This window comes from Bacillus songklensis (assembly GCF_042649685.1).
Taxonomy (GTDB): domain Bacteria; phylum Bacillota; class Bacilli; order Bacillales; family Bacillaceae_H; genus Bacillus_BA; species Bacillus_BA songklensis.
In genome coordinates this window covers 1-54,145 of sequence record NZ_JBHRZT010000005.1, presented here as the reverse complement: position 1 = coordinate 54,145, position 54,145 = coordinate 1, and the positions used below count along the sequence as shown (strand labels likewise).

The window sequence follows — 54,145 nt, the reverse complement described above, 5'->3', positions numbered from 1 at the left end:
GACGTTGTCACAGGACGTGACGTTCTTAGTCGATGTTCCTTACTCTAATAAAAAGAATTAACGTTGACGTTTGTTCGTTTGTTCAGTTTTCAAAGTTCATCATCGTCTCAAAGCGACTTTAACAATTTAACACATTCTATAATTCCCTGTCAACACTTTTTTTAACTCTCATCTTTAAAATATAAGTTACTTTGCTGACAACAAATATTAATATAACAGAATAAATCATGTTAATCAATCACATTATAATAAGTTTAAATTTTAAGATTTTACTCTTTTATCCCGGATAAATCGAAGAAGAAAGAAAGGCCGCCGTTTATCCAAATAAACAGCGGCCTTTAATTTATTTTAGCGATGACGCATTTGCGGGAATAGTAGCACGTCACGAATAGATGGAGAGTTTGTTAATAACATCACTAAGCGGTCAATACCGATTCCCAGTCCACCTGTTGGAGGCATACCATATTCTAGTGCTTCAATGAAATCATTATCCATTTCATGTGCTTCATCGTTTCCTTGTTCTTTTTCTTTCAATTGAGCCTCAAAGCGCTCACGTTGGTCAATCGGATCATTTAGTTCTGTAAAGGCATTTGCATGCTCACGACCAACAATGAAGAGTTCGAAGCGATCTGTAAAGCGCGGATCTTCATCATTTTTCTTTGCGAGCGGAGAAATTTCTACAGGGTGACCATAAATAAAGGTTGGCTGAATAAGCTTATCTTCTACTTTTTGCTCAAAGAACTCATTTACAATATGACCAAATTGCATGTGTTCCGCTACTTCCACACCATGTGCTTTTGCTAGAGCACGTGCTTCTTCATCCGTCATTTCCTTCCAGAAGTCCACCCCTGTATACTCCTTGACGGCATCTACCATATGAAGTCTTGTCCATTCTGGTGTTAAATCCACTTCATGCTCGCCATATTGCAATTTCGTAGTACCTAACACTTCTTTAGCAATATGTGCAATTAGATTTTCTGTTAAGCTCATAATATCTTTATAATCTGCATATGCTTCATAAAGCTCAATCATTGTAAATTCTGGGTTGTGTCTCGTTGAAACACCTTCATTGCGGAATACACGTCCAATTTCATACACTTTTTCAAGTCCACCAACAATTAAACGCTTTAAGTGCAGCTCAATAGCAATACGCATGTATAAAGTCATATCCAATGCATTATGATGCGTGATAAATGGTCTTGCTGAAGCACCTCCGGCAATTGAATGCATCATTGGTGTTTCCACTTCTAAATAACCATGGCTATCTAGATAGCGGCGCATTGATTGAATGATAAGGCTTCGTGTAATAAATGTATGCTTACTTTCCGGATTTGTAATTAAATCTAAATAACGTTGGCGATAGCGTTGTTCAACATCTTTTAAACCGTGGAATTTATCAGGTAATGGACGGAGTGCTTTGGTTAATAACGTGAATTCACTTACTTTAATAGAAAGCTCGCCCACTTTTGTTTTGAAAACAGCACCTCTCACACCAATAATATCACCAATATCAGCAGTATTGAAAATTTCATAAGCTTCTTCTCCTACTGCATCTTTTCTTACATAAACTTGAATTTGTCCAGTTAAATCTTGAATATGCGCAAATCCAGCTTTCCCTTTACCGCGCTTTGTCATAATACGACCAGCTAAGACTACTTCAAAAGCTTTTTCTTCTAACTCTTCTTTTGATAATCCGTCATATAATTCAAAAAGCTGTTGAGATGTATGTGTACGTTCAAAACGCTTACCAAACGGATCAATTCCTTGTTCTCTAAGCTTTTGCATTTTTTCTCTACGGACAAGCAGTTGGTCGTTTAATTCTTCATGACTCATGTGATCATCTCCATGCCTTATTTTTATTCCGTTCTAACAAGCAGTAAAACTCTCGCTTCTTCAACTGGAGAATAACTGCCCATAAGAACCTGCTTGCTTTAACCAACCATCAACGCGGGATGAAAAGCGAAGAGCACAACAACCTGTTGCAACACCTTCGCTAGCACGCCTGTGTACTGGAAGCTCCCTCATTTTTGGAAGTTTCATTTTAGACAAACAGAAAAAAAGCCAGTTTTCCACTGGCATTTAGTAGTATTCTTTATGGGTAATTATAGGTTAGCAAATTCTAGATGTCAAATGACTTGAGCATCGCTTTGCTGCTTTAATTCTACTTCTTCAACATAGTTTTTTAACAATGTCGTTAATTCGTCTCTTGTTGAACATTCGTTAATGCCATTTCGAACTTTGGCATTCCCGCGAACTCCTTTTAAATACCATGCAGCATGTTTTCTCATTTCACGCACAGCTATGTTTTCACCTTTTAAATCAATTAAGCGGTTAAGATGAAGTAAACAAACATCAATTTTTTCTCTTACCGATGGTTCACCCATTAATTCACCTGTTTCAAGATATTTAACGGTTCTGTAAATCATCCAAGGATTCCCAAGCGCTGCACGGCCAATCATAACACCGTCAACCCCTGTTTCATCTAACATACGTTTTGCGTCTTGCGGAGTTTGAACATCGCCGTTTCCGATAACCGGAATCGAAACCGCTTCTTTCACCTGCTTAATGATATTCCAATCTGCATGTCCTTCATACATTTGTACGCGTGTTCTGCCATGAACTGCTACAGCTTTTCCGCCTGCACGCTCTACGGCTTGTGCATTTTGAACCGCATAAATATGGTCTTCGTCCCAGCCAATACGCATTTTTACCGTCACTGGTTTTTCTACTGCATCGACTACAGCCGCTACCATTTCATAGATTTTATTTGGATCTAATAACCACTTTGCACCTGCATCACACTTTGTGATTTTCGGTACTGGACATCCCATATTAATATCAATAATGTCAGCTGTTGTGTTTTTATCAACAAACTTCGCCGCTTCCACTAATGTTTCTTTTTCGCCGCCAAAAATTTGCAAGCTTAACGGCTTTTCACGTTCATCAATATATAACATACCCATTGTTTTTGCGTTGTTGTATAAAATCGCTTTGTCGCTAACCATTTCAGCACACACTAAACCGGCGCCAAACTCTTTTACTGTCAAGCGGAAAGCCGCGTTACAAACGCCGGCCATCGGTGCAAGTACAACGGGGTTTTTCATTGTAATGTCTCCAATTTTAAGCAAAACTGTTAACCTCCTTTAATATTATTCAAAGTCTTGTGGTGCTAATTCCTGAACACTAACGTTTAAGGCGTTAGCGATATCTTCAACAAATTGGTCGGAAGGTAATCGGTTCCCGCGCTCAATCTCCCCTAATACAGAAACAGAAACTCCTAAATCTTTCGCAAAGCTTTCTTGAGTGTATCCTTTTAATTTGCGAAAAGCGCGTATACGTCTTCCCCATTTTTCCGCTTCCATATCCTTACCCCTTCTTTATCTTGTAATGAATCTATAATAGTCAAAACAGAATGAGCCTGATTGGGAATAGAAACGTGACGGTCCACTTCAACTAACGGAATCATCACAAAAGCTCTTTCAGTCATTCTAGGATGCGGAATCTTAAGGTGCTCTGCTTCAATATTTTGTTGGTTATACAGTAAAATGTCAAGGTCTAAAGTCCGCGGTCCCCACCGGATCTCCCTTTTTCTTCCGTTTTTCTTCTCAATTTCTTGTAGAAGATGCAAGAGGGATATGGCTGATAGAGAGGTGCGAATTTTCACTACCATATTTAAAAAAGCGCTTTGATCTTCATATCCAACAGGATCTGTCTCGTAAACAGAGGAAACATCTACCACTTCTATAGATGGATTTTTTCCTAATTCAAGAATGGCACCTTTTAAATACTGGAAACGATCTCCTAAATTTGAACCTAAAGCAATAAAGGCAATGTTCTTCATTTAACGGCTCCTTGTAATTTCCACTGCAACGGATTCATAATAACCAGGGATAGGTGGGTCCGGCTTATATAATTTCACCGTACAAGATTGAATAATAGAGAATTCACCAAGAATTTTCGATGCAACTTTTTCCGCTACTGCTTCCACCAGTTTAAACGACTTTCCCTCCACGATTTCCCGGCAAATAGTATAGAGTTCTGCATAGTTCACTGTGTATTGTAAATCATCGGTCATTCCAGCGCGGCGCAGATCAACTTCAACCATAAGATCTACATTAAAACGTTGTCCAAGTTTATTCTCTTCCGGATAGACACCATGATAACCATAAAACTTCATACCATTCACATAAATCTTATCAATGATGATCCTCCCCTTTTCCTACCAACACATCCATCATTTTAGCCGTTCTGGCAATGAGCTTCACATCATGTACCCTTGTTAAATGGATCCCCTTTGTAATCCCTAAACAAACAGTGGCAGCCGTTCCTTCTCCACGCTCTTGGGGAGGAAGATCTAAGACATGCCCAATCATCTTCTTACGGGAAGTCCCCAATAGCACAGGGTAGCCTAACGTGGTAAAACGATCTAAGTTTTGCATGACTTCTAAGTTTTCCTCAAAACCTTTTGCAAATCCAACCCCTGGATCTAAGATGATTTGCTCATCTTTTACACCAGCTGCTTTAACGATTTTAATGCTTTCATATAAATCCGTCAGCATATCGGAAATTAAGTTTTCATAATTGTGGTTTTCCCGGTTATGCATTAGGATAATCGGGACATCGTAAAAAGCCGCTACCTCGGCCATTTTAGGATCGGCCTTTGCTCCCCATACATCATTAATGATATGGGCCCCTGCTTCAATTGCTTGTCTGGCTACCTCTGCTTTATAGGTATCAACAGAAATAGGCGCTTTCACATATTGAGACACCTGTGAAACAACTGGAATGACTCGTTGCAGCTCTTCCTCAAGCGATACCTTTTTAGCACCAGGTCGCGTTGATTCTCCCCCGATGTCAATGATGTCAGCTCCATCTTCGACCATTTTCCGAGCATGTTCAATAGCTTCTTCAACACGATTGTATTTCCCACCATCGGAGAAAGAGTCCGGGGTCGCATTCAAAATACCCATAATCAACGTCTTTGAGGAGTAATCCAATTCATAGCCTTTACAGCGGATGACTGAGGGTTGTACTAATGTATTAGCTGTCATATCCAATGTTCCTTTCTTTTAGATCGTGTTTGCTCCATAAAGAATAGCAAACCTGTTCGTATATAGTCTGCAGCTGATATGTTAAAGTATGATTTCCTTTGGGATATAGATGGCTTCCAATCTTCGTAATGGGGGTAATTTCCTGAACTGAATTCGTTACGAAAACCTCATCACTTTCCAGCAAATCCTCCGTTGTAAACAGCCCTTCTTCGGCTCTTACACCCAGTTTTTCTAAAAGCGACAAAACAAGCTGTCGAGTCACCCCATCTAAAATACCTGTTTCTAAGGAAGGAGTGTAGACGATATTTTCCTTCACGAAAAATACATTAGAAACAATGCCTTCGGCTATATAGCCTTGCTTGGTTAAGAAAATTCCCTCTTTAGACGGATTACTTCCAATTTCTTGTTTTGCCAAAATATTATTTAAATAGTGATGGGATTTCAGCCTCCTGCTTCCCTCTGGTGAATTCCTTCTCGTTTCTAGCAAAATCCCTTCCTTTTCTTTTTGCTTTAATGAAGGGAGCGGTTTTACATACACGATGACAGTTGGATGATTATAAGGATCCACCTGTAACCCTACATCTCCAACACCTGCAGAGACATTTACCCTTACATACGCCTCTTGCAGTCCATTTACCTTTAACAACTGCTTTAGAATCGAAATCATCCCTTCTCTTTCACAGCGATATTGTATATTTAGGTCCTCTAATCCTTTATTTAAACGAACCAAATGGTCATCCAACAAAAATGGATGACCATTATATGTACGGAACGTTTCAAACAAACCTATTCCGTACATGTAGCCGTGATCAAAGGGAGAAATCACCGCTTCTTCACGTTTTATAATATTCCCGTTTAAATATATATACATAACTCATCACTTCTTTTTATAAGTAGAGATAAAATTTTCCAGCATTTCTTTCCCAAAAGACGTCATAATTGATTCAGGATGAAACTGAACACCCTCAACCGGGAATGTTTTATGACGAATCGCCATAATTTCGCCCTCTTTTGTCCAAGCTGATATTTCAAAGCAATCAGGCAACGTTTCTTTCTCTACGATAAGAGAATGATAACGCGTAGCCGTAAAGGGATTATTTAATTGTTGAAAAATCGTTTTGCCGTCATGATAAATCTCAGATGTTTTTCCGTGCATTAATCGTTCCGCACGTACCACTTTTCCTCCAAACGCCTGCCCAATAGATTGCTGCCCCAGGCACACCCCAAAAATCGGAATTTTTCCGGCAAAGCGGGTAATAGCTTCTAAGCTAATTCCTGCTTCATTAGGACTGCAAGGACCCGGGGAAATCATTAAAAACTCCGGATTTAATTTTTCTATTTCGTCTAAGGTAATTTGATCGTTCCGTTTAACAATTAACTCTTCTCCTAGTTCACCTAAATACTGCACTAAATTAAACGTAAATGAATCATAATTATCAATCATTAAAATCATCTCGTCTCACCCTCACTCAACTCGTTTTCACTCTTCTCTTTTGCTTTCCATAAAGCTGTGGCTTTTTTCAATGACTCTTTGTATTCATACTTAGGATTAGAATCAATGACAATACCAGCTCCCGCTTGTACATAGGCATGATTGTCTTTGGCAACTAATGTTCGAATCACAATGTTAAGCTCCATATCATCATTAAAACCAATCCATCCGATGGAACCAGTATACAACTCTCTTCTGACAGGCTCAAGTTCTTCAATAATTTCCATCGTTCGCACCTTTGGAGCCCCCGTAATGGTTCCGCCCGGAAATACTGCATCAATCACGTCTACATAATCTTTAGATGGCTGGAGTTCCCCCCTTACATTAGAAACAATATGCATAACATGGGAATACTTTTCAATGACCATAAATTCATCTACATGTACTGTACCGTACTTACATACTCTGCCTAAATCATTTCTTTCAAGATCCACAAGCATGACATGTTCCGCACGTTCTTTTTCGTTATGAATCAATTCATTAGCCAGCTGCTGATCTTCTTCATCCGTTTTACCACGTGAGCGAGTTCCAGCAATCGGCCTTGTACTTACTTGGCTGCTTCTCTTTTTAATCAGCAGCTCTGGTGAACTACTGACAATTTGAAAATCAGAACTATGCATGTATCCCATATACGGAGAAGGATTAATTTCACGTAGCTTTTCATAAATATGAAAAGGGGTAGTTCCTAAAGGCTGAGCCTGCCGGACGGATAAGTTAACTTGAAAAACATCCCCTTGTCCAATATACTGCTGAATTTTCTTTACCGCTTCCATAAACGCCTTCTCTGACATGGAAACATCCAAAGCAGGTGAATAGGATCGCTTGGGAACGTTCCCTTTCCTCCGTTTAAATTCAGCTGTCCATTGCTTTTTATAAAATACCAATCTTTCAAAAGCTTCTGATTCGTTAGAATCTGCATCATTTACAATAATCCAAAGTTCTTCTGTGTGATGATCATAAACAAACACATCATCAAATACAAGAAAATAAAGATCCGGCATGTGTAAATCATCTTTTGCGATAGATGGGAGGCGTTCAATGTAGCGAACATAATCATAGCTGATGAACCCGATCGCACCCCCTTGAAAATCTGGCAAGGCAGGGTTAGAGCGTGCGCGGTATTGATGCATCCACTTTCTCATTACATGAAGAGGATTTCCTTCTAACTCATATGTTTCGAATTCATTCGTCACCTTTAAACGATGATTACGACCTTCTAAAATAGCGAAAGGCTTTAACCCAATAATGCTAAACCGGCCGCCTCTCCCACTTTCAAGCAATACATGATGGGGCTGTTCTTTCGACAATTGTTTATAGATGAAAAACCATTCGTTTTTAGGAATGGCTATCTTTTCTCCCCAAGATCTACGTTGTTGCATTCCTTCACTCCCCTAAAAGTCAATCATCTATTCTCCATTTTACATGATTCACCCCGGGAGTTCATATATGGTTTATTGAAAATATGCAAAAACAGTCTCCATATGGAGACTGTTTCAATTCTACTCTTCGAATTGATAAAGAGGTGTACTTAAATAGCGCTCACCGTTACTTGGAAGGATAGCAAGGACCTTTTTTCCTTTTCCTAGTTCTTTGGCTACCTTGAGCGCAGCTGCAATAGCTGCCCCTGAAGAAATGCCGCCTAACACGCCTTCTTCTCTTGCTGCTTTACGAGCATACTCAAAAGCTTCTTCATTTTTGATTTTAAGGACACCATCATAAATATCTGTATTTAAAATAGCCGGAACAAACCCTGCACCAATTCCCTGAATTTTATGGGGGCCTGGTTTACCTCCACTTAAGACCGGTGAATCTGTCGGCTCTACAGCATAAATTTTAATAGATGGATAATTTTCACGTAATACTTCACCGACACCTGTAATGGTTCCGCCTGTCCCTACACCTGCAATAAAAGCATCTAACTGCTCGCCCATTTGCTCAACAATTTCTTTACCTGTTGTTCGGCGGTGAACCTCCGGGTTAGCCCCATTGTTAAATTGCTGCGGCATGAAGTAGCCATGTTCTTTCGACAATTCTTCTGCCTTGCGGATGGCCCCGCCCATTCCTTCACTTCCCGGAGTTAACACAAGCTCTGCTCCATAGGCACGGAGTAAGTTGCGACGCTCCATACTCATCGTATCCGGCATGACTAGAATAGCTTTATAGCCTTTTGCTGCCGCTACCATCGCCAAACCGATTCCAGTGTTGCCGCTTGTCGGTTCTATCAGCGTGTCACCAGGTTTTAAAGAACCGCTTTCTTCTGCCGCTTCAATCATCGCAAGTGCAATACGATCTTTGACGCTGCTGCCAGGGTTCATAAACTCCAGCTTTAAATACACATCTGCCATGTCTTGTTCCACAAGTTTATTCAACTTTACAATAGGGGTTTGACCGATTAACTCAGCCACTGAATTTGCTACACGTGTCATATGACCACTCCTAATCCCGAGTAAATTTATTGGATATAAAAAATTTAACAGTTATGTTCTAAATTGTCAATCTTTTTACCTATAAAAAATAATAAGAGTGCCCTCTTGCACTCTTATTATCGTTAGTACCTAAATAGCACTTTCTTTTAATTGTTCTAATTCCCCTTTTGTAAAGAGATATTTTTCATTGCAGAAATGACATTGCGCTTCAGCCTGCCCTTCTTCTTCAATCATGGCCTCGATTTCTTCTGTTCCTAAGCTTATAATGGCATTCCCGATCCGATCTTTAGAACATTGGCATTGAAACTCTACAGGCATTGTTTCTAATATTTTGACATTCCCTTTCCCTAATACTTCATTCAAGATTTCTTCTGGTGAAAGACCTTGTTGAATTAAACGAGAAATAGGAGAAATCTTCCCTAAACGATCTTCGATGAGGGACACCGTCTCTTCGTCTGTTCCTGGCATAAGTTGAATGATAAAACCACCTGCTGCTAAAATGGTATTATCAGGATTTACAAGGACACCCACACCTACGGATGAAGGAGTCTGCTCAGAAGAAGCAAAATAATATGTGAAATCTTCGCCTAGCTCACCCGAAACGATCGGCACTTGACCTGTAAAGTTTTCTCTTAATCCTAAATCTTTTACCACTGTAAGACTTCCTGTCGTGCCTACAGCTCTTCTGACATCCAGCTTGCCATGTTCATTTAAATCAAAATGGGTCTGAGGATTCGTTACATACCCCCTTACTTGACCTTTTGCATTACTATCTACAAGGATATGACCGATTGGTCCCCCTCCTTCTACTTTGATGGTCAGCTTGCTTTCACCTTTTAGCATAGCTCCCATCATGACTCCTGCCGTCATGGCTCTTCCTAGTGCAGCAGACGCTGTCGGCCACGTATAATGGCGTCGTTGTGCTTCACTAACTGTTTCGGTTGATGTTACCGCATAAGCTCGCACTTGCCCTTCAAAAGCTAAGGCTTTTACAAGATAATCACTCATTTAATGCACACCTTTCCCAGGTTAATTGATATTCACGAAATGTTATATCAGCACCCGTTCATGCCACCCTAAACTGACTCTACGTTCTTTATATAAATTAACTGTAGGCCTTTTAACGTTAGAAACGGATCTACCACATCAATAATGTCAGATTCCTTAGCAACCAGCGTAGCTAAACCGCCTGTGGCAATAACTTTCGGTTCAATCTTAGATTGAGCCTTCATGCGAGAAACAATTCCTTCAACTTGTCCTACATAACCATAAACGATTCCCGCCTGCATGGCTGCAACTGTATTTTTTCCAACAATGTCGTTCGGACGTGCAATTTCAATTCGCGGAAGCTTGGCTGCACGCGAATAAAGAGCCTCTGTCGATATAGTGATTCCCGGTGCAATGGCTCCGCCCATATATTGTTTATCCTCGTCAATATAACAATAAGTTGTCGCTGTACCGAAATCGACAATGATTAAAGGACTGCCATATAAGTGGATACCCGCAACCGTGTTTACGATTCGGTCAGCCCCTACTTCACGAGGATTATCATATTTAATATTAAGACCTGTTTTAATTCCAGGACCTACAATTAAAGGCTTTAAATGAAAATATTTTTGGCACATCCGTTCTAATGAAAACATAATTGGCGGCACAACAGAGGAAATAATAATACCACTTATATCTTTAAAAGATAAACCAACATGCTCAAATAATACTTTTACTACCATGCCGTATTCATCTTCTGTTTTATTTCGGCTTGTTTCGATTCGCCAATGATATTTTAATTCTTCTCCATCATATACTCCCAACACCGTATTCGTATTCCCCACGTCTAATACAAAAATCAATTTGATCACCACTTTTATCTATATTCAATATTTATACTGCCATAATCATATCATACCTACTATGGGCACGCTCATAAAGTGAAACTTCACTACTTTGTATTTTTTTCCATTTCTATAAAGTATGAGCTGAGAAAACTGGACTCTTATAGACAGTTGTCTCCTGCCTGTTTTTACTTGACGTGAGGTCTTACTGCTCGTTAAAGGAGGGATAAAGATACAAGTATTTCTGATTTTTCATGGGTGTTATCACAAAAAAAACTCGCCCTTTACCTCACTGATAAAGAGAGATAAAGGGCGAGTTTGAGGTTTTCATCAAAAGTTGCCGCTCACAGGATGAAAACATTAGTTTTTTACATTATTAATCATTTTTTATTGGCGGCTCATCTTTTTTAGGTTGAATGTTCACTTTTACATCTTCTGATGGTTCTAAGTCCGAAGGTCTTTCAGGAAGCTTTCCTTGTTCTACTAAATGCTTAATTTGCGCTGCATCTAACGTTTCTACTTTTAAAAGCGTCTGTGCAATTAATTCAAGCTTGTCGCGATTTTCAGTTAGAATTTGTCTTGCACGCTCATAACAATCTTTAATGAAACGCTGCATTTCCATATCAATTTCGTGAGCAATGGCATCACTGTAATTTTGTTCGTTATGAAGATCGCGTCCTAAGAACACTTGACCTTGAGATTGACCAAATTGCATCGGACCAAGCTTATCACTCATTCCATATTCCGTTATCATGCGACGAGCAATACTTGTCGCACGCTGGAAGTCGTTATGAGCGCCTGTACTTACTTCGCCGAACACAATCTCTTCAGCAACGCGTCCGCCAAGCAACCCAGTGATTTTATCTAACAACTCCGGCTTTGTCATGAAGTAACGATCTTCTTTTGGTAACATAACCGCATATCCGCCAGCCTGACCACGCGGCACAATAGTTACTTTATGAACCATATCAGCTTCGTCTAGTACAACACCGATAATGGTATGTCCTGCCTCATGGTAGGCAACGATGTTACGCTCTTTTTGAGAAATAACACGGCTTTTCTTCGCAGGACCCGCAATGACACGGTCAGTTGCTTCATCAATATCTGTCATATCGATTTTCTTTTTATCTTGTCTTGCAGCTACCAGTGCTGCTTCATTTAATAAGTTTTCTAAATCAGCACCAGAGAAACCTGGTGTACGCATAGCAATTGCTTTTAAATCAACAGATTGATCTAGAGGCTTATTGCGGGCATGTACTCTTAATACCGCTTCGCGTCCATTCACATCTGGACGGTCAACCGTAATTTGGCGATCGAATCGGCCAGGACGTAATAAGGCAGGATCCAAAATATCTGGACGGTTAGTCGCCGCAACGATAATAATTCCTTCGTTCGCTCCGAATCCATCCATTTCAACAAGCAATTGGTTTAGTGTTTGTTCACGTTCATCGTGACCGCCGCCTAAACCTGCACCACGTTGACGACCAACTGCATCGATTTCATCGATGAAGATGATACACGGTGCATTCTTCTTCGCATTCTCAAATAAATCACGAACACGAGAAGCACCGACTCCGACGAACATTTCAACGAAGTCAGAACCACTGATAGAGAAGAATGGAACACCAGCTTCACCCGCTACAGCTCTCGCTAATAATGTTTTACCTGTCCCTGGAGGGCCTACGAGTAAAACCCCTTTCGGAATGCGAGCACCCAACTCAGCAAATTTGCGGGGGTCCTTCAAAAACTCTACCACTTCGACTAATTCTTGTTTTTCTTCATCGGCACCAGCTACGTCTTTGAATTTTACTTTCTTTTTCTCTTCAGTATAAAGCTTTGCTTTACTTTTCCCGAAGTTCATGACTCGGCTACCGCCGCCTTGCGCCTGATTTAGCAAGAAGAAAAATAAGATAAAGATAATGACAAACGGAATAATGGATGTGAAGAACGTTACCCAACCGCTTGTTTCTTCAGCAGGCAAGATCTCAACCTTAGAGCTCTGGGCTGCTGCATCAATACGTTGTAAAGCTTGATCACCGTTTGTGATATACGTTAAAAATTGCTTATCTTCATCATACGATTTAAGCTTGCCTCGTACTTCAAAGACTCCCCGCTCCGGTTTCATGGAGAGGGATTCAACATCACCTTTTTCAAGATGATTAATGAATGTATCGTAACTCATTGGCTCAGTTTGTTGGTTTGAACCACTAAAAAAACTGACAACACCAATGATTACTAAAAAAATGAGCAAGTAAAATATGGTATTACGGAAGATGCGATTCATCCCTTACCTCCTCCCATAGTAAACAAACTATATTAAATAGTATCATAGAAAATTTATCCTATACAACAATTTAGCTGCAACCAATCATACTTTATAGTCGACTTTTAATTGCTGTACACTTCCGGTTTTAAAACGCCAATAAAAGGTAAATTGCGATATTTCTCTTGATAATCCAATCCGTAGCCTACTACGAATGCATCCGGGACGTTAAAGCCGACATAATCAGCTTCGATTTTAGCTTTTCGCCCTGTTGGCTTATCTAAAAGGGTCACAATTTTGATAGAATTTGCCTTGCGGTGTTTGAATAATTCCACCAAATAGCTAAGCGTTAATCCGCTGTCAATGATATCTTCCATAATCAGAAGATCTCTTCCCTCTACGGAGGTATTTAAGTCTTTAATAATCTTGACTTCTCCAGATGATACTGTTGAATGACCGTAGCTTGATACATCCATAAAATCCATTTCTAAATATGTATCAATTCGTTTTACTAAGTCTGACATAAAAGGCATAGCGCCTTTTAATACACCGATAACTAAAGGGAACTTATCTTTGTATTCCTCTGTTAACAGTTTACCCAAATCCTTCACTTTTTCTTGAATTTCTTCCTCTGTAATCAAAATTTCTTTAATATCTTGATTCATCTGCTTACTTGCCTCCTAGAAGTTCTTCACTACTTATAGTATAAAATACCATACTTTCTACCATGTATGGAGTCAAATTCATAAGCTGACTTTTTTAATCCAGGCAGCCATAAAATACGACCTGAACCATCCTCTACAATAGGCCAAGTACCTCGTTGTTCCAAGGGTATTTTTTCATCAATAAAAATATCCTTTACCTTTTTGGTGCCCTTCATCCCTTTAACGGCTATTTTATCGCCTTTTTTTCTTGTGCGAACGATCAGAGGCAATGTCAACTCATGAATATCCAATACAAAAAAATCATTTCCTCCTACCCTTATAGGAAGTTGGTTATGTATTTCACATACGATTTGACGACCGTTTGGCAAATCCACATACCCAGGCATCGTTAACTCATACATATAGGGAAGAACTTCTTCCTGGTGAAACGTGAACAAACAATCGTTATATGAACGAACAACTTTTAAACCGTCGGGAAAATGAAGCACACCGGAGGGCTGCTCACTTTCAAGAAAGATCAAAAGGTTGTCAACATGAACCGAGGAAAGAGATGGAGGAACTTTCTTATAAAGATAGTTTAATATTAGTTGAATCCCTCTCCTTTGTAAAGGTTTACGCACTTCAAGAAACGCATCTCTTGTGAGGAGTACTTCCTCCTTTTTTCTTTTCATTACTTTATTCATTGCTTGGACTGTTAATTCCTCCAAGTATTGAGCATCTTCTAACAATTTTTCGCTAAATGATTGAAATTGTTTGTGAACATGAGCATTTTCTTCTTTTAAAAAAGATAAGACATGGTGGCGAAATCGATTTCTTGTATAAGTCTCCTTTTCGTTACTCTTATCAATTCTGGGCTGTAAGGCATTTTGTTCACAGTAAGCTAGGATTTGGGTTTTCTCAACTGTCAAAAACGGTCGAACAAGATTCCCTCCAGCAAACGGGCGCTTCATCTGCATTCCTGCATAACCCGTCATCGTGCTTCCCCGCGCCAATCTCATCAAGATTGTTTCGACTTGATCGTCTCCATGGTGAGCCAGGGCAAGATAGGAAGCTTTATATTTTTTCATCACTGTTTCAAAAAATTGATACCGGCATTCACGGGCAGCTACTTGGGCACCTAGTCCTTTTTCTCGTTGATACAACGATACATCAATTTGAGCCGTCTCGCATAAAATGTTTCGTTCCCGGCAAAACATCTTTACATATTCCATGTCTTCCTCTGATTCTTTTCCTCTAAACATATGATCAAGATGCGCCGCCACAATCGTGATCTTTTTTCTTTCTCTCATACTCCACAACAAATGCAGCAATGCTAGCGAATCAGGGCCTCCGGAAACACCTACTACAACCGTTTTATCGGGCTCTATTAATGAATGTCTTTCCATAAATTGTTCTACTTGCTGTTTCATCTGACAAAATCAACCCTTAACAAAGATAAATTCACTACTCTATGTTAAATGTATCATTATTTCTGTATATACGAAAAACATAATAAAAAGTTTCACATTTTCTTCAAAAGTTTTTTACCATGTTTGAATTAACACATACATAGCATAAGCAACCATTAAAGATAAAAACAATAAAATCGTTTCGAGGACATGATATCTTTTCTTTCTTCTCTTTGCTATTCTGCTCTGTATCTTTTTTGGATTGGTTTTCTGAGTATGGGTGGCTTTTTTTGACCCTACCGGTTCTTTTGAAGGCTGGCCGCTTATTTGCCTCAGCAAATCCGCCCGCATTTGCAAGGCATGGTTATATTTCCCCGTTAAGGCTTTGAATAAACAATGGTGATACGATTTTAATATTTGATTTGATTCAATAATTTGTTTCAATTGAAAAAGACCGTTTTCTTGTTTCGCGAAACGCTTCGGATAAGCCGTATTTATCATAATCATTGCTACAGCAAACAGGTCGTAAGAGGGCTCAGCTTTTCTTGTCCCAAGCCCCCAGTATCCCCGGTCATAAAAATCCGTAAATTCCTTGATTGATCTTCCCTGTAGAGTTGTTCCGCCTACATCTAACCACCTTATCTTAATAGGTGATTCCGTTACAATTAAATTTTCTGGTTTTAAATCTCCAAACACCCAGCCCGATTCATGAAGATGATGAAGGTCATTCAATAATTGCAATGTTAAAATCCCTGTCCACTCCGCACCTCTTTTTTTTACAAAGGTTAAAAAAGGTTCCCCTTTTAAGTATTCCATGACATAAAAAGAAAGCGGAGAGGTACTTAATGGACTCTCCCAATCATCAACGTCTAGCAAAGAAGGCCCAAGGACTTTCCCATGGGCCTTAGCAAAATGTCTAAGTACATTCACTTCTGATGTTACAGACATATTATTAAAGCTAATCTTCAATGCTACTAACACTTTGGCTGATTCAGCCAAATACACAACACCCGTTGCCCCTGAGCCCAGTTTTCTAACAATGCGGTACGCATGATGATGCCATTTTCCTTTGACAACTGTCCCTGTCGATAAGTTACATACCTGATTCTTCAGCAGATCGTTCATCACGAGTCAATAAACTCCTTAACGAGCGTTTTTGTTTAAAATAATGCAAAGCTTCGCGAATAGCCGGACCAGTTGGCGTAATGCCTCCTGCTGTTAGCTTCGGAAAAATCGTAGACATGGATTCTAACTTTGGACTCCAATCCAGTAATTTTTCGACATCGTTCTTTTTCCCAGGAAATAAGAAAATAGCAAACATATTATCTCCTATCCTCGCGTTTAAACTCAACGACAAATCCAACAGTGCCTCTTTTACAGTTGGCAGTTTACTTTTCATACTTGCACTCATGTCAACTAAAATAAGCACTTCTAAGTCCACAGTCTCGCTTAATTCATCTACAACCTCCATGACTTCGCCTCTTTTTTCAGGAGGCAAATCCTCCATCTGGACACGTGAACCTAAGATTTGTTGAAGCTCTTTGTTTACGACCCCTTGAAGTGTTTGAGTCATCGCTTGCCTTGTCACCATTTGGACCGTTTGGGAAAGTTCTTTTGCATAGACAATCTGACTTACTCCTCCGCCCGACATGGAAATTCCTTCAATCTCTTTCATACTTTGTTCATCAATAATATTTTCTTCTATCACACCAATGACATTTACCGTTATTCCTTGTTCTCTTGCCAATGCCGCCATAGCAATAGGGTCTTCTCCTGTATTAGAGCCTCCATCTGTAATAACAAGCATTTGCCTGATGGTTCCTTTCTTCACTCTAATCCCCTCCTACTTGTATGAATATTATCATCTTTGACGGCCATCTTGAAAAATATACCTTTAAGGAGAGGACATTTCAAAAGAGGGACTTGGCAGCATAAAGAACATGCTGCCAAGTCCCTCTTCTATACTTTATAAAGCTTTCTTTTTATAGCTGAGGGCAGGTATAGAAGACCATTTCGGAATATTATGCTGTATCTTCGCCACCACTACTGTCATATCGTCTTCAATCATTCCTGAACGAGTTCGAATGACTTCTTCCATAATCAAATCGGCTACTTCTTGAGGGTCAGAGGTTTGAAGTTCGGAAATTTTCCGTTTCATCCACATATCATGATTCTCAACATGCTTAGGACCCTCGAATATACCGTCTGTCATCATAATAAGCAAGTCACCAGCTTTAAGCTGCTCGCTTACAACATCCACTTCAAAATCTTCGATAATTCCCATAGGAAGGTTGTTTGCTTGGATCCTAATTACTTTATCTCCTCTTTTAACAAAGCTTGGAGTTGATCCAATTTTCAGGAATTTTGAGTTGGCATCTTGCAAATCGATAATGGCCAAATCTAAAGTAGAAAATACTTCGTCATTCGTTCTAAGTGACAGAATAGAATTTACTGATTTAATTGCGATTGTTTCTTCTATACCTGTTTGTAAAATTTGTCTGAGCAGCTGAAGCGTTTCATGACTCTCATAGTGAGCCCTTTCACCATTTCCCATTCCATCACTAATGGCAACGGCATATTTTCCTGAGTTAAGTTCAAGTGTGGCATAGCTGTCTCCCGATACAAATCCCCCTCCTTTAGCTGCATGTGCCACTCCGGTTTCTATAACATAGGCTTTGGTCGAACCAAAGGAAACATGGCAATATCCTTGAGGATAGGACGCACATTCTTCACGCTTGACGACAATTGTCTCCCCTAAAATATCTGAAAGCATAGGGGCAATCAACTTTTCACACTCTCCTCTTCCGTTGCAAAACGGAGTCCACATATCAATATCTACATTTCCTTGCTCCAAGCTATATATTTCAATTTGATTGACTTCAATTCCAAAGTTCTTTAATACTTCTAAGATTTGCTCTTCTTGAATGTGCAAATTTTCTCTTTCTCGCTTAATTTCCTGAGCAAAATTCTGCATCACCTGAGAAACGCCGGACAATTGCTCGGCTACAATCCGGCGGCTTTCTCTTATTTGTTGTTTTAACTTTTGATTGGCCTGAAAGAATGTGTATTCCTGCTCAATTACATCAACGACCTTGTTGGCTTTCACGCAATGCTTGTCCATTTCCCGTAATAGCCTTGTATTTTGTTGAAGAGTACCTTGTTCGATTCCTTGCATAATCCCCTTCATATAATCATATGTTTTATCAAACTGGTAAGCCCAGCATTGTTCTTTTTTAAAGCAAAGCTGACAAGTTCGTTCTGTTACATTGCTTAGAAAAAAATCGATGTCCCGCGTCTCGCTTTGCGTTTCTTCATACAAGCCATTTTGAGAAAAGCTTTTTGACAGGGCATCAAACACATTTGAAAACTGTTCTACCCTGGTCGCGGTCACATCGCGAATTTTACGTAAATACTGCTGTTGTTCTACGGTATTTTCATTTGTACCAGGTATCAACCTTCCCACTTTTCGAATCCAAACGTTAGGAGTGAGAAGAAAAAGCAGGACAGCCGCGATTGATTCATATAAATTCACTGATAAAATTTGATTGTTTTGACCGTATAAACCAATTAATGATGTTCCAATGAGAAGACCGATGGAAGTGCCGAATTTCTTTCCATCCTTTAACAATCCCCCTAATAGACCGGAAAATGCCAGCAAACTCATTTCATACAAACTCGCTACATTGGCTAGACTTAAAATTAACCCTGTTACAACCCCGACAGTCGAGCCGACAGTAGCTCCTGCTACAAAAGCAAACACCAGCACCAAATAGCGGGATAAAATATGTTCAAAGGAAAGTCCATAAACCTCCCATCCAATTGTACCCGTTAAGACGGAAGCCAAAAGAATGATAAGACAGATAACTTCCTCTGTTTTCAATGATTGACGATTCTTTTTATTAGATAAAAGGGGAACACTTTGAAGAAAGATCATGGTCAGAATAAAGCTCAATCCTGCCTCTACTGAAGCAAACAACGCATCATAACTACCCAATTGTTTCGTTAATAAATAAAACATACTCAGCTTGGTAAAGAGCATCGTAAAAAAAATGGTGAAAGGAAGCTTTTTAAATTCGTCAACATCAATGATATGACTCAATCGATTAAAAATTAAAAACATCACGATCGAGGCCAGGATAAATCCCCCATTTTGAACAGAGATCGAAAAAGCTCCCGCTAAAACAGCTAACACGACTATGCCCGTTTTTTCTCTTTTCATCATATACACGGTCGCGATGAACGGAAGGGCAAATGGCATAATCTTTGTTAAAATAAGGGCTCGTCCCAATAAAAATCCCACCGCAAGTAATAGCAGCCCCCACTCAAACATGACTTTTTCTGCCTTAATATTCACCTGGCTCCAAAATTTTGAGAACTCCAATTTCGTTCTATTAAACACTACTTCCGTTACCGGTCCTGCATAGTTTCTCTCTGTCTTTTGCATGTCTTCACCACCCGAATAAATATACTTATATGTAATTATATAGAATGTGACTTTCATTTTTTGTCAAAAGAACTATTAGAATAAAAGAATCGTTCGACTATTTTCTGTTCTTCCTACAAAAACCATACAAAATGTGAGGATATCAGTGTATAATGATCATGAAGTTATGAAATGTGTCGTAAAAAGAAAAGATTATTCCTTTTTTCTTCTCATCTACTTTTTTAAAAAATATGTTGACTTTCTAATTTAAAATAGATATTATATTAATTGTCCTTTAAAGAACAAAACATGGCGGTGTAGCTCAGCTGGCTAGAGCGTACGGTTCATACCCGTGAGGTCGGGGGTTCGATCCCCTCCGCCGCTACTTTATAAAATGGCCCGTTGGTCAAGCGGTTAAGACACCGCCCTTTCACGGCGGTAACACGGGTTCGAATCCCGTACGGGTCATAAGAAAAGGCGCTGCTTCTGAGCAGTGCCTTTTCTATTAGGTTAATGGTAAAAGTTTCTAAGGACATTATCTTTTCAAGCCTTATTTCACTTTTTACATCAAAATTTACAATTTTTCACTTATTTTTATTTCTAATGAACCTTCTAATTCACTGTCCCCTTCTACACGAGGATTTCCATCTCGATCAATATGAACTTCTTCTTTCTTAATCATATCTGCAACTTTTTGAGTTTCCTCAACCGTACGCTTTCCGATTACGATTTCATCCGTAACGACTGGTTTTTTCGTAACTTCTACTTGCTGTAATCACTTTATGGCACTATCAATACCCGCCGCATTCCTCCTTATCAAACTGTTCAATAAAACAAAAACACCCTTAACTAAGTTAAGAGTGTAACCATACGATTCATCTTTATTTATTAATAAACAACAAGTTAGCCTCGTCTTGCTCCGCGTCCACCTCGTTTAGACTCAGTGTGACGCTTCAGGGAAGATAAGCGATCTTCGCTGTCTTTTAAGAAGCGTGCCATTTTTTGTTCAAAATTTTCTTTTCCACCACGATCGCGTTCATGACTTCGATTGCGATCATGATTTCGATTGCGGTTTGGACGATATCCTTCACGGCCTTCACGGCTTTGAGGTTGTTCTTTCGCTTTTTTTATAGATAAACCGATCTTACCGTCTTTTTCTACATTAATGACCTTAACCTCTACTTGGTCACCGACCTTTAAATGATCATTAATGTCTTTAACATAATTATCCGCAACCTCACTGATGTGAACCAAGCCTGTTGAGCCTTCTGGCAGCTCCACAAACGCTCCAAAATTAGTAATGCCTGTTACCTTTCCCTGTAACTTGCTGCCTACTTCAATTGACATAAAAAAAATGCTCCTCCTTAAAAAATATACAAAAACGATTTATTATAATTATACCTAAAGCGATTTTATGCTGTCAATCAGATGAAGACCCGTCTTTCACATTGAAGATGATTTCACCTTTTTCTGATAAGAAGTAGTCCCGTCTCGCAATCTTTTTAATGTATTCTTCATCATTTAATTTCACAACTTCATCTTTTAAATGTTTTTCTTTTTGTTTCATTTGCGCTAACTGCTCGGTTAATTGTACTTTTTCCTTTTTCTTATCCGAGATGGTTGAGGCCTGCGAGATAAGAGTAGAAATCATAAATACAGATATGATAACAGCCAGAACTCCAAAAGCGGTCAAACGTCTAATGAGCCCTATACGCTTCCGGTTAGAGCTCTCTTGCATGATTTGCTGTTGGGAAACATATTCTGTATTTAATTGCGTCACATTCTTTTTTCGTATGGCACTCATTACTACTTGTCCTCCTTCTTTTTAAAATAATCGATCCACGCTTTTATCCTTTGTTTCGTATTCTTGATTTTTTTGTAAAATCCTTCTACATACTTAAAAGAAGAATGTAAAAAGCTCTTTACATTTTTAGGCATCATTCGCCATATAATCATTCCAATCCAGCGAATAGGTGCCCATACAATCTTCCAGGTAATTTTCAACAATGCCAAAAGGCTTTTGTATACAAACAAAAGGATCATTACTAAAAGGCGAGAAACCAGCAAAACAGGTTTCACAATCAGCAGCTGAATTAGTCGAACTACAAAACCGTATGTTAGAACAATCATGTTAATGATCATTTTTAAAAGGCGCATATAAACAGTTTTAAATAAACTTTGATACGCAGCAAAACCGCACAAAATAGCTAAAAAAGCATATAAGCGCAGTTCCCCTTCATTCACATAAAATAATACATAAAAAAACAACAATGCTTGTAGCGCCCAAAATAATACATCGTTAATAAAGACAATCCAGCCCGCTCTTTTGGGGCGATTTAAAAAAAATTGATACGTATCGAGGGCAGCACCTAAATAGCTGCCCATCGCAATCATTGAAAGAATGGTATAAAATTGAGTGGTTAACGTCATCGGAATAACTTGCTAAAAAATCCTTTAGCTTTCTCCGATTGATTTTCATCTAAATAAATGATATCAAAAACTTTCCCTTTTATCGAGACAATCCCTTTGTCTACATCCAAATTCTTCATTTGAAGATTTTGACCCCTAATAGATAAAAAACCCATTACAGTTTCTAATAAAAACTCTTCGTTATCGAAGCTTTCTACTTGTTTAACACCTGTAATATCTAAGAGCCTTCGACCTTTCATGATAACATCATGATTTGGAGTATGATCTTTATTAGCATTGCCTGTTTCATAATATTGGTTCATTTTCATCCCCCACCTCAATAAATGAGAGCTCTTATGTCTCTGGTATTTATAAACATATTTCGCTCTCACCTTCTCTTGTTTAAACATATGAGGATGAAAAAAAATTTAGAACAAGCCCTCCTAAGACAAAAACCCTTATTCGTTTACAATTTTCTCTTCTTTTATAACTGTGTATAAATTGCCCGCTTCTTCTTTTTTGGCTGTTTGCTGCAAGGACTCTACTTTAACTGTTACTCGTTTTGTCCCGAATTGAATCGTTAATTCATCGCCCTCTTTTACATTCGTACTTGCTTTAGCTGTTATTCCGTTGATGCTGATACGTCCTTGATCAGCCACCTCTTTGGCCAAGGTTCGTCTTTTAATCAAGCGAGAAACCTTTAAAAATTTGTCTAGTCTCATCATCCCAAAACACTCTCCCTTTCTTACAGTCCGTTTTCCTTTGCTTCGTTCCAAAATTGATCGAGTTCCTCAAGAGTAAACGCCGAAAAGGGGCGATTTAAATCTTTTACCCGCTTTTCAATGTATTGAAAACGTCGAGCAAATTTCTGATTTGTTCCCGCCAAAGCCACTTCAGGATCAATCTTATAGAACCGCGCTACATTCACTAACGCAAATAAAATATCCCCGTATTCCTTGCTCATTGCCTCTGTTTTATCTTCGGCATGTTTTACTTCTTCCTGAAACTCGTCGATTTCTTCTTTTACTTTTTCCCACATAGGCTGAACATCTTTCCAATCAAACCCTGCTTTAGCAGCGGCTTTTTGATACTGATATGCTTTCATTAAGCTTGTAGCTTGTTTAGGTACGGCCTGTATGAGGGATTCTTCTTTCATTCCTTTTTCCTTCTTTTTAATGTCGTTCCAATTTGACACGACCTCTTCTGCATCTTCCACTTTTACACTTCCAAACACATGTGGATGACGTCGCACCATCTTTTCCGATAGCATTCGAATCACATCCGAAATACTAAACATTCCATCATCTTCACCAATTTGAGCATGTAACATCACTTGGAGCAAAACATCACCAAGTTCTTCGATGATATGATCATCGTCTTGTTCATCAATCGCTTCAATTAACTCGTAGGCTTCCTCAATTAAATAAGGCTTTAAAGATTCATGTGTTTGCTTTCGATCCCAAGGACAACCATTTGGTCCCCTCAGTGTTGCAATGATTTCACGGAGTGCTTCAAACTGATGATACAAAGTCTCTGACTGCTTCACTGGCGGCACATATAAAGTCGTTAGATTGTTTAATGTCACTTCACGGTCCAACTCATATAATTTCACCTTTTTAATCTCTTCTAAATGACTGCCTGCCGCCGTTACAATAAACACTTCATAATCATCCGGCAATTCCTCCATTAATGTTAACTTTACTTCAGAAGCAATAAATTGGTCATAAACCTGGGCAATTAACACATGATTGGTTAACTGGATCTCCTCTCTTTTAAGTGCCGTTCCGTCCAAAAGCTGAAATCCTTCAATGGGATCGATATGTAAAGCAGCAAAAATAGGATCTAAAAAGCTTTGTCCCCCTTTTACCGTCACCTCCACTCCTCTTTCCATTCCTTGCCCAAGCAAAAGTTGAACGGCACGCTCTGCAACAAGGGGATGCCCAGGTACCGCATACACAATTGCACCTTTTTCATGAGCAGCCTTAAATAACTCTTCCACAATCTCTTCATACACTTTTTCGAATGTATCCCATTGCTCATAAATTTCATCAAAAGAGGTAAAGGAAATTCCTTCTGTAATCAAATCGCCCACGACTGGATGCTCTTTTGTCCTTAAAAATAAATGCTCCGCGTCTTTCAGCTCTTTCCACATTCCAATGGTTAATTGGTTAAGATCTCCAGCCCCTAATCCAATAATTGTAATTTTTTTCTCCATATTTCAATCCTCCATTTAGGATTTCATCCATTTAGACAGTTTGTCCCCATAAGGGATTTTTAACACTTCTTCTTTCGTAAACAGGTGATTTCGTAAAATCATCCAACCATAAAAGAGGCCTCCTACTGCAACGCCACTTAACGCTTCCCAAACTACTCTCCAGTTCCGTTCAAGAAGGGAGGGACTAATCCATTGCCATACCTCTTTATAGATAAGCAGCACCAGCAACATTCCTGCACCAGCTTTGAATGTCAGCCATAATGTTCTCCCTTTAATAACAGGAAATCCAAGCTTTTTATAAAGGTATAAATTGTTCATAACAGCAATAAGAGCAAAACTTACAACAGAAGAAACAGCAGCTCCTGTTGTTGAATATGCAGGAATCAGTACCATGTTCAATACCCACTTTACGACCATTCCTGCCACCATTGTCAGAGCAGATATTCCGGCATGGTCCATTCCTTGTAAAATAGCGGCTGATGCGGCGACAAGCGTTGTAAATAAAATCATAACACAAAATACTCTCAGCATCCCTGTCCCTAATACATCGCCGTATAACATAATATTGGTTGGTTCCATGATTCCAATCAGTCCTAAAACGGCTCCCACTCCCACTACAAAAGACAACCGAATGGACAATTCCGTTTTTTCCTTTAGAAGACTATAGTCCTTCTTCACAATGGCTGCAGAAATCACCGGAACCAATGAAAGGGAAAATGCTGTACCTACAACTGTACCTAACTGAATGAGAGGTAAACCGCGGTCATAGATCCCTTTTATGGATTTTGCCGCGTGTTCGTCCAATCCATTTTCAACAAGCTGTGCATACAAAGTAAATGAATCAATGAATTGTATCAATAAGATTCCCATGCTGCTAATGGAGATTAATGTCCCTTGAATGAATAGAGCTTGTAAAATTTTTTTTGTTTGTACAGTCACTCCTTTTGACTTTGTAAAAAAAAGGCCCCCTTGATGCTTTGAAAGAAAAAAGAGTAAAACAGCAAGAGATGCAAATCCTCCGGCAACTGAACCAGCTATTGCTCCTGCCCCTGCTTTATATACTCCATATCCCTTGCTTAATAAGGAATATGAAAAAACAAGGATAGCGGACACTCGAACCGTTTGTTCCACTACTTGTGACACAGCGGTGGGAATCATGTTATTTTGTCCTTGATAATATCCTCTTGCTACGGCAATAAAAGGAGTCAGCAAAAAGGAAAATGAAACGATTTTTATAAGGTTCGTCAGTTGGGCATCCCCCATTAAATCCGCAATTTGTTCAGCTGCTCCATACTGAATGGAAAATAATAAAACATTTAGGAGAAGCAGGGCAGTAAAAGAGACTTTTACAATATGAAAAACCGATTCCCTACGCCCTTTCCCCATCTCTTGCGCAATCAACTTAGAGATGATGACTGGAAATCCGTATGTACTAAATAATACGGCTAAGCCGTAAAAAGGATAAATCTGCTGATAGATATAAAATCCTACATCACCAGCTATATAGTGATATGGAATCCGATATCCGGCGCTTAGTATTTTGGAGACCAATGCCGCCATAGTTAAAATGACAGCACCATTCAACAACCTTCGCAGCGGTCTTTCTGTTATATGTTCATCTATTCTTTTCACCTATCATACTCGTCCTTCCTATCCTTTTCAAAAAAGAACACCAGTAATTATATCATGAGTTCCGAATAGAATATGGCTGGACAGCCAAAAATAATAGGGTGCCCAAAAGCCAAATGCTTTTTGAACACCCTATTATTTGTGAATGATTGCTTACACAATAACGATAATCAATGTGTACCCATACTCTTATCACTAACATAACGGGAGAAAGAATTAGTATAAAATAAATTCCTAAAGCTTGTCTCACCAAAGATTGTTTTTATTGCTCCATTTGACGGGATAAGAATCCAGCTGCTGTTTCGACTGCTTTATGTTCAATTTCGCTTAATGATTTATCCTTGGAGAAGATGACAACGGCCCCTATCGGATCACCGTTTGCCACGATTGGTCCAACTGTATAAGAAACAACATCTTCTTCATTACCATCTACAAGCTCAATCTGTTTTTGTTCAGTCACTAATACTGAATTGCGGCTTTCCATTACTTCTTCTACAAGTTCACTAATATTCTTATTTAAATATTCTTTCTTAGATCCACCTGCTACAGCAATAAAAACGTCCCGGTCACAAATTAACACCGGATGGCCTAGACTGTCATACAGGGCTTCTCCATATTCCTTTGCAAAATCACTAAGTTCGCTGATTGGAGAATATTTCTTTAAAATGACTTCTCCATCACGATCCACAAATATTTCTAATGGATCTCCCTCACGAATACGCAATGTTCTTCTAATTTCTTTCGGTATGACTACCCTACCTAAATCATCAATACGACGAACAATACCTGTTGCTTTCATCCATGGAAGCCTCACTTTCATATGATGATTGAAAAATATTTGGTGACAATGTTCATCATGTCCTTTGATTGAAGATATCACCATTGTTGAAATTAGTATCCTTCACAATTGAACTTCTATACACCAACAGTATCTTTTTTTGTTAAAAAGTCCCCAACATAATCGTTAACAACCTTTTTCAAAACTAAACCTTAAATTTTTATAAAGTGTAACTACACTCGGCAGGGGTTTTGTTCACCCCACCCCCGAGTGTTAGTTAAACTCCTCCGGCTCTTACAGGCAGTTTGAACAGAGCTTGCAGCAGGGGGGAATCTTACTGCCCATTAGAGCGGGATAAAAGAGGATGTATCACTTCGTTGTATAATTTGTACCCTCGTCCTTTTTTATCCAAACTCCTTTTCTGAAAAAAATGGAAATTTTTTATTTTAAAAAAGTATGGAGGGACACCCTCCATACCTTTTAGCTTTTAACCCCTTCTCGCTGTGCCTTAGGCAGTTCCTTGACCATTTGGTAAGCGATATCCAACCATTTATCTTGTGAAAGACCTTTAGTGTTAATAACCATTTTCACTTTCTTACCTTCCATTCCTAAGCTAATCATACGGCCGAATTCGTTACTCATCTTAAATAATTTTGCCCCATCAATGGTTTCACTAGCTTTTTCTGATAAGAGGATTGTGACATTTTGTTTAGCTTGAATAATAGATTCGACAAAGTTCAATTTGGCATATACTTTTAATTCGGCAATCTTAAATAAATAAGCGACTTCTTCCGGGTAATCACCAAATCGGTCAATCATTTCATCTTGTAGTTCTTCCACATCCTCTAATGTTTCAATGGATCGGAAGCGTTTGTACATTTCAATTTTTAGGCGTCCATCTGAAATATAGTGGTCCGGAATATAAGCATCGATATCGACATTGATTTCTACTTCAAATGCTTCTTCCTTCTCTTGCCCGGTTTCTATTCTCTCTTCAATTGCTTCTTTCAACATTTGAGAATACAAATCAAAACCAACTGAATCAATAAAACCATGCTGCTGAGCACCAAGCAGATTTCCCGCTCCCCGAATTGACAAATCTCTCATTGCAATCTTGAACCCGGATCCTAATTCCGTAAATTCTTTAATCGTCTGTAATCTTTTCTCTGCCACTTCTGTTAACACTTTGTCTTTCCGATAAGTGAAGTAGGCGTAAGCCACACGACTGGAACGCCCTACACGTCCACGCAATTGATACAATTGGGATAAACCCATCTTATCCGCATCATGGACAATTAATGTATTAACATTTGGAATGTCAACACCCGTTTCAATGATGGTCGTACTAACGAGCACATCATACTCACCTTCTAAAAAGCTCAAAATGACAGCTTCCAGTTCATTTTCATTCATCTTCCCATGTGCAAATGTCACACGCGCATCAGGTACTAACATGGCTATTTCTTCCGCTTTCCTTTCGATGTCTTCTACCCGATTATAAAGGAAGTATACTTGTCCATCGCGGGCTAATTCCCGTTCGATGGCTTCTCTTACTAGACCAGGGTTGTACTCCACAACGTATGTTTGGACAGGGAAACGGTTTTCCGGCGGTGTTTCAATGACCGATAAATCCCGAACCCCCAGCATGGACATGTGCAGAGTCCTTGGTATCGGCGTCGCCGTTAAAGTTAACACGTCTACATTCGTTTTCATTTGTTTGATTTTCTCTTTATGCGTGACCCCAAAACGTTGCTCTTCATCGACAATTAGTAACCCTAGATCTTTGTAAGTAACATCTTTAGAAAGAAGACGATGGGTACCGACGACAATATCAACCGTTCCATTTTTCAGGCCTTTTATTGTCTCTTGAAGCTGCTTTCGCGTACGGAAGCGGCTGAGTAACCCAATATTGATCGGATATTCTTGAAAGCGTTCCCTAATGGTTTCATAATGCTGCTGCGCCAGAATAGTGGTTGGAACTAAGAAGGCCACTTGCTTTCCATCACTAATTGCTTTAAAAGCAGCACGGATGGCTACTTCTGTTTTCCCATACCCTACATCTCCGCATAACAGACGGTCCATTGGGCGTTCACGTTCCATATCACGTTTAATCTCATGGATAGAACGTAATTGATCCTCTGTTTCCTGGTAAGGGAAAGATGACTCAAATGCTCGCTGCATATCTCCATCCGGTGAAAAAGCATACCCTTTGCTTGCTTCACGTTCCGCGTAAAGTTTGATTAAATCGTCAGCAATATCCTGTACAGAGGATTCGACTTTCTTCTTAACCTTTTTCCATTCGCTTCCGCCTAACTTATAAAGCTTTGGCTCTTTTCCTTCAGATCCGACATACTTTTGAACCTGATCAATCTGTTCGACAGGGACATATAATTTATCGCTGCCTTCATATTTAATGTGAATATAGTCTTTATGGATGCCGTTAATTTCTAACGTTTCAATCCCTAAATATCTTCCGATTCCGTGATTCACGTGAACAACATGATCGCCTACATTCAACTCCGAATAGCTCTTAATTCGCTCTGCATTGGAAAGTTTTTGACGTCTCTGAGTTTTCTTGATACGTTTTTTGAACAATTCTTCTTCTGTCAACACCGCAAGCTTATGCATCGGAAGCTCAAATCCAGCCTGTAAGTCCCCTTCTAAGATTTGAACATTGCCTTGGACGATGTCACTGTCGCTCGAAAGAATCGATGCCTGGATATCATAATCGGCTAATACACGTTCAAGCTTTTCGACACGTTCTTGGTCAGCCCCAAGCATCACAACAGCTGTGTTACTTTTCATCCAGCGATCAATTTCGTTTTTCAGCAAGTTCATTTGCCCGTAAAACTGCTGCATGGATTTACAGGATATATTTACAATATTTTGAGGGTTTGTAAACGGAATGTGCTTTAAAAATAAAGATAAATAAATACGTCTTTTGTTCGTTTTCCCGATTAGATTGCCTAATTTCTGTGAAAACGTGACATTATGAATGATTTTACCTGTTGATAATAAATCCGTGATCCAGTCGGCTTCCTCTTTATCCAGTTGATCTGACGTCTCATGAATCCGAGTCGTCTCATCAAGAATGACCACTGTCTCATCTGGAACATAATCTAGTAAACTTGTAGGCTTTTCATAGAATAAAGATAGGTACTTAAATATATGCTCAGGAATAGAGCCTTGTTTCAATTGCTCAAGCTCTTGTCCTACATGTTCAAGAATTTTTTCTTTTACAGCCGGATCCTTCACTTTTTTGACCGTTTCTGAAAGTCCCTTTTCTAATGAGCCAATTCCTCTTTGTAGATCCTCTTCTGTAAAAATGGTTTCAATGGCAGGCCCTATCGTTACCTGCTCCATCTTTTTCTGAGAGCGTTGATTCTCTATCGTAAACGTTCGAATCGAGTCAATCTCTGTATCGAATAACTCAATACGCACAGGAAGCTCTTCTGTCAGAGGATAAATATCAATAATTCCGCCCCTAATACTAAACTCACCAGGAGATGCAACCATGCCTACACGTTCATATCCTAACGATACTAACTTCATCAATTGCTCATCTAATTCAACGTCTTCTCCTACTTTAAAAGTCAACTGACTTTTTTGCCATAGCGTTTTAGGAGGCAACATTTTTCTTAATCCAGAGATTGGGGTGACAATCACTCCCTTTGATTGGCAACTCCAATAATTCAGCACATCAATACGCTGTGCCCGAAGTTCTGGACTTGCTGTTCCCAACTCTGAGGCGATCAAATCATTGGCAGGATACAGAAATATTTGTTCACTCGGCAATAAATTCACTAAATCATCGTAAACTTTTTGTGCCTGATATAAATTATGAGTCACTATTAAAAGAGGGTATTGTTTCTGCTCATGCAAAGCAGCGGCCAGAACCGAACGGGCAGAGCCCGATAAGCCCGCAATCAATTGTTCCCTCAATCCTTCTTCCAAACTCTGAATAATTATTTGTATATCTTCCATTGTATAAAAATGCTTTTTAATCCCTATCAAAGGATTCCCTCCTCTCGTGAAACGATTTATATAAACAGAAAAATGCTTTGGGTTTTACACCAAAGCTATATTTACTGTATAAATGTTTCAAACTGATGATAATCTGGATTTCTATCTAATGCTTCATGACAATCCTCACAAATCGTTTTGATGGACATGTCACCGTTTGCATGATAGTGAATGAATTCTTTTCTTTCTTGTGAGGTTAAATGATCAAAACCAAGTTGTTTACTGTCAAGCGTTGTTTGATCGATCGCTCCCACCTTACAGCCGCAATGCCTGCAAAAGTAATGGATAGACATAGATATCCTCCCAATTGTTTTACTGCTATTATGGACATTTAGGAGGCGGTTTATTCATCACTTAACCATTATACAGATTCATCACTTCCAAAAATGAACGATTTATCCATTCTTCGCTTGCTAGAACAGATTTATGGATGGCCTCTTTTAATAATACCATTTCTTCGTTTGTAAATCTTCCAAGTACATAATCCGTTACTTTCATCCCATTTTGAGGCCGGTCGATGCCAACCCGAATTCGCTTAAATTCTTGCGTCTTCAAATGATGCTGAATGGATTTAATTCCATTGTGTCCCCCGGGACTTCCTTTTGTTCGAAGCCGGATTTTGCCTTGAGGCAAGTCAAGGTCATCATAAATAACCAAAAAATCCTCTATTTCGATATTATAATAATCCATTAACGGGCGAATTGATTCTCCTGATAAATTCATATATGTTAACGGCTTTAATAATATGACTTTTTCACCTTTTACTATTCCTTGCCCATATAAGCCATTAAATTTCATTTTATCCAATCGAATATTAAAACGATCGGCCAATTCATCAATAATCATAAACCCGATGTTATGTCTTGTATATTCATAATCTCTCCCTGGGTTGCCTAATCCTACAATCAGTTTCAAATAAGTGTACTCCTTTCCAAAATACTCGCATTATCTTTATTATAATCAATTCATACGAAAAGACGTAACCTTTTATGGTCACGTCTTTTCATTTACTCTTCACTTTTTTCTTCTGTATTCTCCGTTTTTTCCGCCTCATCTAGCTCATCTTGCTGCTCCCCGCTGTCAATGTCCTCCTCTTGTTTAGGAGGGAGAATAGAAGCAATCGTTTCACTCGGCTCATGGTTAAGTTCGTACTTGCCGTTTGTATCGATGTTTTCCACCGTAACCGTGTCACCGATTTGCAAGTTGGATACGTCGATTTCAATAGAAGAGGGGATGTCTTGCGGAAGGGCACGAACCGATACTTGGTGGATGGCCTGCTGCATGACTCCACCCTCCTTCACGCCAGGTGCATCACCCGTTAAGACGATATTTACGTCCACTTCGACTTCTTTAGACATATCTACCACCTGGAAGTCCGCGTGAAGTACTTCTCTCTTTAATGGATCGGTTTGAATATCGTGAAGCATTACGGAGAATTTATCGTTATCGACCGTTAATGTCAAAACACCATTTCGTCCTGATTCTCTGATCGCCTTAATAAAATCTGCACTATTAATAGAGATAGGTTTTGATTCCACTTTATTTCCGTATACCACTGCCGGGAAGTTTCCTTGTTTCCTCAGCCTCGTAGTCGTTGAATGTTTTAAATCCTTGCGTTCAGTTGCTTTTAATAATGTACTCAATCTATTTCACCTTCCATGCCTAATAATTGTCTAATATAAACGTTCCCCAATTCTCTTCTTGTTAAACATGGAACTTAAGACACAAAAGAGACACTGCCTATGGGCGGTGCCTCTTTCTCTCTTTATTAATCGAACAACGTACTTACTGATAAATCTTCATGAACCCGGATGATCGCTTCCCCGATTAACGGCGCTACTGATAATTGAGTCAATTTCTCAATTTTCTTTTCTTCCGGTAAATTAATGGAGTTTGTTACAACCAATTCTTTAATTTTAGAATTTTGAATACGCTCGATAGCTGGGCCAGATAACACCGGATGTGTACAGCAAGCATATACATCTGTTGCACCGTTTTCTACAAGGGCATTGGCAGCAAGAGTAATTGTTCCTGCTGTATCAATCATATCATCGATTAAGATGGCTGTTCTGCCTTCAATGTTACCAACGATGTTCATAACCTCCGCTACATTCGGACGCGGGCGGCGTTTATCAATGATGGCGATTGGAGCTTTTAAACGCTCAGCTAATTTTCTTGCACGTGTTACCCCACCATGGTCTGGGGATACCACAACAATATCTTCAAGGTTTTTACTCTTAAAGTATTCTCCTAAAATCGGAACCCCTACCAAGTGGTCAATTGGGATATCAAAGAAACCTTGAATTTGCGGTGCATGCAAGTCTAATGTAATCACACGCGTTGCACCTGCTGTTTCTAATAAGTTCGCTACTAATTTAGCTGTGATCGGCTCGCGCGCACGCGCTTTGCGATCCTGGCGAGCATAACCATAGTAAGGCATAACAATGCTAATTGTCTTAGCAGAAGCACGCTTTAAGGCGTCAATCATGATGAGTAATTCCATAATGTGTTCGTTAACGGGTGCACTTGTCGATTGGATAACGAATACATCGCAGCCGCGAATACTTTCTTCAATATTAATTTGAATTTCTCCATCGCTAAAACGTGTAACTGAGCATTGTCCAAGTTCTACGCCGATCACTTTTGCAATCTCTTCAGCTAATCCAGCGTTTGAATTTAACGAAAATACTTTTAAATTATCGTCACCATATTGTTTTGACATTTTAGTATAAGCCCCTCCATTAGGATTTTTTATGAACATCCATTTTTTCTGCGTAGTCTTCTTTGTTTACCTGACGTGCACGCGCAATCGATAATGCATTTCCAGGCACATCGTCTGTAATTGTTGAGCCGGCTGCTACATAAGCTCCTTTTCCTACCCTTACAGGAGCAATTAAGTTAGAGTTGCATCCAATAAAAGCTCCATCTTCTATCTTGGTCAAGAATTTATTTTTCCCATCATAGTTAACAGTTATTGAACCGCAGCCTAAGTTTACATTTTCACCCACTTCAGCATCACCGATATAACTTAGATGAGAGGCCTTGCTTCCCTTGCCAAATGATGTTTTCTTGATTTCTACAAAGTTGCCGATACGGACCTCATCTGCAATTTGGGATTGAGGACGTATATGAGCAAAAGGACCAATTTTGACTTCATGGCCGATTTCACTATCATGAGCTACAGAATGTCGAAGGGCTGTATCGTTTCCAATTTGGCAATCTTTGATTTCTGTATTCGGTCCAATCTCACAACGTTCTCCGATTGTGCTCGCACCTTGAATCATAGTTCCAGGATAGATAACAGTATCACGGCCGATTTGCGCATCCGCAGAAATATATGTGTTCGATGGATCAATAATGGTAACACCATTTAACATATGTTTTTTGTTAATGCGCTTTTTCATGATTTCTTCAGCCTGTGATAATGCATATCGGTCATTTACACCTAATGTTTCCTCAAAATGATGCGTCTGATAAGCAGAAACCACTTCACCAGCTTGTTTTAAAATTTCAACCACGTCCGGTAAGTAATACTCTCCTTGAACATTATCATTGGATACTTTCGATAAGGAATCAAACAATGCTTTATTGTCAAAGCAATATGTTCCTGTATTAATTTCTTTAACCGTTCTCTCTTCCTCTGTGGCATCTTTATGTTCCACGATTTTCTCTACTAATCCATCTTCGTTACGAATGATTCGTCCGTAACCTGTCGGATCTTCTGCATAGGCAGTTAAGATGGTTGCCTTAGCTTTTGTATGTTCATGATGTTGAAGCAAAGCATCGATTGTTTCCGCAGTAATTAAAGGTGTGTCTCCACATATAACAATCGTTGTTCCTTCTGCATCAGCAAGTAAATCTTTTGCTTGCATAACAGCATGAGCTGTCCCAAGTTGTTCTTCTTGCAGGGCAAATAAACTTTTATCACCAACATGTGCTCGAACTTTTTCAGCACCATGACCAACAATCGTAATCATCTTTGTTAATTGTAATTCTGATAATTGATCAATGACATGCTGAACCATTGGCTTGCCACAGACAGGATGTAACACTTTATATAAAGATGACTTCATGCGTGTTCCTTGTCCAGCTGCCAATATGACTGCATATCTATTTGTCATAACCGGCCTCCAATTTACCTTTTTATCCATTAAGAATATATCCTAAATAGACGGGTATTTCAAGGAATGAAGAAAAAGTACATATTTTTGTCAGTACTTTGAAGAAAAATGGGGGAAAAGGAAAAGAAAAACAAAAGAAAAGCCTATTGTTAACAATAGGCTTTTGACATATTTTATGAAGCACCCGCTTCTTCAAATTCAACTTCCAGTTCACCTAATCGGTGATATTCAGATAAAACAGCATCTTGAATTTTTCCGCGAGTATTAGAGTTAATTGGATGAGCGATATCGCGGAATTCACCGTCTGGCGTACGTTTACTAGGCATTGCTACGAATAAGCCATTATTGCCATCGATTACACGAATATCATGAACGACAAATTCATTATCTAACGTAATTGATGCAATCGCTCTCATACGTCCATCGGTATTTACGCGGCGTAATCTTACGTCAGTTACTTCCATTATGTTCACCACCTTTTCCTAAATCAAGCTTTAATAATTAATTCCACAGTTTTTTTTATTTTCCTTCAATTCTAAAAAATTTTTTATATTATTTTTAAAATTTAGTTATCAACTGAGAAAACGTCAAAAAAAGCCTGCCTTTTCTAGCAGACTCCCTAGCTTATTTTAGGAAAGAAACATAAAAGAAAATCGAAATGAACTTTCATGTCTTTTGATATGATGATCTTTCGAAAAACAATTTCGATTTTCAATATTTTGTGCTCATTCGTACAAAAGCCGAAAGAAAACCTAAAACCGATACTAGACTTTTACATAGCTAATACGATAAATAATTATTTCACTAGTGCTACGACTTCAATTTCAACTAGTACGTCTTTCGGAAGCCTAGCTACCTCCACGCATGAACGTGCCGGCTTGTGATCAGCAAAATATTGGGCATATACTTCATTTAATTGAGCAAAGTCATTCATATCTTTAATGAATACCGTTGCTTTTACGACTGTGGAAAGAGAAGCTCCTGCTGCTTCCAAAACAGCCTTCAGATTCTCGAACACCTGTTCTGTTTGTTCTTCGATACCGCCTTCAACCAACGTTCCATCCGGTCTTAAAGGAATTTGTCCTGAACTGTAAAACATGTTGTTCACAATAATTCCTTGTGAGTATGGTCCGATAGCTTGTGGTGCTGCTTTCGTTTGAACTTGTTTCATATTTTTGGCCCCCTGTTTAGACAATTATATCCTTTTTGTATCACATACTTTACAAATGTGCAAAGTAATTCCCTTCTTTAACGTTAATTTGTTTTTCTTTAACATTCACATCTGTCAATTTTACAAGGGAAATGTACTCATCTACTAACCGTTCTTCTATGTCCTCCGATTCCACCAACACGCCGATTCCCGCTACTTTAGCTTGGAATTCTTCCAGCAAACTAATCATTCCATTTACGGTTCCTCCGGCTTTCATAAAATCATCGATAATTAAGACATTAGAGCCTGTCTCCAAACTTCTTTTCGCTAACAACATCGTTTGAATTCGCTTAGAAGAACCTGACACGTAATTAATACTCACCGTCGATCCCTCTGTTACTTTGCTGTCTTTACGCACAATCACGACGGGTACATCTAAAAACTGTGCTACTGCATAAGCTAATGGGATTCCTTTTGTTGCTACCGTCATGACTACATCAATCTTACGTTCAGCATATACAGAAGCAAACAACCGGCCAATTTTGTTGACTACTCTTGGATTTCCTAAAATATCTGTTAAATATAAATAACCGCCTGGAAGAAGACGCTCAGGACTTGCCATCATCCCACAAAGTTCATCAATAAAGCCCTTAGCTTCTTCTACTGAAGCTTTCGGGATAAATTTAACGCCTCCTGCTGCACCTGGCAAGGTCAACAGAGTTCCCACACCTTGTTGTTCAAACGTGTGTTTAATAATTGCCATATCTTCACTAATAGAGGATTTAGCGGAGTTATATTTATCAGCAAAATATGTTAATGGAATGAGACGTTGAGGGTTTTGAAGAAAGTAGTGTGTCATATCAATTAATCGTCCGCTTCGCCGAAACTTCATGGTAACCTCCTAAAAACCGAATGTTTTAATGTAAATATAACATTAATATACGGTTTCAATCAATATCTACTCGTTCTCCTAATAACCTTACAGCATAAACCTTCTCACAGAATCCCCGTAAACCGTTGTAGATCCTTTGCATACGTGAATCGTATTGGACCAATCCGAACACCGTCGGGCCGCTCCCACTCATTAACACTGCATCTGCCCCAAAGCGCTTCATTTGTTCTTTAATAAGGGCCACTTCCGGGTGCATATGCAAGGTAACGCTTTCTAGCACATTTCCTACAAGGCTGCACATTTTGTCATAATCTTTATTGCTGATCGCCTGAACCATTGCTTCGACATTGGGATGCTGGACGTTCAATAAATCAAGATTTTTATATACCTCTGCGGTCGATACGCCAATTTCCGGTTTCGCTAAAATAACCCAGCAATTAGGAGGGGGTTCAATTTGCTCAATGATTTCTCCCCTTCCCGTGGCTAATGCTGTCCCCCCGTACACACAAAAAGAAACATCGGATCCAATCTCTGCGCCTAGGGAAGCCAATTCATCGATTGAAAGGTTTAATCCCCACAGTTTATTTAATCCTCTTAACGTAGCTGCGGCATCACTGCTTCCTCCTGCCAATCCGGCTGCAACAGGAATCGCCTTGACAATGGAAATAGTCACTCCTTTATTTATATGAAAGCGGTCTTTTAAATGCTGTGCCGCTTGATAAGCCAAGTTACGATGATCATCTGGTACATAACGATCATGTGAATGAATCACAATTTTTTGATCATATCTTTCTGCCAATTCTACTCGATCAGCTAAATCAATGGTTGTCATGACCATTTTAACTTCATGATAACCATCCGAACGCTTATGTAATACATCTAATGAAAGGTTTATTTTAGCCGGCGCTTTCACCATCAGCTTCATTAACTCGTCACCTACTCTACCTACTAAAGTTTAATGCTATTCTATAATAAAATATACAACATACCTCCCTTTATTTCGACATTTGTCTGTAGATAAAAGGAAAACTTTTAATATTAACTGCTAAAATTCAAGAAGCCGAAGCACTTGCGCTTCGGCTGTCGCAATTTTATTTTATCTTCTTTCGATTAGATCGGCCATCCATTTTATAGCTGATTAGATGAATTGATTAGGTTTTTTTGAGCAATTTCAATTGCCCGCTTTACCATATTGCCTGCATCTTTCGATCGAATGGCTCCCCATCCGTCTTTTTGAACCACGTCGTAAAAACCTAATTCCTTTGCCAATTCTTCCTTTAAGCGGTATGACATAATTCCTTTACGTCTCCCCACTCTTATGCAGCTCCTTTCACAAAACTGCGACATTTATAGTATGTATAGATAAAAAACAATCTATGTCGGGACAAAACAAAAAAGCAGCAAACAAATGTCTACTGCCCGCCTATTGCTAAATTCCCTGAAGTCTCATCAAAAAAAGTTAACTGCACTGTTTCCGTTAAAACATCTGCATAGCTATAAGAAACGCGTTCTAATGCATTTTCCTCATCGAGTTCTACGACAAATATAGAAGGGTATGTCTCTGTTAGCACCCCACAACGCTCGATCGTTTTTCTACGACCGCCGTTTGCCTTTAATTTAAGCCTTCTACCTAAATTAGAGTCAAGCGACTGCTTAATATCAGATAATGTTTTAGCCATATTCGCCACCTCACTGTCTATATTATAGCACGCATTTTAATATAAGTCAAAAATTAAAATTATATCAACGCGCGCTCCCCAGTGTCAACACAAAATTCTCAACAAAAATCTACATTTCCTATTATCTTCTTTTTTTGAAAAAAGTATGTATAGTTGAAAGAAGCTTCTAAGTGATCTTTTTTAAATTTATGCAAATAAGCCAATAGAAAAACTAATGATGAATTTAGCATCTTTACATAAGAGGAGACCTTCGCCTAATTCAGATTAAACGAAGGTCCTTTTCTAGAGAAGTGTTTCCAACCGCCCATATTCCCATCTTTATTCATCATCCTGTGGATGATAGGGCATGCCCGTACGCAATAATCCTCTTGTTTGGATACCGCCTAGCCCCTTGTCTCCTGTTAATGTGTTCTTTAATACATCCCACACATTTATATCATCTGTAAAAGGAGTAAAGCTGATTCTAGAGACGATATAGACGGGATCCAAGGCATGAATATTCACCCGGGCTGGAGAACTAGCGAAGTTAGCCCCCGCAGCAATAAGGGACTCAAAATGAGATTGACATGCTCCGGCAAAAATCACAAGCTGATCTCGATGAGGGACTTTTTTGCGTGCTTCCTGAACAGTTTGAACAAAATGTCCGGAATGACGATAAGCCATCAAATCCGTTTTTTTTCCTTTAGATCGAGAATACGCATCATGGCCTGTAATGACGAGTAAATCAGGCCTCACCTCGTCTATTAACTTCCCTATGCGGTGGGGCATCTCTTTTTCCAAACAGTGCACACCGTAAACAGGAATACCGATTTTCTCGTATAACATTAGACACTTCCTTAAATAATTCGGATCTCCATCAAGATGAAGGACCTTTCCGGGCATTTGAAAAAAACGGTGAGAATGACTATAGCCGTTTGTAGCTGTATATTCACTTTTTTGCCTGACTAGATGGTAATCTTGTTGAATCAATGACAAAGACTGTTCCAATAGTTCATCTTCTTTTTTTAATCGTTGTTCACGTTCAATCCTGCTTACTACTTCTAAATCAAAAAAAGGTGCATCAGCAATCAGTCTAACATCTTCTCCGTACAAAGTAGCATAATGTTCCCCTTTTTCATTGGTATTAATTGAAATAACTCGAAATAATAAGTCTCGCCCATAAGATGGTCGAGTAACAATATCCCCAATTTTAATGCTCATTTTTTCCACTCCGCCCTAGCTACTTAAAGAATGAATGCCTCTTCTAAATAACCTATGTGGGAATGAAAAAAAGGTGATTGCCAATCAACGCTCATCTTCTTTACTTCACTTTATATAAGGCGTCACTTAATATTGCAAACTCTTGTATAGATAAAGTCTCTCCTCTACGCTTCGGGTCGAGCCCAACTGAGTGAAGAGTTTGCTCAATTTCCTGCTTTTTTTCTTTTCCAAAAGATAAATTATTCGTCAAATTATTTAAAAGCGTCTTTCTTCTTTGGGCAAAGCTTGCTCTCACTACCGTGAAGAAGAATGCTTCATTTTGCACTTGAACTGATGGTTGCGGCCGTTTTGTTAGGCGGATTACAGCTGAATCCACATTCGGCTGCGGATTAAAAACCGTTTTAGGCACAACCATGACCGTCTCTGCTTCTGTATAATATTGGATTGCAATCGAAAGAGAGCCATAATCTTTTGTTCCAGGCTTAGCTGCAATCCGATCTGCTACTTCTTTTTGCAGCATCACCACTATTCCACGAACCGGAATTTGATCTTCCAACAATTTCATTAAGATAGGTGTCGTCACATAATAAGGTAAATTTGCCACCACCATTAAGTCTCGAATACCCGGGAACTCTGAAGCAATCATCTCATGTACATCCGCTTTTAAAATGTCCTGATGAATAACCTTTACATTTGGATAAGGAGAAAGCGTGTCCTGCAAGATAGGCAGCAGCCGTTGGTCAATTTCAAAAGCTACTACTTTTTTGGCTCTTTTTGCTAACTGTTCAGTTAAAGCTCCAATGCCGGGTCCAATTTCAATAACACCTGTTTCTTCTGTCAATTCAGCATGATCAACAATACGGTTTAGAATGTTCGTATCAATTAAAAAGTTTTGTCCTAAGCTTTTCTTAAATGTGAATCCGTACTTCTCCAATATTTCTTTTGTTCTTTTCGGGGTTGCAATATCTTTTAGCAAGTTTACATTTCCTCCTCTTGTATGCTATATAAAGCCTCTATGAAGACATCTCTCGAAATTTGAAACATTTGCAGCCTTTTATGAAGCTGTTTTCCATTTGTATATCCAATCTTTAATTTACGCCCTAGTTTCTCTCGCCGTTCACTTGCTCCCGGCCCGCCAATAAGCCCAGCATCCACCAAATCTTCCTTGGAGATTTCTCCTTCTCCTTCCGTCCATTCTTGCTTTACATGCTCAAGTGCTGCCTTGATAGCCTCATCAGACGCATGCTCAACTCCTATTTTCTTCCCATTCTTGGCTCTTGCTTCTTCCTTTGGTAAAAAAGCATGCTTGCATCCTGGTACTCTCTCCGCAATCGTCTTACGGATTTTCTCACCTGGATAATCTGGATCTGTAAAGATAATGATGCCTCTTTTCTCCTGGGCCAGCTTAATCTTTTCAATCGTCTCCTCGTTGACTGCGGAGCCGTTTGTTTCAATTGTATCTGCATTGACAGCCCTTTGAACGGCTGTCGTATCATCTCGCCCTTCCACTACAATGATCTCTTTAATTTTCATTTTTTCCTCCAAAAACTGAAACTTTCCCGTTAATTTTACGTCTAATAAGTAAAGAGCAGAAATCTTTTTTATTTTAACCTAAAAAAGGCAGAGGATAAAATATCCTCTGCACCTAAATTAATTGTCCAGCTATGAAAGCCAAGCCGTACGGCTGTTTGACTTCTTCCAGCGGAATCAAAAAGCGATTCCTTCTCACAAGCTCCAGCATCATATCGGTAGGAGCCATGGATGGCGGGGGTTACAGCGTTGCCCACAGGACGTGAGCGTTCTTAGCTGTAACTTGGCTTTCTCCACTTTTCTTTTAATTTAATACTTTAATCTTAATGGTACGACGACCCCAAGTATATGCTCGAGATTTATCAGCAAAGAACACATCAATTTTGTTTCCTTTAATAGCTCCCCCTGTATCGGCAGCGATGGCATAGCCATATCCTTCAACGTATACCTTACTTCCTAAAGGAATGATACTAGGGTCAACTGCAATCACTTTAGCATTTGGATTAGCGCGTAAATCAATACCCGTTCTCGTTTTGCCGGAACAACCGCTGCAAAAAGCTGTATAAGCCGTTGATTGAACATAAAACTCTCTTCCTGATTGATGATCATCACGCGATACTTGTGCAACTGCTGTTTTCGTAACAGGTTTCGTGGCTTTAGAGCCCACTGCTACAATACGATCCTTACTCTCTTTCAATTGCTCTGTTTTCACTAATTTGCGGGAAACTTCTTTATTGTTCTCCATGACAACTTCGTAATGCTTGGCTACGCGTCCTTCTGTTCCTTCTGAAACTATTTTTTCAATTCCTTTTTCTAAGGAAGGATCATTTTTCGTGACCACTGCATAGCCAATTGGTTCTTCCACTACATCGGTGACTTTTTCCACTCTCACAACATTTACGACGGTATTTGGCTTGACTGGGCTAGATAAACTAGGTTCTACACGGTCTAAGTCATTTAGTTTAATTTCTCGTTGCTCTAAAAAGTCAGCGACCGTAGTCGAAGTGGACCAAACTTTTTGTTCGTTTCCACCATGATTCAGCTTTACAGGAAAGGCTTTATCTACTTGAACTGTTAAATTATCTTGGACGGATGTATCTAAATCAGGCTGTACTTGGTCGTACTTTGATATATGAATCTTCTCTTTTGCTAAGACCTCTTTAATGGTATCTGCTGTTGTCCAAATATTTCTCTTTTGCTGATCAACCACCAATTCAATTGATTTAGCCGGCTCCCAAACAATATTCATATCGCTGTTCACCTTGGCTGATAAAGCATGAGACAGGTAATCTTCATCTCGGACCTTTATATCTTGCTCTTTCAGTAATTCACTTACTGTCTGAGCGTGTGTCCTCAGCTTTTTCTTTTTTCCATCAATTGTTAACGAGACTGAAGCTTGTGTTGTTGTGTATGCGGCAAATGATAAAACTGCTGAAACAACCACAAAACTCCCAATAAAAATCCTCAGTCTCTTCTTGCTCCTGGTAGAATTGGAAAACAGCTTTTTCACGTTTTGCAACACGATGAAAAACTCCCCCTTCTCTCGCAGAGATTATATAGAGTACTTATCCACTTGTCAACCCTCCCGCCGGGGTGATAGCTATAGTCTATTATGTCTGAATTTTCTCAAAAATGGAAGGGAGACTTGTCGACAAGTTCATACTATGAGCAAAAAGAGACTTGTAGAACCTTTTTATTCTATTGTTTTTTGGACAAAATTGCCTGAAAAATTATGTGGTTTTTATCGATTTATGCCGAATAATTTTTTGGCATTTTCCGTAGTTTTTTGTGCCAGTTCTTCATAACTTACTTGTTTCAGCTCTGCGATTTGCTTTGCAACATACGACACGTATCCCGGTTCATTTCTCTTTCCACGATAAGGATGTGGAGTTAAATAAGGGCAATCAGTTTCAATCAGTAATCGTTCCATTGGAATTTCAGCCGCTACTTCTTTTGGCTTTTTAGCGTTTTTAAACGTCACAGGTCCACCGAATGAGATATACATATTCATATCCATGCATTGTTTAGCAATTTCTAAGCTGCCTGTGAAGCAATGCATGATTCCTCCCACTTCTTGTACCTGCTCCTCTCGTAAAATTTGGACAACATCCTCTGTCGCATCCCGATTATGAATAATGATAGGGAGCTTCACTTTTTTAGCTAAACGGATTTGTTTTCGAAACACTTCTTTTTGAATACTTTTGGGAGATTTGTCCCAATAATAATCCAAGCCCATCTCACCAAGTGCAACTACTTTAGGATGAGCAGCTAATTCTTCAATCCGCTTTAAATCATCATCGGTCATATCAATTGCATCCACTGGGTGCCAACCTACACTTGCATAAATAAAATCATAAGCTTCTGTGATCTCCATGGCCTTTTGAATGGTTTCGCGGTCAAAACCTACCACAACCATATATTCTACGCCTGCTTCTTGAGCACGTTGAATCACTTCTTCCAAATCTTCCTTGTATTGATCAGCATTTAAATGTACATGTGTATCAAATAGCATAGACACCTTCCTCCCTCGCTTTAATTCATTATACCAATATATTTTCTTAATATAATAATAAGAAGAGGTTTTCACGTTTTATCATACATGAAATACCCCTTCTTCTCTGTTGAATATAAGTAAATATTATTTTATCATGAATTATTTAATCTTCGCACCATTAGCTAATGATTGATCGACAGCCGCTAAAGATAAGCCGTTTTCATCTTCTCCCGCCAAAATCATTCCTTGAGAAAGTTCACCGCGAAGTTTAACAGGCTTTAAATTAGTCACACAAATCACTTTGCGTCCAACTAAGTCTTCGGGCTTATAAAACTTAGCGATTCCTGATATCACTTGACGCTTTTCATATCCTAAATCGAGCTGAAGTTTCAGCAGTTTATCTGCCTTTTTCACAGGTTCTGCTGCTAAAACCTGTGCTACCCTCAAGTCTACTTTCATAAAATCATCGATTGTGATTTCTTCTGCTTCTGGTACTTCTTTCTCTTCTATTGGGGCAGGTTCACTAGTCCCTTGCATTTGCTGTTTAATATATTCCACTTCTTCAGCAAGTTCTAAACGAGGGAACAGAGGCTGACCCTTTACCACTTTTGTCCCTTCAGGAATTAATCCAAACGTAGAAATGCTTTCCCACGTCTTTAGTTCTTCACTTTGAATTCCCAATTGTTCAAAGATTCCCTCTGGTGTACGTGTCAAAAATGGTTTTAACAAAATGGCTGTATGACGGATCGATTCAGCAAGGTGGGTCATAACAGAAGCAAGTTCTTCTCTTTTGTTCTCATCTTTTGCTAAAGCCCAAGGTTGTGTTTCATCAATATACTTGTTCGTACGGCTGATCAGCTGCCATAAAGCTGTGAGTGCAACAGAAAATTCCATGCGTTCCATCGCTTCCTCAAATTTCCGTATTGTTTCTTGCTGCATATGAACAAGCTGATCATCAAAGGGTGTAATCGATCCCTTATAAGCAGGGATCACTCCATCAAAGTACTTATCAACCATAGCCACTGTACGATTTACTAAATTCCCCAAATCATTGGCTAAATCAAAATTGATGCGCTCCACAAACCCTTCAGGTGTAAATACACCGTCTGCTCCAAATGGTACTTCACGTAATAAATAGTATCGAAGAGCATCCAGGCCATAGCGGTTAATCAGCATAACCGGATCGACTACATTTCCTTTTGATTTGGACATTTTACCATCTTTCATCAACAACCAGCCATGGGCGAAGACTTTCTTCGGCAATGGTAAATCAAGTGCCATCAACATGATTGGCCAATAAATCGTATGAAACCGAACAATTTCTTTTCCTACCAAATGAACATCGGCCGGCCAGTACTTTTGATATTTCTCATCACTTTCTTTCCCATAGCCAAGTGCTGTAATGTAATTTGATAATGCATCAATCCATACATAAATGACGTGTTTAGGATTACCAGGTACTTTAATTCCCCAATCAAAAGTGGTACGGGATACTGCCAAATCTTCAAGACCTGGTTTAATAAAATTATTGATCATTTCATTTTTTCGAGATTCCGGCTGAATAAATTCTGGATTTTCTTCGTAAAACTGTAACAAACGATCCACATACTTGCTCATCTTGAAGAAGTAAGATTCCTCTCTTACCTTTTCTACTGGACGACCGCAATCCGGACAGTTTCCATCTACCAATTGACGATCCGTATAGAATGACTCACACGGTGTACAGTACCATCCTTCATACTCATCTAAGTAAATATCTCCTTGCTCCAAAAGCTTAGCAAAGATTTTTTCGACTGCGTCCTTATGACGACTTTCTGTTGTACGAATAAAGTCATTGTATGAGATATCAAGTTTTTCCCATAAATCCTTAATGCCCGCAACAATGTCATCTACATATTGCTGTGGAGTTACACCCTTTTCTTCCGCTTTGCGTTGGATCTTTTGTCCATGCTCGTCAGTGCCTGTTAAGTAGTGGACATCATAACCTCTTAGGCGCTTGTACCTAGCCATCGCATCACCGGCCACCGTTGTATAGGCATGGCCAATATGTAACTTATCGCTTGGATAATAAATAGGTGTAGTGATATAATACGTATTTTTTTCTGTTGCCATTTCAGTTACCTCCAAAATTTCTGCATGACCTATAAAAAGCGGTCTTGATATAAAGATGCCATTATATGTTCTTTGCTATCATATATTACTATTTTACATGATAAACTCAAAAAATTCCTTTCTTATTCCCTATGAATCATTATTATCATTTTCCACCGAATTCATAAGAAAATATACAATTTTCCTCCCTGTTCTTTTTTCCTATATTTCGATTTTCAAAAAGAAGAGATATGTCGAATCTGTATTAATAAATGTCGAAAATTCGATATGCCTTTTCTTGGCTTTCCCACTAAAAATATTATTGAACTAATAGTTTCTCTCGCGTTTTTTTACAGAATATTACTTGTAAAGAAATGACTTTTGGTCATAAATCCTTTATTTATAAGGCTTTTTATTCATTTTTTAAGAAACCTACAGATTTTTACATATAAAATTATTGACTGCTTTTGGAAACATTGGTATGATGAAATCAAAGTTGAATTTGTCGAATAATGACGAAACACTAATATAGAGAATAAGAATGAGAGGAGATTTTCATATTATGAAATCTACAGGGATTGTTCGTAAAGTTGATGAGTTAGGACGTGTGGTTATTCCAATCGAGTTGCGTCGTACATTAGGAATTGCCGAGAAAGATGCATTAGAAATTTACGTGGACGAAGAGCGCATCATTTTAAAGAAATATAAACCAAATATGACTTGCCAAATTACTGGAGAAGTTTCTGATGATAACCTTCAAATTGCTGGCGGTAAATTAATCGTTAGCCGTGAAGGTGCTGAGCAAATCTTGCAGGAAATTCAAAAAAGCTTACAAATTTCAAAATAAGCTTTAGCTAAAAGAATGCTTCTATACAAAAGCAGCTAAAAAGGGCCTTTTACTTAAAATGTTTAAGTAAAAGGCCCTTTTTGCAATGACTCGGTAAAGAACCGTGTGAATGACAACATCGCTTTAGGACAAAAAGTTATTTAAAAGCTGATCGACTTTTTATCCTTATGCTTTATGGTATTCATTATAGATATCCCGCTTTGGTACATTTCGATCTTTTGCAGTTTGTTTAATAGCTTCCTTACTATTCATTCCTTTTTCTTCTATATAATGATTCACATGATCAATAACCGTTAAAGAATCCCACCAGTTTTCTTGGTTTTCTTCTTCCTCGCTCTCACTCCCTTGTACAATCAAGCAGAATTCTCCTCGAATTTCCTCTTTCTCAGCCCATTCCAACATCTCTGCCAAAGTGCCCCTGATAAATTCCTCATACCTTTTGGTCAGCTCCCTGGTCACAGCGATTGGTCGGTTCCCCAGCGTTTCAAACATGAGTTGCAGCGTTTCTTTCAAACGATGAGGAGCTTCATAAAAAATTAGGGTTGCTTTTGTTTTTTTTACCTGTTCGAGCTGCTCTTTTTTCTGTTTTTTATGACGGGGTAAAAATCCATAAAACATAAAGTGAGCAGTCGGTAGCCCCGAAGCAATCAGGGAGGTCAAAGCAGCATTGGCTCCAGGGAGCGGGACAACATGATATTCGTTCTGCGAGGCAAGAACCACCAATTCATATCCAGGGTCGGATATAGTCGGCATTCCCGCATCACTCACCAGTGCTATCGTTTTTCCTTCTTCTAAGTCGTTTAAAATTTGTTTTCCTTTACTCTCTTTATTATGTTCATGATAGCTAATAATGGGAGTCTCAATTTCAAAATGATTACATAGTTTTTTCGTTTGCCTTGTATCTTCTGCCGCTATATAGTCTACTTCTTTCAACAAACGGATAGCACGAAACGTCATATCTTCCAAATTTCCGATCGGTGTCGGAATTAAGTATAAAATGCCGCCTTTACGCTGCTCATTGTAGCTCTTTTGTTGCCACATCATATTGCACTCCCTCCTCTTTCAAAAACTCTTCTTTTTGAGAACGCCGAAGCCTTTTAAATTGCGCTTCTGCTTTCAGTGCTTCACTTTTAGAAGAAAACTCTTGATAAAAGATCAATGTAACCGGCTTCCTTGAGTTTGTATATTTAGCTCCTTTTCCGCTATTATGTTTCTCCACCCGACGTTTGATATGGGTGGTGTATCCCGCATAAAAGCTTCCATCCCTACACTGTAAAACATAGAAATAATGGCCTTTACTCTTCTCCATACAAAATCTTCCTCAACTCTTTTGTATACTCATTATTTTCGTTATACACGATTAGCGGTGGTAAAATTTTTAAATCAGGCTGACCAGTTTTGATTCCTTCAATTAGAATGGTATTGGCTTCTTTTCCTTGCTTCGGATAGACGAACTGTAATCGTTTTGGCTCGATTTTACATTTTCGCATCAATGACACAATATCTAGCAAACGTCCTGGGCGGTGAACGAGAGCAACTTTGCCTCCTGGACGCACAAGCTGGCTGCTGACAAGAATGACATCTTCTAAGGTGCAATAAATCTCATGACGAGCAATAGCTAAATGTTCATTAAGATTTATCTCATCCTTATTAGGTGTTATAAAATAAGGAGGGTTACAAGTTACGACATCAAATTTTCCATATCCAAGCTTTGCAGGCATATCTTTAATATCTCCATGTATCATATGGATACGATCCTGCAGATTATTATACTCAATGCTTCTAATCGCCATATCATATAATCTTTCTTGAATCTCTACACCCGTAATCCTTCCTTTTGTACGTTTTGATAAAAATAAAGGGATTACACCATTTCCCGTACACAAGTCGATAATATTTCCTTTTTGAATGGGCATATAAGCGAAACGAGCAAGTAACACAGCATCTAAAGAAAAGGAGAATACAGAAGGACTTTGAATAATACGTAATTCTTCTTCTGCTAATAAATAGTCTAATCGCTCATCTCCATGTAAATGTACCATTTCTCTTTCCTCTCTTAGTTAAAATATAAAGTGAAACTTCACTTGGTGAAGGTTTTCTCCGCTCCCCCACTTAGTATTACTTGAATTAGAGTTCTTACTGCCTGTTAGAATGGGATAAACTCCATAAAAATAGCCTCTCCAAAAAGGAAAGGCCATCTTCACATACCGCTACTTCTTATTTAAAAAGGATAAACAAAACAAGCAGTCCCCATCTTTTCGTACACTTCCATAATGGATGTTACAAATATGAAATCCTTCCTGATAAAGACGGGCAAGGTTATCATATCCCTCACCGATATCGACTTTTTGCTCTTTTTCTTGTTTATTAACTTTATGTTTATAATCTTTTCGTTTCATTTCGACAGTTGTCTGGTCAAGGCGGCGACGCAGATGGTCATTTTCAAGCTGTAAATGATGATTTTCCTCAATTAATTGGGCTAAATGTTCTTTAAAACGCCCAAGTTGATTGTATAAATGACTAATTTGTTCTTCCATATTCGTAACCCAATCAAAAATTTCTTTTTTATCCACCTTTACCCACCTCGTTACTCTGTAGCTTGAAATGAAACAGCTCCTTTTTTTACGATTTCATCTAACGTAAACTCTACAATTTGCTGACGCTCTAACAATTCGACTTGTAAAATGCGCTCTAAAATATTTAAGCCTACTACTTTTCCGGTACCATTTGGTGTTTGAATGGTCTCACCTAAATCTGGGAGTTGTTCCTTTGCCGTTTCATACTCATCATTTTCATATTTTAAACAGCACATTAATCGTCCGCATAAGCCCGAAATTTTCGTCGGATTTAGAGATAAATTTTGATCCTTTGCCATTTTAATAGATACAGGCTCAAAATCTCCTAAGAATGTTGAACAGCAAAGCATTCGGCCACAAGGACCAATCCCACCTAATAATTTTGCTTCATCACGAACTCCGATTTGGCGTAATTCGATTCTCGTACGGAAAATAGCTGCTAAATCTTTTACTAGCTCTCTAAAATCAATACGTCCATCAGCTGTAAAGTAAAAAATGACCTTGTTTCGATCGAATGTGTATTCCACATCAACTAATTTCATGTCTAAATTATGCTCATGAACCTTTTTTACGCAAACATCGTATGCTTCCTTTGCAGCTTGCTTATTTTCTTCCACAATCAGTTTGTCTTTCGCATCGGCGATACGAATGACTTTCTTTAAAGGAAGTACCACATCATGTTCACTGACTTGCTTTTTATTGATAACAACCTTACCGAACTCTACTCCTCTAATAGTCTCTACAATCACAAACTCTCCATCAGGAATCGTAAGGTCACCAGGATCAAAATAATATATTTTTCCCGCTTTTTTAAAGCGGACTCCTACTACATCATACAAGCTTTTATCCCTCCTGCAAATCCAACACCAGCTGCTCCATCAATAATTGAAGATTCATGTTGGAGTTCAGCTTATTTTTAGCCTTCAGAATGGCTTCTAGATCACGAATCGTTTTCTTTTGAGTTATTTGAAGGGCCTGCTGTTTTAAAAATTCGAATCTATCGGTAAACACAACTGTGTCTTCTTGCTCCAATTGAATGGATAATAAATCCCTATAAAGCATAAGCAACATATTTAATCCTAGCTCCATCTGCCCCTTTTCAGAAAAATGCTGCATCCATTTTTCATGAATAAGAAGCAAGCTTTGCTGTGGTCTTGTTGCCAATGTTTCATTTAATTGTATCACCAATTTACGCGCAAGTCCAAACCATTCATCTTTATAAAGCCGCATTGTTTCTTCCAAATCATTAGTCAATTGGGCTAATAAAGAGGCAAAGGCTTGTGAAACTCCTTGTTCCATTAATTTATCTCGGAGATCATCAGGTGTTAGAGATCGGAATGAGATAATTTGGCATCTCGATACGATTGTATTTAATAGTTTATGAACGTGCTCTGTTAATAAGACTGCATAAGTGCCACTGCTTGGTTCTTCTAAGAACTTCAACAAGCTGTTTGCTGCATTCACAGTCATCTTATCAGCCTGTTCGATAATATAAAGCTTGCGGTTTGATTCCAGTCCTGTTTTCGTAAATTCCGACTGCAAATGTTGAATTTGCTCTTTTTTGATTGATAACCCATCAGGTTCAATGTAATGGACATCGGGGTGATTAGAAGAATCTATACGTCTGCAATTAATACATGTATGGCATGGCTTATATTCTTGTAAATGCAGACAAAAAATACTTTTAGCGAACAGAAACGCTGCATCCTTCTTTCCAGTCCCTTTTCCACCTTCAAATATATATGCGTGGGCTACTCGATTTTTTAATAAGCTATTTTTCAACATTTTCATGACATTAGGTTGTATTTGCTCAAGTTGATCCCACGTTTTGGACATATTATGATCACTCACTTATTTCTTGTAGTCTTCTACTAAAACTGATAAAAGCTATCTACTGGCAAAACAAAAACAGTCGCTCCTCCAACCTCTACTTCAACGGGATAAGGGATATAGGAGTCTGCATTTCCCCCTATTGGTGAAACAGGTGATATCAGTTGCTTACGATTTTGACATTGGTCCTTAATAATCTCAAGGACACTTTCTACCTTGTCATCCTTTGTACCTATCATGATTGTCGTATTTCCAGATTTCAAAAATCCTCCACTACTAGCCAACTTAGTAGCACGAAAGTTCTTTTCTACTAAAGCATTCAGTAACCTGGTACTGTCCGAATCCTGAATAACGGCTACAATCAGTTTCATTAACAGTCCACCTCATCATCTTAAGCATTTTATTTTTTATTATAACAACTTCCGCAAAAACTTTGATAGTCTCTATTAGGTTATTCCCTTGAAAACAAATACATCTTTACCTTATTATAAATTTCTTCGTAGACTTCATCGGCTGATTTACTGGCATCAATCAAGTGGATACGCTCAGGAAACATTTCTAATAAAGTTAAATACCCTTCTCTTACTTTATAATGGAAATCTAATTTTTCTAAATCAAGTCGATTGACTTCCCGTTCCCGATTTTGAGTAATTCTTTTTAATCCAATTTCGGGGTCAATATCTAAGTAAAATGTAAGATGGGGCATCGTTCCATTAATAGCAAATTCGTTAATTTGATAAACCTCTTTCATTCCGAGTCCCCTGGCAAATCCTTGATAAGCCAATGAACTATCAAGAAAACGATCACATAAAATAATTTGGCCCTCACTAAGAGCCGGAATCACTCTCTCTGTGAGATGTTGTCTTCTTGCTGCCGCGTAAAGAAGGGCCTCTGTTCGAGGGTCCATCTCCGTATTTTCCGGGTTTAAAATGATATGACGAATTTCTTCTGCAATTTTAATTCCTCCAGGCTCCCTTGTTAACAAAACAGGATAACCTATCTTTTTTAATGATTGTTCCAACATTTGAATAATGGTTGTTTTTCCAGCACCCTCGGGTCCTTCAAATGTAATAAATTTACCTGACACGTCTTCTTACTCCTTCTATATTAAAAATACCTTTAATTGGCGATTAGATATAGCATGTCCCCCTTGGATATTGGCGTTTAATTTCTTCAAATGCACAATATAGGAAATATGGTCCTTTGTGATTAATTCACCTTCTACCAGGATAGGAATACCGGGGGGATAAGGAATAACTGGTTCAGCAGCTACCCTTCCAATTGCTTCTTCAAAAGAAACAAACTCTTTTTTCAGTGTTTGCATTTGTTGATAACTTATTGTTAAAGAAGTGTGTTGAAAAGAAAAAGATTGAATTTTATCTAAACTAACATGAGGTTCACCATCGCGAATATTTCTTAATGCTTCTCTTATTTTATGAATCGACTCTTCAAAAGGGAAGTTTTTCCCGAGCGGTAGAATAAACAGCACACGGAACATGTCAGCTAACTCGCTGTAGATGCCGTAAGACTCTAATTGTTTTTGTAAACGATACCCCGTTTTGATAAATCGATGATCAGGTTGAATCATCACTTTCAATAAATCTTCCTTTATATCAGGCGAGGAAAAGGGCATTACTTTTAATCCTTCGATTTCATTTAACCGCTGTTTAAATTGTTCCAACTCCGCACGTAAGGAAATGATTTCACTTTTATCGGATTTAAGTTGAGCCAAATAATACCGTGCTAAATCAAGCGAAGCCATAATAGGATAAGAAGGGCTGCTTGATTGTAAGGCTCTTAAATAAAACTCTAACTTCTCCATATTAACAAGAGAGCCTTGAACATGTAAATACGAACCCATTGTCATTGCAGGTAAGGTTTTATGCGCTGATTGAACAATCAAATCTGCCCCGGCTTCTGCAGCGGACTGCGGAAAAGGATCGCCTAATATAAAGTGCGCTCCATGGGCTTCATCCACAATAACAGGTATGTTATAATTATGGGCATGTTCTACGATTCCCTTTAAATTTCTTGTTAATCCATAATAATTCGGGTTTGTTAAAACAATCCCTTTGGCCCAAGGATATTGATTAATAGCCTTAATTACCGTTTCTTCTTTCACACCTGTACAAATATGGGCAGAGATATCGTATTCTGGGGCTATAAACACCGGAAGAATATTAGCCAACTTTAAAGCATTCAACACGGATTTATGACAGTCCCTTTGCACGATCATGACATCATTTGCCTCCGCCACAGATAAAATGGAAGCCAAATTCCCCACTGTAGAACCGTTTATTAGAAAATAAGTAGTGTCTACTCCGTAAAGGTCAGCAGCTAAAGATTGAGCTTGAGCAATCACCCCTTCTGGATTATGAAGGTCATCTAACCCACTCAGTTCTGTAGCATCGATATTTAGAATAGAAGAGAATAACGAATAAGGAAGATCTGGAAATATTTTTCCATTTTTATGACCGGGAACATGAAAGGAGAGAGTTCTCTTTAAATAATGTTCTTGTAATTGAGTAAATAAAGGTGTATAAGATTGGTCCATCGCAATCGTTCCTTCTCTTTAATGATTCAATATTATTTATTATAGCAATAAACTTAACTTCATCCGTAATTTTTCACAAAATAAAAAGCCCCTATTAGAGGCCAATCTACTTAGTTCTTATTTATACATCAACAAGATAATTTCTTTAACTTCTGAACAAAGTATGAATATGAGTTTGCACTAATAGGAAGATGAATCATTTCTTTCTCACAATGGGCACAAATAAAATGATGATTAATACGAACTCCATCTTCTTTTGATTCATCACATATAATACATGGACCTTTTGAATAAGTGAATGGATATTGGTTCATACTCCCACCTCCATTATTCATTTATTCTCCATATGATGATGATTGATACTTAAAAATTGATAATATATCATACGCTGCACATCAATGTCCCGTTAACAAAAACAAAAAAAGACTAGTCAATTTGACTAGTCTTTTTTTGTTGCCTGGCGACGTCCTACTCTCACAGGGGGAGCCCCCCAACTACCATCGGCGCTGAAGAGCTTAACTTCCGTGTTCGGCATGGGAACGGGTGTGACCTCTTCGCCATCATCACCAGACTATATGAAGGTTGTT

At 38.7% G+C, this 54,145-nt stretch carries 55 protein-coding genes, 2 tRNA genes and 1 rRNA gene; 3 read left to right on the top strand and 55 right to left on the bottom strand.

All coding sequences use genetic code 11. From position 1 onward, the window contains the following. Positions 1-348 precede the first annotated feature (348 nt). The 18 genes from lysS to spoIIE form a co-directional block, all read right to left on the bottom strand. Positions 349-1,833, bottom strand: a complete 1,485-nt coding sequence (gene lysS, locus ACFOU2_RS00580; protein WP_377911253.1) for a lysine--tRNA ligase — start codon at positions 1,831-1,833, stop codon at positions 349-351. 293 nt (positions 1,834-2,126) lie between these two features. After that, positions 2,127-3,128, bottom strand: coding sequence for a tRNA dihydrouridine synthase DusB (dusB, locus tag ACFOU2_RS00575; RefSeq protein ID WP_377911251.1), 1,002 nt, complete (start codon positions 3,126-3,128; stop codon positions 2,127-2,129). A 21-nt stretch (positions 3,129-3,149) separates the two neighbouring features. Next, the gene (locus ACFOU2_RS00570; RefSeq protein ID WP_377911249.1) at positions 3,150-3,362 is read right to left on the bottom strand and encodes a helix-turn-helix domain-containing protein; all 213 of its coding nucleotides are present in this window, start codon (positions 3,360-3,362) and stop codon (positions 3,150-3,152) included. Further along, on the bottom strand, positions 3,314-3,841 hold the full coding sequence (gene folK, locus ACFOU2_RS00565) for a 2-amino-4-hydroxy-6-hydroxymethyldihydropteridine diphosphokinase (RefSeq protein ID WP_377911247.1): 528 nt from the start codon (positions 3,839-3,841) through the stop codon (positions 3,314-3,316). Before folK ends, ACFOU2_RS00570 begins: the two co-directional genes overlap by 49 nt. Beyond that, positions 3,842-4,201, bottom strand: coding sequence for a dihydroneopterin aldolase (gene folB / locus ACFOU2_RS00560; RefSeq protein ID WP_377911261.1), 360 nt, complete (start codon positions 4,199-4,201; stop codon positions 3,842-3,844). Continuing rightward, positions 4,197-5,051, bottom strand: coding sequence for a dihydropteroate synthase (gene folP, locus ACFOU2_RS00555; RefSeq protein WP_377911245.1), 855 nt, complete (start codon positions 5,049-5,051; stop codon positions 4,197-4,199). The genes folB and folP overlap by 5 nt, the downstream gene beginning before the upstream one ends. Next, positions 5,041-5,922, bottom strand: a complete 882-nt coding sequence (gene pabC, locus ACFOU2_RS00550; RefSeq protein ID WP_377911243.1) for an aminodeoxychorismate lyase — start codon at positions 5,920-5,922, stop codon at positions 5,041-5,043. Before pabC ends, folP begins: the two co-directional genes overlap by 11 nt. Before the next feature lie 6 nt (positions 5,923-5,928). Then, a complete protein-coding gene (gene pabA / locus ACFOU2_RS00545; protein ID WP_377911241.1) occupies positions 5,929-6,504 on the bottom strand; it encodes an aminodeoxychorismate/anthranilate synthase component II in 576 nt (191 codons plus the stop codon). Beyond that, positions 6,501-7,922 (bottom strand): anthranilate synthase component I, encoded by a 1,422-nt coding sequence (gene trpE / locus ACFOU2_RS00540; protein ID WP_377911239.1) that lies wholly within the window; start codon positions 7,920-7,922, stop codon positions 6,501-6,503. Before trpE ends, pabA begins: the two co-directional genes overlap by 4 nt. Before the next feature lie 120 nt (positions 7,923-8,042). Next, on the bottom strand, positions 8,043-8,969 hold the full coding sequence (gene cysK / locus ACFOU2_RS00535) for a cysteine synthase A (RefSeq protein WP_377911237.1): 927 nt from the start codon (positions 8,967-8,969) through the stop codon (positions 8,043-8,045). A gap of 129 nt (positions 8,970-9,098) precedes the next feature. Further along, complete coding sequence (hslO, locus tag ACFOU2_RS00530; RefSeq protein WP_377911235.1) at positions 9,099-9,977, bottom strand: Hsp33 family molecular chaperone HslO; 879 nt, start codon at positions 9,975-9,977, stop codon at positions 9,099-9,101. Positions 9,978-10,045: 68 nt separating this feature from the next. Beyond that, positions 10,046-10,819, bottom strand: coding sequence for a type III pantothenate kinase (locus ACFOU2_RS00525; RefSeq protein ID WP_377911233.1), 774 nt, complete (start codon positions 10,817-10,819; stop codon positions 10,046-10,048). A 358-nt stretch (positions 10,820-11,177) separates the two neighbouring features. Further along, on the bottom strand, positions 11,178-13,085 hold the full coding sequence (ftsH, locus tag ACFOU2_RS00520; protein ID WP_377911231.1) for an ATP-dependent zinc metalloprotease FtsH: 1,908 nt from the start codon (positions 13,083-13,085) through the stop codon (positions 11,178-11,180). A 104-nt stretch (positions 13,086-13,189) separates the two neighbouring features. Further along, positions 13,190-13,729 (bottom strand): hypoxanthine phosphoribosyltransferase, encoded by a 540-nt coding sequence (hpt, locus tag ACFOU2_RS00515; RefSeq protein WP_377911229.1) that lies wholly within the window; start codon positions 13,727-13,729, stop codon positions 13,190-13,192. Between the two features lie 29 nt (positions 13,730-13,758). Further along, positions 13,759-15,138, bottom strand: coding sequence for a tRNA lysidine(34) synthetase TilS (gene tilS, locus ACFOU2_RS00510; protein WP_377911227.1), 1,380 nt, complete (start codon positions 15,136-15,138; stop codon positions 13,759-13,761). Positions 15,139-15,252: 114 nt separating this feature from the next. After that, complete coding sequence (locus tag ACFOU2_RS00505) at positions 15,253-16,242, bottom strand: protein kinase domain-containing protein (RefSeq protein ID WP_377911259.1); 990 nt, start codon at positions 16,240-16,242, stop codon at positions 15,253-15,255. Then, a complete protein-coding gene (locus tag ACFOU2_RS00500) occupies positions 16,211-16,948 on the bottom strand; it encodes a VWA domain-containing protein (RefSeq protein ID WP_377911225.1) in 738 nt (245 codons plus the stop codon). The genes ACFOU2_RS00505 and ACFOU2_RS00500 overlap by 32 nt, the downstream gene beginning before the upstream one ends. Positions 16,949-17,083: 135 nt before the next feature. Beyond that, on the bottom strand, positions 17,084-19,561 hold the full coding sequence (gene spoIIE, locus ACFOU2_RS00495) for a stage II sporulation protein E (RefSeq protein WP_377911223.1): 2,478 nt from the start codon (positions 19,559-19,561) through the stop codon (positions 17,084-17,086). Between the two features lie 290 nt (positions 19,562-19,851). Between spoIIE and ACFOU2_RS00490 the strand changes: the two genes are divergently transcribed. Together ACFOU2_RS00490 and ACFOU2_RS00485 are read left to right on the top strand one after the other, a co-directional pair. Next, positions 19,852-19,925: transfer RNA gene (locus ACFOU2_RS00490), tRNA-Met, on the top strand. An 11-nt stretch (positions 19,926-19,936) separates the two neighbouring features. Beyond that, positions 19,937-20,008, top strand: a tRNA-Glu gene (locus ACFOU2_RS00485). A 435-nt stretch (positions 20,009-20,443) separates the two neighbouring features. Here ACFOU2_RS00485 and ACFOU2_RS00480 read toward each other — a convergent pair. The 26 genes from ACFOU2_RS00480 to metG all read right to left on the bottom strand — a co-directional run bounded on the left by ACFOU2_RS00480 (position 20,444) and on the right by metG (position 45,772). Beyond that, entirely contained in the window at positions 20,444-20,887 is a 444-nt protein-coding gene (locus ACFOU2_RS00480; RefSeq protein ID WP_377911221.1) for a S1 domain-containing RNA-binding protein, read from the bottom strand. Between the two features lie 73 nt (positions 20,888-20,960). Beyond that, positions 20,961-21,344 carry an FtsB family cell division protein gene (locus ACFOU2_RS00475; protein ID WP_377911219.1) on the bottom strand — a complete coding sequence of 128 codons (384 nt, stop codon included), beginning with the start codon at positions 21,342-21,344 and terminating at the stop codon, positions 20,961-20,963. A 2-nt stretch (positions 21,345-21,346) separates the two neighbouring features. After that, positions 21,347-21,970, bottom strand: a complete 624-nt coding sequence (yabQ, locus tag ACFOU2_RS00470; protein ID WP_377911217.1) for a spore cortex biosynthesis protein YabQ — start codon at positions 21,968-21,970, stop codon at positions 21,347-21,349. Next, positions 21,967-22,272, bottom strand: coding sequence for a sporulation protein YabP (gene yabP / locus ACFOU2_RS00465; protein WP_377911215.1), 306 nt, complete (start codon positions 22,270-22,272; stop codon positions 21,967-21,969). Before yabP ends, yabQ begins: the two co-directional genes overlap by 4 nt. 135 nt (positions 22,273-22,407) lie before the next feature. Further along, positions 22,408-22,671: an RNA-binding S4 domain-containing protein gene (locus ACFOU2_RS00460; protein ID WP_377911257.1), complete on the bottom strand. Its 264-nt coding sequence runs from the start codon at positions 22,669-22,671 to the stop codon at positions 22,408-22,410. A 23-nt stretch (positions 22,672-22,694) separates the two neighbouring features. Then, positions 22,695-24,164: a bifunctional methyltransferase/pyrophosphohydrolase YabN gene (locus ACFOU2_RS00455; protein ID WP_377911213.1), complete on the bottom strand. Its 1,470-nt coding sequence runs from the start codon at positions 24,162-24,164 to the stop codon at positions 22,695-22,697. Between the two features lie 15 nt (positions 24,165-24,179). After that, the gene (locus tag ACFOU2_RS00450) at positions 24,180-25,796 is read right to left on the bottom strand and encodes a putative polysaccharide biosynthesis protein (protein ID WP_377911211.1); all 1,617 of its coding nucleotides are present in this window, start codon (positions 25,794-25,796) and stop codon (positions 24,180-24,182) included. 259 nt (positions 25,797-26,055) lie between these two features. Continuing rightward, positions 26,056-26,592 carry a stage V sporulation protein T gene (spoVT, locus tag ACFOU2_RS00445; RefSeq protein ID WP_377911209.1) on the bottom strand — a complete coding sequence of 179 codons (537 nt, stop codon included), beginning with the start codon at positions 26,590-26,592 and terminating at the stop codon, positions 26,056-26,058. Between the two features lie 459 nt (positions 26,593-27,051). Beyond that, entirely contained in the window at positions 27,052-30,585 is a 3,534-nt protein-coding gene (mfd, locus tag ACFOU2_RS00440; RefSeq protein WP_377911207.1) for a transcription-repair coupling factor, read from the bottom strand. 71 nt (positions 30,586-30,656) lie between these two features. Then, positions 30,657-30,887: an anti-sigma-F factor Fin gene (locus tag ACFOU2_RS00435; protein ID WP_377911205.1), complete on the bottom strand. Its 231-nt coding sequence runs from the start codon at positions 30,885-30,887 to the stop codon at positions 30,657-30,659. 61 nt (positions 30,888-30,948) lie between these two features. After that, on the bottom strand, positions 30,949-31,509 hold the full coding sequence (pth, locus tag ACFOU2_RS00430) for an aminoacyl-tRNA hydrolase (RefSeq protein ID WP_377911203.1): 561 nt from the start codon (positions 31,507-31,509) through the stop codon (positions 30,949-30,951). Between the two features lie 92 nt (positions 31,510-31,601). Continuing rightward, positions 31,602-32,237, bottom strand: coding sequence for a 50S ribosomal protein L25/general stress protein Ctc (locus tag ACFOU2_RS00425; protein ID WP_377911201.1), 636 nt, complete (start codon positions 32,235-32,237; stop codon positions 31,602-31,604). Between the two features lie 125 nt (positions 32,238-32,362). Continuing rightward, positions 32,363-33,316: a ribose-phosphate diphosphokinase gene (locus ACFOU2_RS00420; RefSeq protein ID WP_377911199.1), complete on the bottom strand. Its 954-nt coding sequence runs from the start codon at positions 33,314-33,316 to the stop codon at positions 32,363-32,365. 19 nt (positions 33,317-33,335) lie between these two features. Further along, positions 33,336-34,715, bottom strand: a complete 1,380-nt coding sequence (gene glmU, locus ACFOU2_RS00415) for a bifunctional UDP-N-acetylglucosamine diphosphorylase/glucosamine-1-phosphate N-acetyltransferase GlmU (RefSeq protein WP_377911197.1) — start codon at positions 34,713-34,715, stop codon at positions 33,336-33,338. A gap of 173 nt (positions 34,716-34,888) precedes the next feature. Then, positions 34,889-35,179, bottom strand: coding sequence for a septation regulator SpoVG (spoVG, locus tag ACFOU2_RS00410; RefSeq protein ID WP_377911195.1), 291 nt, complete (start codon positions 35,177-35,179; stop codon positions 34,889-34,891). A gap of 332 nt (positions 35,180-35,511) precedes the next feature. Further along, a complete protein-coding gene (locus ACFOU2_RS00405) occupies positions 35,512-35,886 on the bottom strand; it encodes a RidA family protein (RefSeq protein WP_377911193.1) in 375 nt (124 codons plus the stop codon). Between the two features lie 49 nt (positions 35,887-35,935). After that, on the bottom strand, positions 35,936-36,757 hold the full coding sequence (purR, locus tag ACFOU2_RS00400; protein WP_377911191.1) for a pur operon repressor: 822 nt from the start codon (positions 36,755-36,757) through the stop codon (positions 35,936-35,938). A 55-nt stretch (positions 36,758-36,812) separates the two neighbouring features. Further along, a complete protein-coding gene (gene ispE, locus ACFOU2_RS00395; protein WP_377911189.1) occupies positions 36,813-37,682 on the bottom strand; it encodes a 4-(cytidine 5'-diphospho)-2-C-methyl-D-erythritol kinase in 870 nt (289 codons plus the stop codon). A gap of 203 nt (positions 37,683-37,885) precedes the next feature. Continuing rightward, positions 37,886-38,071, bottom strand: coding sequence for a small, acid-soluble spore protein, alpha/beta type (locus ACFOU2_RS00390; RefSeq protein WP_377911187.1), 186 nt, complete (start codon positions 38,069-38,071; stop codon positions 37,886-37,888). A 98-nt stretch (positions 38,072-38,169) separates the two neighbouring features. Continuing rightward, on the bottom strand, positions 38,170-38,436 hold the full coding sequence (veg, locus tag ACFOU2_RS00385; protein WP_377911185.1) for a biofilm formation stimulator Veg: 267 nt from the start codon (positions 38,434-38,436) through the stop codon (positions 38,170-38,172). Between the two features lie 318 nt (positions 38,437-38,754). Further along, on the bottom strand, positions 38,755-39,636 hold the full coding sequence (gene yabG, locus ACFOU2_RS00380) for a sporulation peptidase YabG (RefSeq protein ID WP_377911183.1): 882 nt from the start codon (positions 39,634-39,636) through the stop codon (positions 38,755-38,757). Between the two features lie 100 nt (positions 39,637-39,736). After that, entirely contained in the window at positions 39,737-40,612 is an 876-nt protein-coding gene (gene rsmA / locus ACFOU2_RS00375) for a 16S rRNA (adenine(1518)-N(6)/adenine(1519)-N(6))-dimethyltransferase RsmA (protein WP_377911181.1), read from the bottom strand. A 2-nt stretch (positions 40,613-40,614) separates the two neighbouring features. Beyond that, positions 40,615-41,169, bottom strand: coding sequence for a ribonuclease M5 (rnmV, locus tag ACFOU2_RS00370; RefSeq protein ID WP_377911179.1), 555 nt, complete (start codon positions 41,167-41,169; stop codon positions 40,615-40,617). Positions 41,170-41,470: 301 nt separating this feature from the next. After that, complete coding sequence (locus ACFOU2_RS00365) at positions 41,471-42,688, bottom strand: ubiquitin-like domain-containing protein (protein ID WP_377911177.1); 1,218 nt, start codon at positions 42,686-42,688, stop codon at positions 41,471-41,473. A 219-nt stretch (positions 42,689-42,907) separates the two neighbouring features. Then, positions 42,908-43,678, bottom strand: coding sequence for a TatD family hydrolase (locus ACFOU2_RS00360; protein WP_377911175.1), 771 nt, complete (start codon positions 43,676-43,678; stop codon positions 42,908-42,910). 141 nt (positions 43,679-43,819) lie between these two features. After that, positions 43,820-45,772, bottom strand: coding sequence for a methionine--tRNA ligase (gene metG, locus ACFOU2_RS00355; protein ID WP_377911173.1), 1,953 nt, complete (start codon positions 45,770-45,772; stop codon positions 43,820-43,822). Positions 45,773-46,313: 541 nt separating this feature from the next. Between metG and ACFOU2_RS00350 the strand changes: the two genes are divergently transcribed. Continuing rightward, a complete protein-coding gene (locus ACFOU2_RS00350; RefSeq protein WP_377911171.1) occupies positions 46,314-46,598 on the top strand; it encodes an AbrB/MazE/SpoVT family DNA-binding domain-containing protein in 285 nt (94 codons plus the stop codon). A 165-nt stretch (positions 46,599-46,763) separates the two neighbouring features. Here ACFOU2_RS00350 and rsmI read toward each other — a convergent pair whose 3' ends face one another. The 11 genes from rsmI to rrf form a co-directional block, all read right to left on the bottom strand. Continuing rightward, a complete protein-coding gene (rsmI, locus tag ACFOU2_RS00345; RefSeq protein ID WP_377911255.1) occupies positions 46,764-47,639 on the bottom strand; it encodes a 16S rRNA (cytidine(1402)-2'-O)-methyltransferase in 876 nt (291 codons plus the stop codon). Beyond that, the gene (locus ACFOU2_RS00340; RefSeq protein WP_377911169.1) at positions 47,614-47,907 is read right to left on the bottom strand and encodes a GIY-YIG nuclease family protein; all 294 of its coding nucleotides are present in this window, start codon (positions 47,905-47,907) and stop codon (positions 47,614-47,616) included. Before ACFOU2_RS00340 ends, rsmI begins: the two co-directional genes overlap by 26 nt. Then, a complete protein-coding gene (locus tag ACFOU2_RS00335; protein ID WP_377911167.1) occupies positions 47,894-48,640 on the bottom strand; it encodes a tRNA1(Val) (adenine(37)-N6)-methyltransferase in 747 nt (248 codons plus the stop codon). The genes ACFOU2_RS00340 and ACFOU2_RS00335 overlap by 14 nt, the downstream gene beginning before the upstream one ends. A 168-nt stretch (positions 48,641-48,808) precedes the next feature. Next, on the bottom strand, positions 48,809-49,171 hold the full coding sequence (gene yabA, locus ACFOU2_RS00330) for a DNA replication initiation control protein YabA (RefSeq protein WP_377911165.1): 363 nt from the start codon (positions 49,169-49,171) through the stop codon (positions 48,809-48,811). Positions 49,172-49,185: 14 nt separating this feature from the next. Next, positions 49,186-50,013, bottom strand: a complete 828-nt coding sequence (locus tag ACFOU2_RS00325) for a PSP1 domain-containing protein (protein ID WP_377911163.1) — start codon at positions 50,011-50,013, stop codon at positions 49,186-49,188. A gap of 4 nt (positions 50,014-50,017) precedes the next feature. Next, entirely contained in the window at positions 50,018-51,010 is a 993-nt protein-coding gene (holB, locus tag ACFOU2_RS00320; protein ID WP_377911161.1) for a DNA polymerase III subunit delta', read from the bottom strand. A gap of 35 nt (positions 51,011-51,045) precedes the next feature. Further along, positions 51,046-51,375 (bottom strand): cyclic-di-AMP receptor, encoded by a 330-nt coding sequence (locus tag ACFOU2_RS00315; protein WP_377911159.1) that lies wholly within the window; start codon positions 51,373-51,375, stop codon positions 51,046-51,048. Between the two features lie 80 nt (positions 51,376-51,455). Further along, entirely contained in the window at positions 51,456-52,091 is a 636-nt protein-coding gene (tmk, locus tag ACFOU2_RS00310) for a dTMP kinase (protein ID WP_377911157.1), read from the bottom strand. Positions 52,092-52,106: 15 nt separating this feature from the next. Next, the gene (locus ACFOU2_RS00305; RefSeq protein WP_377911155.1) at positions 52,107-53,558 is read right to left on the bottom strand and encodes an aminotransferase class I/II-fold pyridoxal phosphate-dependent enzyme; all 1,452 of its coding nucleotides are present in this window, start codon (positions 53,556-53,558) and stop codon (positions 52,107-52,109) included. Between the two features lie 128 nt (positions 53,559-53,686). Beyond that, positions 53,687-53,872: a sigma factor G inhibitor Gin gene (locus ACFOU2_RS00300; protein ID WP_377911153.1), complete on the bottom strand. Its 186-nt coding sequence runs from the start codon at positions 53,870-53,872 to the stop codon at positions 53,687-53,689. Positions 53,873-54,013: 141 nt separating this feature from the next. Beyond that, positions 54,014-54,129 (bottom strand): 5S ribosomal RNA (gene rrf / locus ACFOU2_RS00295). Positions 54,130-54,145: the final 16 nt, after the last annotated feature.

Coding starts and splice junctions, on each gene's coding strand:
- lysS (WP_377911253.1), bottom strand. CDS start 1,833: ATGAGTCATGAAGAATTAAACGACCAACTGCTTGTCCGTAGAGAAAAA.
- ACFOU2_RS00570 (WP_377911249.1), bottom strand. CDS start 3,362: ATGGAAGCGGAAAAATGGGGAAGACGTATACGCGCTTTTCGCAAATTA.
- folK (WP_377911247.1), bottom strand. CDS start 3,841: ATGAAGAACATTGCCTTTATTGCTTTAGGTTCAAATTTAGGAGATCGT.
- folP (WP_377911245.1), bottom strand. CDS start 5,051: ATGACAGCTAATACATTAGTACAACCCTCAGTCATCCGCTGTAAAGGC.
- pabC (WP_377911243.1), bottom strand. CDS start 5,922: ATGTATATATATTTAAACGGGAATATTATAAAACGTGAAGAAGCGGTG.
- pabA (WP_377911241.1), bottom strand. CDS start 6,504: ATGATTTTAATGATTGATAATTATGATTCATTTACGTTTAATTTAGTG.
- trpE (WP_377911239.1), bottom strand. CDS start 7,922: ATGCAACAACGTAGATCTTGGGGAGAAAAGATAGCCATTCCTAAAAAC.
- cysK (WP_377911237.1), bottom strand. CDS start 8,969: ATGACACGTGTAGCAAATTCAGTGGCTGAGTTAATCGGTCAAACCCCT.
- hslO (WP_377911235.1), bottom strand. CDS start 9,977: ATGAGTGATTATCTTGTAAAAGCCTTAGCTTTTGAAGGGCAAGTGCGA.
- ftsH (WP_377911231.1), bottom strand. CDS start 13,085: ATGAATCGCATCTTCCGTAATACCATATTTTACTTGCTCATTTTTTTA.
- hpt (WP_377911229.1), bottom strand. CDS start 13,729: ATGAATCAAGATATTAAAGAAATTTTGATTACAGAGGAAGAAATTCAA.
- tilS (WP_377911227.1), bottom strand. CDS start 15,138: ATGAAACAGCAAGTAGAACAATTTATGGAAAGACATTCATTAATAGAG.
- ACFOU2_RS00505 (WP_377911259.1), bottom strand. CDS start 16,242: ATGAACGATCTGCTGAAGAATCAGGTATGTAACTTATCGACAGGGACA.
- spoIIE (WP_377911223.1), bottom strand. CDS start 19,561: ATGCAAAAGACAGAGAGAAACTATGCAGGACCGGTAACGGAAGTAGTG.
- ACFOU2_RS00480 (WP_377911221.1), bottom strand. CDS start 20,887: ATGTCAATTGAAGTAGGCAGCAAGTTACAGGGAAAGGTAACAGGCATT.
- ACFOU2_RS00475 (WP_377911219.1), bottom strand. CDS start 21,344: ATGAGTGCCATACGAAAAAAGAATGTGACGCAATTAAATACAGAATAT.
- yabQ (WP_377911217.1), bottom strand. CDS start 21,970: ATGACGTTAACCACTCAATTTTATACCATTCTTTCAATGATTGCGATG.
- yabP (WP_377911215.1), bottom strand. CDS start 22,272: ATGAACCAATATTATGAAACAGGCAATGCTAATAAAGATCATACTCCA.
- ACFOU2_RS00460 (WP_377911257.1), bottom strand. CDS start 22,671: ATGAGACTAGACAAATTTTTAAAGGTTTCTCGCTTGATTAAAAGACGA.
- ACFOU2_RS00455 (WP_377911213.1), bottom strand. CDS start 24,164: ATGGAGAAAAAAATTACAATTATTGGATTAGGGGCTGGAGATCTTAAC.
- spoVT (WP_377911209.1), bottom strand. CDS start 26,592: ATGAAAGCAACAGGTATTGTTCGTCGTATTGATGATTTAGGTAGGGTA.
- ACFOU2_RS00435 (WP_377911205.1), bottom strand. CDS start 30,887: ATGTCTATCCATTACTTTTGCAGGCATTGCGGCTGTAAGGTGGGAGCG.
- ACFOU2_RS00420 (WP_377911199.1), bottom strand. CDS start 33,316: ATGTCAAAACAATATGGTGACGATAATTTAAAAGTATTTTCGTTAAAT.
- glmU (WP_377911197.1), bottom strand. CDS start 34,715: ATGACAAATAGATATGCAGTCATATTGGCAGCTGGACAAGGAACACGC.
- spoVG (WP_377911195.1), bottom strand. CDS start 35,179: ATGGAAGTAACTGACGTAAGATTACGCCGCGTAAATACCGATGGACGT.
- ACFOU2_RS00405 (WP_377911193.1), bottom strand. CDS start 35,886: ATGAAACAAGTTCAAACGAAAGCAGCACCACAAGCTATCGGACCATAC.
- purR (WP_377911191.1), bottom strand. CDS start 36,757: ATGAAGTTTCGGCGAAGCGGACGATTAATTGATATGACACACTACTTT.
- ispE (WP_377911189.1), bottom strand. CDS start 37,682: ATGAAGCTGATGGTGAAAGCGCCGGCTAAAATAAACCTTTCATTAGAT.
- veg (WP_377911185.1), bottom strand. CDS start 38,436: ATGGCTAAAACATTATCTGATATTAAGCAGTCGCTTGACTCTAATTTA.
- yabG (WP_377911183.1), bottom strand. CDS start 39,636: ATGAGCATTAAAATTGGGGATATTGTTACTCGACCATCTTATGGGCGA.
- rnmV (WP_377911179.1), bottom strand. CDS start 41,169: ATGAAAATTAAAGAGATCATTGTAGTGGAAGGGCGAGATGATACGACA.
- ACFOU2_RS00360 (WP_377911175.1), bottom strand. CDS start 43,678: ATGCTATTTGATACACATGTACATTTAAATGCTGATCAATACAAGGAA.
- metG (WP_377911173.1), bottom strand. CDS start 45,772: ATGGCAACAGAAAAAAATACGTATTATATCACTACACCTATTTATTAT.
- ACFOU2_RS00350 (WP_377911171.1), top strand. CDS start 46,314: ATGAAATCTACAGGGATTGTTCGTAAAGTTGATGAGTTAGGACGTGTG.
- rsmI (WP_377911255.1), bottom strand. CDS start 47,639: ATGTGGCAACAAAAGAGCTACAATGAGCAGCGTAAAGGCGGCATTTTA.
- ACFOU2_RS00340 (WP_377911169.1), bottom strand. CDS start 47,907: ATGGAGAAGAGTAAAGGCCATTATTTCTATGTTTTACAGTGTAGGGAT.
- ACFOU2_RS00335 (WP_377911167.1), bottom strand. CDS start 48,640: ATGGTACATTTACATGGAGATGAGCGATTAGACTATTTATTAGCAGAA.
- holB (WP_377911161.1), bottom strand. CDS start 51,010: ATGTCCAAAACGTGGGATCAACTTGAGCAAATACAACCTAATGTCATG.
- ACFOU2_RS00315 (WP_377911159.1), bottom strand. CDS start 51,375: ATGAAACTGATTGTAGCCGTTATTCAGGATTCGGACAGTACCAGGTTA.
- ACFOU2_RS00305 (WP_377911155.1), bottom strand. CDS start 53,558: ATGGACCAATCTTATACACCTTTATTTACTCAATTACAAGAACATTAT.
- ACFOU2_RS00300 (WP_377911153.1), bottom strand. CDS start 53,872: ATGAACCAATATCCATTCACTTATTCAAAAGGTCCATGTATTATATGT.